The organism is Mitsuaria sp. CC2 (assembly GCF_048957715.1).
In the GTDB taxonomy this organism is placed as follows: Bacteria; Pseudomonadota; Gammaproteobacteria; order Burkholderiales; family Burkholderiaceae_C; genus Roseateles.
On sequence record NZ_JARVXN010000035.1, the window covers coordinates 1 to 55,397 of the forward strand.

Sequence of the window (55,397 nt, forward strand, 5' to 3'; positions counted from 1 at the left end):
GAGCGGGAGCAAGCCCTGATGCGGCTCAGAGCGGCGCGAAGCCGCTCGGTGCCTGCTCGACGGTGTCCATCTGCATCTCGAAGCTGAAGAAGCGGTTGCGGCCGCGGGACTTCGCGGTGTAGAGCGCGTCGTCCGATCGCCGCAGCAATCCCTCGACGGTGGTGTCCGCGTCGGGCACGCAGGTGGTGATGCCGCCGGACAGGGTCACATGCGGCTCGACCGAATCCGGGTGGCACATGTTGCAGGTGCGCAGCGTGCGCATCACCGCCCGCGCGAAGGTCATCGCGCCCGAGCGCGGCGTGCCGGGCAGGATCAGCGCGAACTCCTCGCCGCCGTAGCGGGCCGCGCAGTCGCGCGGACGGCGGCAGGTCTCCCGCAGCAGCAGCGCGACGCGCTGCAGGCAGGCGTCGCCGGCCAGATGGCCGAAGTTGTCGTTGTAGCGCTTGAAATGGTCGATGTCGCAGAGCACCAGCGTCAGCGGCGTCTGGTCGCGCCGTGCGCAGGCGATTTCCTGCGCCAGCCGGGCGTCGAAGGCACGGCGGTTCAGCAGGCGCGTCAGCGGGTCCTCGCCGGAGAGCTTCTCCAGCCGCGCGTTGCTGTGGCGCAGGTCGTCGGAGACCTCCTGCAGCCGCGTCTGCATGCGCCTCAGCCGTTGCATCGCGCGCAGCTTGGCCTGCAGCACGGTGTTGGAGACGGGTTTGACGAGGTAGTCGTCGCCGCCGGACTCGATGCCCTGCCAGAGGTCCTGGTCGCGGTCGCGGCTGGAGAGGAAGATGATCGGCGTCCAGCCGCCGTTCTCGTGCGCCCGCATCTGGCTGGCGACCCAGTAGCCGTCGTGGTCGGGCATCTCGACGTCGAGCAGCACCAGGTCGGGATGGTCGCCGTCGAAGCGGGCCAGGGCGCTGTCGCCGCCGTCCGCCTCCAGCGTGAGGTGCCCGATCGCCTGCAGCTGGCTGCACAGGACACCGCGCGTGCTGGCCTGGTCATCCACGACCAGGATGCGCAGCGGAGGGAGCGAGGCAGGCGGCAGCGAGGCGGAAGCGTCCATGGCCGGGCATCGTCGACAGGCGGCAACAAGCTGTGCCGGAGCCGATTATGCGGGGCCGGTCCCCTCGAAAGCAGTTCGGGTATGCCTCAAGTCGGGGACGAACGCGGCGCCGCGGGTGCGGCTGGCGAGGTGGCCGGGGCGACGGCGCGGCGCTGTTCCGCCGTGTCCATCTGCATCTCGTAGCTGAAGAAGCGGTTCCGGCCGGTGGACTTGGCGTTGTAGAGCGCGTCGTCGGCGCGGATGATCAGGCCTTCGGCGCTGGTGCTGTCGTCGGGCAGGCAGGTCGTGATCCCGCCCGAGAGCGTGATCGTGGCGCCGGTGGGCGAATCCGGGTGCGGAATCGCAGCCAGCTCCACCGTGCGCATCAGCGCGCGGGCGTAGGTCATGGCACCGGAGCGCGGCGTGTTGGGCAGGACCAGCGCGAATTCCTCGCCGCCGTACCGGCCGGCGCAATCGCTCGGGCGGCGGCAGGTCTCCTTGAGGAGCCGGCCGATGCGGCGCAGGCATTCGTCGCCGGCGACATGGCCGGCCGCGTCGTTGTAGCGCTTGAAGTGGTCGACGTCGCACAGCATCAGCGTCAGCGGCTTGCCCTCGCGGCGGGCGAGGTCCAGTTCCTGCTGCAGCCGGGCGTCCAGCGCGCGTCGGTTCATCAGGCCGGTCAGTGCGTCCACGCTGGAAAGCTCTTCCAGCTGCGCATTGGCCGCGCGCAGCTCCTCGGACATCTGCACCAGCCGAGAGCGCATCTGCGCCAGGCGCTGCATCGCACGCAGCTTGGCGTGCAGGATCATCGCGGAGGCCGGTTTGACGAGGTAGTCGTCGCCGCCGGACTCGATGCCTTTCCAGACGTCCTCGTCCTGGTTGAACTGGGACAGGAAGATGATGGGCGTCCAGCCGCCGGGCTCGGCGGCGCGCATCTCGCGGCAGGTCCAGTAGCCGTCGTGGCCGGGCATCTCCACGTCCAGCAGCACCAGGTCGGGCCGGTAGCGGCGGAACAGCTCCAGCGCCCACTCGGCGCTGTCGGCCTCCAGCACACGGTGACCGGCCCGGTCCAGTTCCGCCGTCAATGCCACGCGGGTGGCGTTCTGGTCGTCGACGATCAGGATGGTCAACGGGGTCGGCGCAGTGGGCATGGCGTGCATGCGGTCATTCTGCCGCGATGCCAGACTTCCGGAAACGACCAGGGCCGCGCGAGGCGGCCCTGAGTCGGGGGATCAAGTTTCCGCAGGTGCGGCAAATGACCGATTCCGGATGAGGGGAATCACAGACCGGCTGCGGCGCGCAGCGCCTTCGCCTTGTCGGTGCGCTCCCAGCTGAACTCCGGCTCTTCACGGCCGAAGTGGCCGTAGGCCGCGGTCTTGCCGTAGATCGGGCGCAGCAGGTCCAGCATCTGGATGATGCCCTTGGGGCGCAGGTCGAAATGCTCGTTGACCAGCGCGGCGATCTGCTCGTCGGGCAGGACGCCGGTGCCTTCGGTGTAGACCGTGACGTTCATCGGACGCGCGACGCCGATCGCGTACGCGACCTGGATCTGGCACTGCTTGGCCAGGCCGGCGGCGACGATGTTCTTCGCCACATAGCGGGCGGCGTAGGCGGCCGAGCGGTCCACCTTGGTCGGGTCCTTGCCCGAGAACGCGCCGCCGCCGTGCGGGCAGGCGCCGCCGTAGGTGTCCACGATGATCTTGCGGCCGGTCAGGCCGCAGTCGCCCTGCGGGCCGCCGATGACGAAGCGGCCGGTCGGGTTGACCAGGTACTTCGTGTCCTGCAGCCATTCCTTGGGCAGCACCGGCTTGATGATCTCCTCGATGACGGCCTCGTAGAACTCCGGCTTCATCTTGTCGCCCAGCGACATCTCGGGCGCATGCTGCGTGGACAGCACGACCGTGTCGATGCTGTGCGGCTTGCCGTCGACGTAGCGCATCGTCACCTGGCTCTTCGCGTCCGGACGCAGGAAGGGCAGCCGGCCGTCCTTGCGCAGCTGGGCCTGGCGCTCCACGAGGCGGTGCGCGTAGTAGATCGGCGCGGGCATCAGCTCCGGCGTCTCGTCGCAGGCATAGCCGAACATCAGGCCCTGGTCGCCGGCGCCGGTGTTCAGGTGGTCGTCGGAGGCCTGGTCCACGCCCTGGGCGATGTCGTTGCTCTGCTTGTCGTAGGCGACGAGCACGGCGCAACCCTTGTAGTCGATGCCGTACTCGGTGTTGTCGTAGCCGATGCGCTTGATCGTGTCGCGGGCGACCTGGATGTAGTCGACGTGGGCGTTGGTCGTGATCTCGCCGGCCAGCACGACCAGGCCGGTGTTGCAGAGCGTCTCGGCCGCGACGCGGGAGCGCGGGTCCTGCGCCAGGATGGCGTCGAGGATGGCGTCGGAGATCTGGTCCGCCACCTTGTCGGGGTGGCCTTCAGATACGGATTCCGAGGTGAAAAGGAAATCGCTCGCCAATTTAAACTCCTGTGATTCGGTCTTCGGGTACAGCCTGCTGGCCGAGCCCTTCGGGCTTGCCTTTTGGCGTCGCCGAGACGGGAGTCAGGCGGCGAACGCTTTAGCGGGATTTATGAGTCGCCCCGCAAGTTGTCCAGATTAACTCGGCGACTGGGGCGGCATTATAGGAAAGAGCCCGAACAGGGTGCCGGACGGTCGATGGGAAAACTGGGTACATATGCGCTGATCAGCCTGTTGTGGCTGCTGCACTGGCTGCCGCTGCGCTGGCTGGCCGCCCTCGGCTGGGGGCTGGGCGGGCTGCTGCACCGCGTGGCCGGATCGCGGCGGCGCGTGGCGCTGCGCAACGTCGAGCTCTGCTTCCCCGAGAAGCCCCTGGCCGAACGCGAGGCCCTGGTGCGCGAGCACTTCGGCTGGCTGGGCCGCAGCCTGCTGGAGCGCGGACTGCTCTGGTACGCGTCGGACCGGCGGCTGCTCCGGCTGATGCGCATCGAGGGCAACATCAAGCTCTCCGAACAGGTCGACCGCCCGGTGATGTGGCTGATGCCGCACTTCGTGGGCCTGGACTGGATCGGACCGGCGCTGATGCTCAACCAGGCAAGACCTGGCGCCAGCATCTACCAGCGGCAGAGCAACGCGCTCTTCGACGACGCGCTGCGCCGCGCGCGCTCGCGCTTCGGCACGACCAAGCTGGTCGACCGCCACGAGGGCGTGCGCAGCGTGCTGCGGGCGATCCGCGACGGCTATTCCTTCCTGAACCTGCCCGACATGGACTTCGGTCCCAAGGACTCGGCCTTCATCCCGTTCTTCGGCGTGCCGGCCAACACGCTGCTGGCGCCGGCCAAGATCGCGCAGACCATGAGGATGGTGGTGCAGCCGGTGATCGTCACGATGCTGCCCAAGGGCGAAGGCATCGTCGTCCGTGCCCATGAACCGCTGGAGGGCTACCCGAGCGGCGACATGGAAGCCGACGCAAACCACTTCCACCGCTGGCTCGAGGACCGGATCCGCGAGCACCCGGCCCAGTATTTCTGGGTCCACAAGCGATTCAAGACCCGACCGCCCGGCGAGGCGTCGCTGTATTCCCGATAATCCGCTCCCATGAAACTGCGCTTCACCAAGATGCAGGGCGCCGGCAACGACTTCGTCGTGCTGGACGCCACGCGCCATCCGATGCCGCTGACCAGCGACCAGCTGCGGCGCGTCGGCGACCGCCGCTTCGGCGTGGGCTGCGACCAGATCCTGGTGATCGAGGCCCCTGCGAAGGACGCGGCGCCGGACGTCGACTTCGGCTACCGCATCTTCAACTCGGACGGCTCCGAGGTGGAGCAGTGCGGCAACGGCGCGCGCTGCTTCGTGCGCTACGTCGTCGACAAGGGGCTGACGGACAAGCGGACCATCCGCGTGCAGACGATCAACGCGCTGCTGGAGCTGCGCCTGCAGGACGACGGCCGCGTCACGGTCGACATGGGCGCGCCGGTCTTCGACCTGCCGCGCATCCCGTTCGACCCGAAGGACACGATGCCGCGCCACGAGAACGGTTTCGAGCGCTGGCCGCTGTCGCTGGGCGACGGGATGACGGCGGAGGTCGCGGTGGTGTCCATGGGCAACCCGCACGCGGTGCAGCGGGTCGACGACGTCGACCAGGCGCCGGTGGGCCTCGTCGGACCGCTGGTCGAGCACCACGAATCGTTCCCCCGCCGTGTCAACGCCGGGTTCCTGCAGATCGTCAGCCGCGGCGAAGTGAAGCTGCGCGTCTTCGAACGCGGCGCCGGCGAGACGCTGGCCTGCGGTACCGGCGCGTGCGCGGCGGTGGTGGCGGGCATCCGGCTGGGCTGGCTGGACGCCGCGGTCGAGGTGCACACGCGCGGCGGCGATCTGCGCATCGAATGGGCCGGCATGACGCCGGGAGGCCCGGGGCTGTCCGCCCCGGTCTACATGACGGGGCCGGCACAGACGGTCTTTGAAGGAGAAATCGAACTGTGAGCGGCATCGAAGGCATCACCGAACAAGACATCGCCGACTACCTGGCGAATGACCCGGCGTTCTTCGAACGTCACGCCGAACTGCTGGCCAACGTCCGGATCTCGCATCCGCACGGCCAGCGCGCGGTCTCGCTGCAGGAGCGCCAGGCGGAGCTGCTGCGCGACAAGATCCGCGGCCTGGAGCACAAGATCATCGAGATGATCCGCAACGGGCAGGAGAACGTCGCCATCGCCGACCGGCTGCACCGCTGGACGCTGGCCCTGATGCTGACGCGCGACGACAGCCAGCTGCCGGAAGTGCTGCTGCGCGAGCTGCGCCACCAGTTCCTGATCCCGCAGGCGGGATTGCGCCTGTGGAACGTCGACGCCGGCCACGCGCTGGCGCCGTTCGCCTCCGAGGTCAGCCCGGACGTGAAGTCCTTCGTGGGCAGCCTGAACCAGCCGTACTGCGGCATCAATTCGGGTTTCGAGGCGGCACGCTGGCTCGAGGACGACGTGGCCTCGCTGGCGCTGGTGCCGCTGACGACGGGTGCGCCGTCGCAGCCGTTCGGGCTGCTGGTGCTGGGGTCGCCGGATCCGACCCGCTACACGGCCGAGATGGGGACCGAGTTCCTGACCCGCGTCGGCGAGATCGCCAGCGCCGCGCTCTCGCGCCTGCTGGACGCCGACCCGCATGCCGCTCCTCCGGTCGCTCCCCCGATCGCTCCGCATGTCCCCGCTCAGCCTGACTGACGAGCAGCAGCGCTACCTCGAACACCTGCGCGTGCAGCGCCGCCTGGCGGAGCGCACGCTGACGCTCTACACGGACGCGCTGCAGCGGCTGACGGGGCTGGCCTCCGTCGAGGGCCAGGATCTGCTGCGCCTGTCGGCGCATCAGGCGCGGCGCTTCCTCGCGAAGCTGCACGGGGAGAAGCTCAAGCCGCGCACGCTGGCGCTGATCCTGTCCGCGTGGCGGGGCTGGTACCGCTGGCTGGGCCAGAACGGCCTGGTCGACGCGAACCCGATCGCCGACCTGCACGCGCCCAAGCAGGGGCGTCCGCTGCCGAAGGCGCTGGGCGTCGACGACGCGGTGCGGCTGGCCGAGCACCAGCAGGACGCGGCCGATCCGGTCGCCGAGGCGCTGGAGCGCTGCCTGGTCGAGCTGCTCTACGGCAGCGGCCTGCGCGTCTCCGAACTGGTGGGCCTGGACCAGCGCCATCAGGCGTCGTCGGCCGGCTGGATCGTGCCTGAGGACGCCGAGGCGCAGGTGCTGGGCAAGGGCTCGAAGCGACGCGCGGTGCCGCTGGGCGGACCGTCGATGACGGCGCTGCGGGCCTGGATGGCGGTGCGCGGCCAATGGGCGGCGGCGGACGAACCGGCGCTGCTGGTCGGACCGCGCGGCCGCCGGCTCAACGCCGACCAGATCCGAAAGCGCCTGAAGCAGCGCGCGCTGGCGGCGGGCATGCCCACGCACGTCCATCCGCACATGCTGCGCCATTCGTTCGCGTCGCACCTGCTGCAGAGCAGCGGCGACCTGCGCGCGGTCCAGGAACTGCTGGGCCACGCCAACATCAGCACCACGCAGATCTACACCCGGCTGGACTTCCAGCACCTGGCCAAGGTCTACGACGCGGCGCACCCCCGCGCCCGCAAGAAATAACCGACTGTCCCTCCGATGCGCCGCACCGTTCCGACTTCCTCGCGATTCCCCTCCCGCCCGCTGCTGCTGTGCTCCGCCCTGATGGCGGCGCAGGTGCAGGCGAACGCCCAGTCGTCATCGAGCGACGCATCGGAGCGGCCGGTCATCACCGCGACCGACAGCCGACCTGCCGCGTTCGAACTGAACTGGTCGCCGGTCAAGATGCCCACGGGGCAGAAGACGGCGTTCCTGGGCGCGCACTACATGGTGGCGATCAACGAGGACTGGGGCCTGGGCCCCGCCGCGTACGGCGCGGCACAGGGCGAGTTCGGCGGCCTGTTCACGGTCGGCTTCAACGTGCAGCGTCGCTTCCGGATCGCGCAGGACTGGCATCTGGCGGCCAGCCTGTACGCGGGCGCGGGCGGCGGTGTGAGTTCGGACAAGGTCCGCGCCGGCGGTGGCCTGATGCTGCGACCTGAGCTCTCGCTGCGCGGCGAGTTCGGCAACTGGTACGCCGGCGTCGGCGTCTCGCACATCACCTTCCCGAACGGGAACGGCAACATCAAGGACACCGGCGTCGCGTTCACGATCGGGCGGATGGACCGGTTCCTGAGCTTCAACCCGGGCGACTCCGGATCGCCGGGTCGCGCGGGCGATCGCACGGGCATGGGCTTCGACGAGATCGCGCTGAGCGCGGGCGTCGAGAAGCCGCGCAGTAGCAGCCGCACGCGCGGCGGCCTGCCGCTGACGGGGCGCAAGGGCAAGGCCGGCGGCGACCTGCGGCAGTACTTCGGCGATGGCTCGTCGTGGTGGGGCCTGGAGGCCTCGGGCGCCGCATCCGGCGGCAACGACGGCTACATGGAGATCCTCGCGAACGCCGGGCAGGACTGGGGCATCGGCAGCCAGCGACTGCGCGTCGGCGGCCAGTTCTCGTTCGGACTGGGCGGCGGCGGCGACATGGACACGGGCAGCGGCTGGCTGGTGCGCGTCGGTCCGACGCTGCGCTGGATCACGCCGTGGGGTCCGACCTTGCGGCTGGACGCCGGCTACATGAAGGCACCGTGGGGGAACTACGAGTCCTTCCAGGTGCGCGGTTCGCTGGCGCTGCCGTTGGAGAAGGTGTCGCGCATCCTCAATTCGCCGCCGCTGGAGTCCGGCACGATCCGTGCGCAGGCGCTGTACCTGAGCATGCCCTACTTCAAGGAATTCAAGTTCAAGGACGGCTCCAAGGACAACGTGACCGGTCTGGGCATCGGCATGACGCGCGACTTCGGCGGGCCGTGGTACGGCGTGGCGCAGGCGGGCAGCGCGGCGCTGGGCAAGGCGGGCGCGTTCTCGTACGGCATGTTCGGCCTGGGCGCGCATTCGCCGAAGTGGAACGGCGTGCGCGTTGGCGCGGAAGCGATGGTCGGCGCGGCCGGCGGCGGCGGTGTGGCGGTCGGCGGCGGCGCCGTGTCGCAGGGCGAAGTGTGGGCGCAGTGGGAAGGCACCGGCCGTGACCGCCTGCGCGTGAAGGTCGGCGTGGGCCAGTGGAAGGCCCTCGGCGGGGAGAAGCAGAGCACCCCGATGGTCAGCCTGAACATCGGCTGGGCGTTCGGGACGCTGGGGCCGGCGGCACAGCGCTGATCGTTGTCGGGCGCAATCGAATCATCAAGTTTCATCGGCCAGACCGATAAATTATCGCCTTCGCGATAAAGACCCGATAAAACGGGGTTTGCCCCGTGTTCATCGGGGCTGTACGCGATCGAAGAGAGTCGTCTCATGAAATCCATCCGTCTCCGCGAGGGCAAGGACCGCTCGCTCCTTCGCCGTCATCCCTGGGTCTTCGAGGGCTCGATCGCGAGGGGCAAGGCCGACGCCGGCGAGACCGTGCGCGTGGAAGCCGCCGACGGCAGCTTCCTCTGCTGGGCCTCGTTCAGCCCGGAGTCGCTGATCCGCGTGCGCGCCTGGAGCTTCGATGAGAAGGAGCGCATCGACGCCGCCTTCTTCGAGCGCCGCATCGCCGCGGCGCTCGCGCTGCGGGCGCGCATGCCGATCGACTCGGATGCGGTGCGCCTGATCCACGGCGAGGCCGACGGCCTGCCTGGCCTGATCGTCGACCGCTACGGCGACACGCTGAGCGCGCAGTTCCTGTCCGCCGGCACCGAACGCTGGAAGCAGACGATCGCCGACCTGCTGCTCGCGCAGACGGGCCTCACGCGCCTGTACGAGCGCTCCGACGCGAACGTGCGCACGCTCGAAGGCATGGCGCCCGTCACCGGCTGGCTGCGCGGCGAGGGCGCGACCGAGCTCGTCATCTCGGAGAACAGCTGGAAGCTGAGCCTCGACGTGGCCGAGGGCCACAAGACCGGCTACTACCTCGACCAGCGCGACAACCGCAGGAAGTTCGCCGAAGTGGTGAAGCACTACGGCTGCCAATCGGTGCTGAACTGCTTCAGCTACACCGGCGGCTTCTCGGTCGCGGCGCTCGCGGGGGGCGCGACGGAGGTCATCAGCGTCGATTCGTCCGCTCCGGCGCTGGCGCGCGCCACGGCGCACGTGGCGCTCAACGGCTTCGATCCCGCGCATCACACGGCGCTGGATGCCGACGTCAACCACACGCTGCGCGACCTGCTCAAGCAGGGGCGCAGCTTCGACGCCATCGTGCTCGATCCGCCGAAGTTCGCGCCGACGGCGGCGCATGCGGAACGGGCCGCGCGGGCGTACAAGGACATCAACCGGCTCGGCCTGATGCTGCTGAAGCCGGGCGGCCTGCTGTTCACGTTCTCGTGCTCGGGCGGCGTGGGGCCGGAGCTCTTCCACAAGATCGTGGCCGGTGCCGGCATCGACGCCGGCGCGGACGGGCTGATCCTCGACCGCGTCGGGGCGACGCCGGACCATCCACAGACGATCTACTTCCCCGAGGGCGAATACCTCAAGGGTCTGCTGATCCTCAAGCGCTGATCAAGGCCGCGCCGCAGGCAGCGCCAGTCTCGGCTCGAACTTCGCGCGCTTCACGCTGAAGAATGCCTTCACATTGCGGACGTTGGCCTGCTGCGTGAACAGCCGCTGCACCAGCGCGTGATACGCCGGCATATCCGTCACCTGCAGCACCAGCACGAAGTCCGGCCCCGGCGCCACGCGCCAGCATTGCTGGACCTCGGGCGCCGCGACGGCGATGGCCTCGAACGCATCGAGGTGCTCCGCGCCCTGGCGGTCGAGCGTGATCTCCACCAACGCCGACAGCCCCGCGCCCAGCTTCTCCGGGGACAGGATGGCGACCTGCTTCTCGATGACGCCGGATTCGACGAGCCGCCGCACGCGGCGCAGACAGGTCGCGGGCGACACATGGGCGCGCTCGGCCAATGCCTGGTTGGACAGTGAGGCGTCCTGCTGAAGCAGGTCCAGCACCCGCAAGTCGATGGCGTCGAGGGTGAGAGAAAATTCCATCAGTATGTCTCGAATGAAAGAATCAGCCGGATGGTGGATATGGTGATCGATTCTTTCACCGATCGGTGAATGTTGAAAGCATCCTTCTTGCCGAGATGCCTAGCATTCCGCCATTCGCAAATTCATCCGGACATCCGGGGAGACACAGCATGTGCGGCATCGTCGGCGCGGTCAGCCAGAAGGACATCGTTCCCATCCTCATCGAGGGCCTGAAGCGGCTCGAGTACCGCGGGTATGACTCCTGCGGGGTGGCGGTCCACCAGGACGGCCAACTGCGCCGCGCGCGCAGCACCTCGCGGGTGGCCGAGCTGCAGACGCTGGCGGCGCAGGACGGTGTTGCGGCGGGGACAGGTATTGCCCACACGCGCTGGGCGACGCACGGCGCGCCGGCGGTGCACAACGCGCATCCGCATTTCTCGCACGGTCCGGGCGCCGAGGCGCACCTGCAGCCGGGTCGCGTGGCGCTGGTCCACAACGGCATCATCGAGAACCACGATGAACTGCGCGCCGAGCTGAAGTCGCGCGGCTACGTCTTCCACAGCCAGACCGACACCGAGGTCATCGCGCACCTCGTCGATTTCCACTATCACGGCGACCTGCTGGAGGCGGTGCAGACGGCGGTGGGGCAATTGCGCGGCGCGTACGGCATCGCGGTCTTCCACAAGGACGAGCCGCACCGCGTGATCGGTGCGCGCGAGGGTTCGCCGATGGTGCTGGGCCTGGGCAAGGACGACTACGCGGGTGCGAACTTCGTCGCCTCGGACGCGATGGCGCTGGCGGGCGTGACCGACCAGATCGTGTACCTGGAGGAGGGCGACGTCGTCGACCTGCAGCTGGGCCGCTACTGGATCAGCAACAAGGATGCGGCGACGGGGCGTTTCGTCAACGTCGAGCGCGAGGTGAAGGCCGTGCACGCGCACAGCGGCGCGGCCGAACTGGGCCCGTACCGGCACTACATGCAGAAGGAGATCTTCGAGCAGCCGGTGGCGATCGCCAACACGCTGGACGCGGTGCAGGGCATCAGCCCGGAGCTGTTCGGCGACGGCGCGTTCCGTGTGTTCAAGGAGATCGACTCGGTGCTGATCCTGGCGTGCGGGACCAGCTACTACGCGGGCTCGACGGCGAAGTACTGGCTGGAGAGCATCGCGAAGATCCCGACGAATGTGGAGATCGCGAGCGAGTACCGCTACCGGGACAGCGTGCCGAACCCGCGCACGCTGGTGGTGACGATCAGCCAGAGCGGCGAGACGGCGGACACGCTGGCGGCGCTGAAGCATGCGCGCTCGCTGGGGATGCTGCACACGCTGACGGTGTGCAACGTGTCGACGAGCGCGATGGTGCGGGAATGCGCGCTGGCCTACATCACGCGGGCGGGCGCGGAGATCGGCGTGGCGTCGACGAAGGCGTTCACGACGCAGCTGGTGGGGCTGTTCCTGCTGACGCTGGCGTTGGCGCAGACGCGCGGGCATCTGGACGAGGAGCAGGAGCAGGAGCATCTGAAGGCGCTGCGCCACCTGCCGGTGGCGGTGCAGGCGGTGCTGGCGCTGGAGCCGCAGGTGATCGCGTGGAGCGAGGAGTTCGCGCGCAAGGAGAACGCGCTGTTCCTCGGCCGCGGGCTGCATTACCCGATTGCGCTGGAAGGCGCGCTGAAGCTCAAGGAGATCAGCTACATCCACGCCGAGGCCTATCCGGCGGGTGAGCTGAAGCACGGCCCGCTGGCGCTGGTGACGGCGCAGATGCCGGTCGTGACGGTGGCGCCGAACGACACGCTGCTGGAGAAGCTCAAGAGCAACATGCAGGAAGTGCGGGCGCGGGGTGGGGAGCTGTTCGTGTTCGCCGACGGGGATACGAAGATCGACAGCGAGCCGGGGCTCCACGTCATTCGCATGCCGGAGCACTACGGCGCGCTGAGCCCGATCCTGCATACGGTGCCGCTCCAGCTCCTCGCGTATCACACGGCCTGCGCGCGCGGCACCGACGTGGACAAGCCGCGGAATCTGGCGAAGAGTGTGACGGTGGAGTGAGCGGTTCGCGGGCAGTGTGCTCGCCTCGCCGTGGACAGCACAGCGGCCGATCTGCGTACCCAATCGCCCGGCGATTTGCTCGTTGGTCGGCGACGAGGAGGGCGTGAATCAATGCATGCGGAAACTGGGTTCGTCGACCGAATGAATCCGACGACTACTGTGCTGCGAACGTCAAGTTGGACGATACGTAGCTGATCGGCATGAACACGCCGCCGCCGACATATTGCAGCTGCAGCGCATCCGACTGCCCACCCGACAGCGACCCTGTCACACCCGGGGTGGTCGACGATCGACGTACGCCCCCATACAGCGCTGCGCCGGATTTGCCGGCCAATAGAGTCAGGCCATCCGCACTGCTGGCCACGGCTGTCCAGGCGCCGGCGTCGGCCGTGGCGCGCCAAGTCTGGCCGCCGTCCGGCGATTCGTAGAGCGCCCCGCCACTGGTCGCGGCCACGACGTAACGCCCGTCCGAGGAAGAAGCGATGCCGCGCCAATCTCGGGCGCTGGCGACCGCTTCCCAAGTGGCACCGGAATCATCGGAGCGCCAGATCGCGCCGGCGTCGACCGTCGCATACAGCCTCTTGCCATCTGCGGAGGCCGCAGTCGCCCACCAGAACTGCGCCGAGGCGCGGGCGGTCCAGGTCACCCCGTAATCCGTCGACACGTACAGCTGCGCGCCATTGGTGCCGGCCACCAGCACGCGGCCATCGGCGGATGAACTGACCGCGCGCCAGGCTCGGTTGCTGTCGCGCGCCGTCCAGTTGGCGCCGCTGTCGGACGAGGTCCAGATCTGACCGAGGTAGGCCGTCGCAACAAGGCGCACGCCGTCGGCAGAACTGGCGACAGCGGACCAGGCCCGCGCGCTGCCGTCGTTGGACCAGTTGGCGCCGCCGTCCGTGGACAGGTAAAGGGCGCCGCCGTTGGTCGCCGCCAGGATCTTCATCCCGTCGGACGACGTGGCCACGCCGGACCAGGTCTGCCCCGTGAGCCGCAGCGCCCACTGCGCGCCCGCGTCGCTGGAGGTGTAAAGCTCGCCCGACGCCGACGTCGCGACCTGCCGCGCCCCGTCGGCCGACATGGCCGTTCCAGTCCATGAGCCGACGGGCGCCTGGGCTGTCCAGCCGATCAGGTTGCCGCCTGGCAGCCCCAGGGTGGCGATGCGCTGGCCGGCGTTCTGCGCGACCGTCCAGCCGCCGCTGCCCACCCCGGTGATCTTGATCCAGTCGCCGATGGCGGGCGATGCCGGCAACGTGACCACCACGGCGGCGTTCGAGTTCGCCAGATAGCCGGTGTTCGATTCGGCCTGCACCGCGGCTCCGGTCACGTTGACCCAACGGATATCGGCCGGGGCTGCGCTGCAGACGTAGGCGGTTGAGGACACCTCGCCCGCGTCGAGCACGCCATTGCGGTTGGCATCCTGGCCCGACTGGACCCGCTGGCCGCCGTAGGCGCAATTGGCGCCGGCCGACTCGGTGACGACCGCGACCAAGGCGTCCAGCCCCGAGGCACCGGCGGGGCCGCTCGGACCGGTGGGCCCCGTTGCGCCATTGGAACCATTTGAGCCGTTCGCCCCGTTGCACACGTAAGCGATGCTTCCGGCTTCGCCATCCTCCAGCGCGCCGTTCCCGTTGGCGTCCAGCCCCGCCAAGACGGCCGATCCGCCCTGTGCGCAGTTCGCGCCAGCCGCCTCGACACGGACTCGAACGAGCATGGACTGCCCAGTGGCGCCGGCGCCGCCATTCAATCCGTTGCAGACGTACTGCGTGTTGACCACTTCCGAGTCGGCGAGTTGGCCGTTGGCATCGGCATCCGGGCCGGACTGGACTCGTGTACCGCCGGCCGCACACTGACTTCCTGCAGGCTCTGCAGCAACACGCACGAGGGTTGTGGCCGTCGTGCCGGGGCCTGCCGGCGGCTCGGGATCCTCACCAGACGATCCGCCACCGCACGCGGTCAATGCGATCGCCGTGGCGATGACCACCGTGACGGATAGGTGACGGGACGGGCAGCTCAATGCGGCGCTGTGCAGGCGACGAGCGGTGTTGGTTCGAAGAAGCATGGCGGGGGTTGGCGCCTCCAGCCGTCACACCATGCGACAACTCCAGGAGGGGCGAGTCGTGAGCAGTATCCGAAACCTACGAGTGGACCGGCCTATGTCCAATCACGACGCCTTGAAAAGTTACAGAAGTGTCGTACGTCCGCCGCGTATCGGCGTGAGCGGCGCTTCCGTGCGGGTTTCTACTGCAGCGCGTGCCCATCCTGCCGGGTGAATGGCTGAGTGGTCGGACACGAAACGGGTCGACGGCCAAAGGGTTGAGCCGCGCGAGCGACAATCGCGCGCCGTCAATACAGGGCCGGAGCACTGGGATGCCGTTCAGGGAGGTCGTTCAGGAGATCGCGAGCACTGCGCAGCGCCGTGCCGCGCTGACGCTGTCCGTGGCGCTGCTGGTGGGCATTGCCGCGGTGCTTCCCTACGCCTCGGAGCCGCTGGTCCCGCTGCCCCACATCAGCGGCATGTATGGCGCGGCGACGGCGATGATCAACCTGGCCACGTTCTGGCTCCTCATCTCCTCGCCCAGCCAGCCTCGATCGCATTCGGTCATCGCCGCCGCTTACCTCTACGCGGGACTGATGGCGGTGCTGCATGTGCTGACTTTTCCCGGGGCCGTGCTTCCCGACAGGCCCTTGCTCGGCTCACCGCACGCGGTCAGCTGGCTGTTCATCACCTGGCGTGCGGGGTTCGCGAGTTTCATCATCTGGGCGGCGCTGTCCGCGATGCAACCGAGCAAGGAGCCCCGGACCTTCACCTACTGGCCGCCCGTGGTCGCCACGGCGGCGGCGGTCCTGGCCGGCTTCGCGTCCCAATGGACCGATGCCGCCGCCACCGTCGACCGGAACGGGCGGCAGGCCTTCGGCCTGTTCAGCATCTACGGCTCCTACAGCGCTGCGGTCCTGGCGATCCTGGCCGTCGTCCTCATCGGGCTACGCGGACTCCATCGCCGCTCCATCTTCATCTGGCTGGTCGTCGTGCTCACTGCAGAGGCGGGCGGCGTATGGCTGAGCACCTACAGCGGTTCGCGATACACCTTGGCGTGGTACTCGGTCCGCGTCGAAGGCCTGATCGCGGGTTCGGTCGTGCTGGTGTTGCTGGCTCATCATTTCCGACGCGTCCAGCGCGGGCTTTCGGACACCGTGACGAAGCTGCTCCGACGCACGGAGGAACTTCAAGCCGCCGTCCATCAACGGGAGCACGCGGAGCAAAAACTCGCACAGGCGGAAAAGCTGAGGATGGTCGGTCAGATGGGCGCGGGTCTCGCCCACGACCTCAACAACATCCTGCAGGTGGTAACCGGCCGCTTGAGCATCCTCCAGCGCCGTGTCGGCGCCGCGGTCGATGCCGATATCGCCGTGATCAAGCGCAGCATCACCAAGGCGGAAGCGCTGACGCGCCAGCTCTCCTTGCTGTCGGCCCGTCGGGCGCTCGTGGCTCGCCCGCTGGACACGAGGATCGAACTCGAACGCATCGCCGATAACGTCCGGCAACTGCTTGACACCAGGCACACGGTGGAACTGCGCGCCGAACCGGTTCTGGGCCGGGTCGCCGTGGATGGCCTGGAACTGGAGATCGCGCTGACCAATCTGGTGACCAACGCGAGAGATGCAATGCCGGCCGGCGGCGTGATCCGGATGTCGGCGGAGGCTGGGGAAGACCCGCGGCTCGGCGCCATCTGCGTCCTGCGCGTGAGCGACGACGGCGAGGGCATGAGCGCCGAGGTGATCGACAGGATCTTCGAGCCCTTCTTCACGACGAAGCCGCAGGGCAAGGGCAGCGGGCTGGGCATGCCGCAGGTGGCGGCCTTCATCGAAGCCTCGGGCGGCGCGATCCGCGTGGACAGCGTCCCCGGTCAGGGCACGACCATCTGCTTGATGATTCCCTCCCGGCAGGTGGAAGACGCTGCGCGGGAGAACGCGCTGCAGGGGGACACGGTCGTCACGGCCGGCAAGGTCATCCTGCTGGTCGACGACAACCACGACGTCCGGGAAGCCACCCAGCAGCTGCTGGAGTCCAGCGGATTTGTCGTGAAGGCGGTGGACAGCGGGGAGGAGGCTCTGCAACACCTGAGCAGCGGATTTGACCCCGATATCTTGATCAGCGACATCGTCATGCCTCGGGGCATGAACGGAGTCCAACTGGCACGCGAAATTCGCTACTTGCGTCCCAAGATCAGGCCTGTGCTTGTGACGGGCCACAGCGACGTCGCACAGGTCGCAGCGGGCGAAGGATTTCCGGTGATATCCAAACCCTACGATTTACCGATGCTGCTGCAAGCACTGAACTGAGCGGATCAGGCTTGGCGACCCAAACGGGGCGGTTGGGTCTACTCCTGCGGGCGAAGGTGCCGTCCCGCTGAGGACCCCGATCTATCGGCGCTCCAGCAACAGCACGCTCGATGAACTGGTGAGGCCAGCGCCGGCGTGCACGCCGCTGTTCGTGTCAGACACGACCCCGGCCACCCGTCGGATTTCGCCGATTTTTCGCTGCGCGACGAATCCTTCCTCCCGCTGGGTGCATGTTTTGCCACGGCTGCGCATCACTTCGATGCGATCCCATGGCCCGACCGAACGACCCCACCCACTCGTCCTGCCTGCATGTTTCCACCGGCGCGCCGGGTCTCGACGACGTGCTGCGCGGCGGATTGCCAGCGGGGCATCTTTACCTGCTCGAGGGGTCGGCCGGCGCCGGAAAGACAACGCTAGGCCTCCAGTTCCTGCTGGAAGGCGTGCGCTGCGGTGAGCGTGTTCTCTGGTGCACGCTCGCGGAGACCGAATCCCAACTCATGGCCACGGCCAGGTCGCATCAATGGGATCTGACGGGCGTGGATATCGTGAACCTGGCGGAGGTCGGGTCGGGTGAGGCCGAGGGCGACTACTCCTTCTTCTCGCCCAGCGACGTCGAACTGAATGACGTCGTTGCAAGGATCTTCCGCGTGACGGAAGAGCTCCGCCCCAGCCGGGTCGTCTTCGACCCGTTCTCGGACGTGCGCCTGCTGGCCCGAGATCCGCTTCGGTTCCGGCGTCAGCTGCTCCGGCTCCGCGAACACTTTTCCTCCATGGGAGCGACGGTGCTGCTCATCCAGGAGGCAGGGCTGCATGGCAACAACGACGAAGCCGGGGAGGGCGTGGTGCACGGCATCATCAGCCTGTACCAGCATGCCCCCGACTATGGGAAGCAGCGTCGTCGCCTGCGGGTCCACAAGATGCGCGGCGTGCCGATGCAAGAAGGCTTCCACGATACCGCCATCCAGACGGGCGGGCTGATCGTCTACCCGCGTCTGGTCGCCAACGAACATGACGCCGCAGTGGGCGTCGAGGGACGAGGCGCAACGCTGACCAGCGGCAGCGCGGTGCTGGATGACATGCTGCTCGGCGGACTGGACCGTGGCAGCAGCCTGCTGGTCACCGGGCCTTCGGGCATCGGCAAGAGCACCCTGTGCATGCAGTTCGCCAATGCGCTCGCCGAGCACGGAGGTCGGGCCGCCGTCTATCTGTTCGACGAAACCCGTCGCGTCTTCCTGGCACGCGCCGATGCGCTGGGGATGTCCACGCGCGCGCACGTGGAGTCCGGGCAAGTCACGCTGCGGCAGATCGATCCCGCGGAGTTCTCGCCAGGGGAGTTCGCCCACCTCATCCGGCGTGCGATCGAGGAGGACGGCGTCACCCTGGTCGTCATCGACTCCCTGAACGGATATCTGACCGCGATGCCTGACGAGAAACACCTCGCCATGCACATGCACGAACTGCTGAGCTACCTCTCCAATCGCGATGTCGCCACGCTGCTGACGCTGAACCAGCAAGGATTCGTCGGGGAACCCAGTGGATCTCCTCTGGACGTCACCTACCTGACGGACGCGGCGATGCTGCTGCGCTATTTCGAGGACGACGGTGCCATCCGGCGCGCGCTGTCCGTGATCAAACGGCGCGTCGGTGGACACGATTCCACCATCCGGGAGTTCCGCATCGGACTGCCCGGCCTGGACGTGCAGGCGCCGCTGCGCGGTTACCACGCCCTGCTGTCGGGCATGCCCGTCGCCAAGGGCGATGAGACGCGTGCGACATGAGCGAAGTCCAGATGTTGGCGGCGGCCCTGCCGCCTGTTGCCGCGGCAGAGACCTCGTTCGCGGATGTCCTGATCCTGGCGGCGCCCCGCGATGCGTCGCTCACCAGACGGTTGCTGAGCGATGCCGGCGTCGAGAGCGAATCCTGCGAGAGCGAAGCCTCGCTGATGCAGGCGTTGTCCCTGGAGACCGGCGCGGTGCTGGTCGCGGAGGAAATGCTGACCCGGTCGCTGCGGCGACATCTCGTGGCGGGCATACGCGCCCAGCCGGCCTGGTCGGACCTCCCCATCATCATCGTGGCAAGCGCTTCTGCGGCGCACCTCCCGCTCAGCGCGGTGGCTGAGCTGGGCAACGTCGCCATGTTGCAGCGGCCGATGGCGCCGGATGCGCTGCAGTCGGCTGTTTCGGCCGCGCTGCGTGCAAGGCGGCGTCAGTGGGAGGTGCGCGACCTGTTGCGGCAGCAACGCGAGCAGGCGGAACGCAAGGATCAGTTCCTGGCCATGCTGGCGCACGAGTTGCGGAATCCCCTGACACCCATCCGGTATGCCGCCCACCTGCTGCAGGTGAACGAATTGCCGCCCGAGCGTCAGTCCACGCTTGCTCGCGTGGTGGATCGGCAGGTGGGCCACATGGGCCGCATCATCGACCAGTTGCTCGACGTCTCCCGCCTCACGCGCGGGTTGGTCCAGCTGGCGCGCGAACCTGTGAACCTGTGCGAGCTGGCCCGCGAGACGCTGACGGCCCATGCGGTTGCCGCGCAGGCCGCCGGCATCGTCCTCGATTGCCGATGTGACTGTGACGCCTGGGTCGAGGGCGATGGCACGCGACTTCGGCAGGTGATAGACAACCTGGTGGACAACGCGATCAAGTTCTCGGCAGCCGGAGATCGTGTGACGGTGAGCTTGAGCTGCGAGGAAGGCTGCGTGGCGCTGACCGTGGACGATGAGGGCGATGGCATCGAGCCCCACCTGCAAGACCAGCTGTTCGACGCCTTCGTGCAGGCCGACCGCTCCCTGGAGCGCTCGCGTGGCGGGCTGGGCCTGGGCCTCGCGCTGGTCAGAGGCCTGGTCTCCCTGCATGGCGGCAAGGTGTCGATGGTCTCGGCTGGGCCGGATCAAGGCAGCACGTTCACTGTGACCTTGCCCGCCCTGCGGGAGGGGCCCACCGGCGCCTCCACGGACCCCGACAGCCCACCTGTCGCCGATTCGAGATCGCGCGACGTGCTGTTGGCCGAGGACAACGTGGACGCTGCAGACTCGCTCCGGATGATTCTCGAAGGCCATGGTCACCGTGTGCAGGTGGTGCACAACGGCCCCGCCGCGGTGGAAGTGCTGCGTACCAGACGTCCGGATGTGCTCATCTGCGACATCGGGCTGCCCGGGCTGAGCGGCTATGACGTCGCTCGGTCTGCCCAGGGGCCGCACCGTCCGGCATTGATGGTCGCGCTGACCGGATATGGCTCGACGGAGGACCGTCAGAGGGCCGCGGACGCGGGCTTCGACGGACATCTGGCCAAACCGATCGCGGTGCCGGAGTTGCTGGCATGGCTGTCCTCTGCCGCACGCGCCACCGAGCCGTCCTGATCGTGCAATCCCAGGGCGGGACGCATGCCGGGCTCAGTCGTCCTCGCAGTCGATGCCCAGCTGCCTCAGCACCCGGTTCCGCGTGAACCGGTCCTCGACGTCGTCGACCATCACGGTCAGCGAGGCTTTGCCCGCCGCGACGAATCCGCCGCCCGGCATGGCGACCGACACCACTTCGGCGATGAGCTTGCCTTCAGGACAGACCTTCGAGGCGAGCCGGATGCTCCCGACACCCTCCACATCGGTGCGGCGCAGGTACGCCTCGCCCACCACTCGCTCAACCGGCATGACTTGCCCTCCTCCCAATGGAGGCAAGTTTGCATCAGATTTTCCAGGTCAGCTTCGGCGGCGTGTCATCACTAGATCTTCCAACCGGCCTCCAGATTCAGGGGGTCGAGTTCGATCTTCACGTACTCGGTGAGGACCGTGTTCTCAATGTCCTGGACGATGACGACGAGGGTGGGTCTGGCGTTGCGCGCTGGCCGTTCGAACAGGCACTTGCTCGTGTCTGCCCTGGGATCGAGCAGCACCACGCGATCGTAGAGCGCGAGTGCCACCCCTCGCAGGTACTTCAAGTGCAGCTCAGGCATCTGGGAGGACCTCGGATTGTCCGTTCCACTGGCAAGGTGCATGCCGACCCATGCGTGGACCGCCTTCCATCCCTCCTGAAGGACCTGTGGCAGGCAGATCGTTTGCCTACAGCTGCTTACATCCTTCCTTGGAGTGACCATGTCAGCCAATCAGCAGAAGTGGAGCGCGGTCCCCATGACCGCCATGGAGCGTCGTACGGATAATTCCAGGCGCGAGGCGTACGAGCAGCGGGATCGCAGCAAGCGTCTGGGGATGGCCCCCGCCCAGACGAAGTCGGCCAGCAAGCTCGACGCCATCGAACCGGGCGGTGCCCGTTTCATCTGACGACCCGGCGGGTCCGCCTGAAGCCTCCTCGACATCCCGATCCGCTACGGAGCCGTGACTCGCGATTATTCTTTCAGCATGAAGCAATCCCTCGCTGCTAGCCTGGCCGTCGTGAGCGTTGGCGTTTTCGCGGACGCACCGGCTGAACGCAAGGACCTGCCGCTGTGGGAACTGGGCGCCGGCATCGGCGGCATCTCCCAGGTGGCCTACCCGGGCGCCGACGAGCAGGTGAGCAGGGTCGTGCCCTTGCCTTACGTCGTCTACCGGGGCAAGCGCCTGCGGGCGGAGGGGGAAGGCGCAGGTCTGCGGGCGATCCGCACGGAGACGTTCGAACTGGATGTCTCGGTGTCCGGGTCCTTGAGCTCGGGCAGCAAGTCTTTGAAGGCGCGCGAGGGCATGGCCAAGCTGCCGACCCTGGTGGAACTGGGCCCCGTCGGCCGCTGGTACCTGAATGGGCGCCAAGCCTCCCATCGCGTGACCTTCAAGATCCCGGTCCGAGGCGTCTTCGAGGCCAGCGACCTGGGCCGCCATCGGGGAATGGCGCTTGAACCGGAGATCGGGCTGGACCACCGGGCCGGTCCCGGGTGGAGCTACGCACTGGCCGTCAGTGCGCTGCTCGGCGACAAGCGGCTGGGGCGCACGTACTACGCGGTGACACCTGACGAGGCGCTTCCGGGGCGGCCCGCCTATGAGGCCGATGCCGGCCTCATCGCGTGGCGTCTCAAGGGGTCGCTGTCGCGGCAATTGAGCGAGGATGTCCGCATCTTCGGATTCGCGCGGATCGACAGCGTCGCGGGGTCGGCCAACCGGGACAGCCCGCTGGTGCGCCGCACGACGGGGGCCAGCGTGGGCGTCGGGCTCGTCTACACGTTCGGCCGATCGACTGCGCGCGCGGTCGATTGACCTGGCACCCGCGCACTGCTGCCTGCCGCGGACATCAAGCCACGTTCACCACCACCTTCCCGCGAATCTTCTGGCCCAGATGACCGCCGGTTTCCAGCGCGGTGTGCGCGGCACCCATCTCCGCCAGCGAGAAGGTCGCCCCGATCACCGGCCGGATCCGCTCGCGTTCCAGCAGCGCCTTCAGCGCCTGCAGCTTGCCCCGGTTCTGACGCGTGAAGACGAAGTGGTACTCCGCATTCACGCCCCAGGCGTTCACCAGGTTCTGCGGCGTGGCGATGTCCACGATGGACACGACCCGACCCCCGTCCGCCAGCACGAGCGGTGAACGTTCCAGCGTCGTGCCGCCGATGGTGTCGAACACCACGTGGACGCCTCGCGCGCCGGTCAGCTCTTTCACCTGCTCGACATAGTCAGCGGCCTCGTAGTCGACCGCCTCGTCAGCGCCGAGCGACCGCACGAAACCAGCCTGCGAGGCCCGGGCGGTGGTGATCACGCGAGCGCCCATCGTCTTCGCCAGCTGGATGGCGATGGATCCGACGCCGCCGGCGCCGCCGTGGATCAACACCGTCTCCGCGGGCTGCAGCCGCGCGCGCGACACCAGCGCTTCCCATGCCGTGCCGCCGACGAGCGTGATCGACGCCGCCTCCGCATGCGTGAGGTTGCGCGGCTTGTGCGTCACGAGCTCCTGCGGCACCACATTGAACTCCGCGTAACTGCCGCCCTTGGGTCCGAAGATCTTCGGCGTGTAGAACACCTCGTCCCCCGGCTTGAAGTCGTGGACACCTGCCCCCACGCGCTCCACCACCCCCGACACATCGTGTCCGATGACGGCTGGCAGCGGCACATGCGCGGGATAGTCTCCGCGACGGATCTGATAGTCGAGCGGGTTGACCGACGTGGCGACAACGCGCACCAGCAGTTCACCGGCGTCAACCGGCGGCACGGGGATGTCCTGCAGTTGCAGGTGTTCGACGCCGCCGAAGGCGGTCAGGACGATGGCTTTCATGGGAGGTCTCGAAGTTGACGATGGAACGTCCCGCAAAACTGAACGGGACATCGCCATTGTCATATCGACGTTTTGCGATACGTCGAGTCGAAGGATTTCACCCTGTCGCCGATCCTGGCAATCGCGCGAGGAAAACGGCGCCCCCTTCGACCGCCTAAACTCGGCGGCCCCTCCGACGCCTCCATCGATTCCGCCTATGCCCGAAGAAGTGCCGCTGGTTCGTGTGCTCGTGGTGTTGTCCAACACCCAGCGGCTGGACATCCTGCGCAAGTTGAAGACGCCGGCGCTGTTTCCGCCGCAGGACGAGGGGGATCCGGCGACCGACGGCGTCTGCGTCTCGTCGATCCAAGCCGGGCAGGGGCTGGCGTTTTCCACCACCTCCAAGTACCTCGCCGACCTGGCGGGCATCGGCCTGGTGACCATCAAGCGGATGGGCAAGTGGTCCTACTACAAGCGGGACGAACGCGCCATCGCGGCGCTCGCCAAGCGGCTCGCGCGGGAGCTGTGACCCTCCCGCCTGCAACAGCGCCGCGATGGCCGGGTCGTACTGCCCGTCGATCTGGATGTACAGCATCCTGCACGGCGCCAGCACGCTCACCTTGCCGGCGAGTCATGTGCCGATGCTGTCCCATCCGGGCGAGGTCAGCGAGTTCATCGACCGCGCGGCGCGGCAACTGCGGGATCGGCAGGAGGAGAAGTCGGCCGCGCACTGAGGGTGCATGAGCGGATCGTGCTGCCGCCAGCAGGATCGATCAGTGACTGTCCAGGACCGAATCGCCAACATCCCCCCGTTCGAACGCACCCCCGCTGCGGAGATCGGCTCGCCGATCGGCATCCGCCCGGCGCGGTGCGCTCTCCAATCCAACGGCCGGGGAATGACAGTGAAGCTGAAGCGACGGAACGCATTCATGGTGGTGCTCGGCCCGGCCGGCGGCATGGACGGCCGCGTGGTGTACGGCGCTCAGGACTGCAGCCCGCTGTCGCCCGCGTTGCCCGCGTTGCCCGCGTTGCCCGAGATCCTGCCCGCGTGGTCGCCGATCAAGCAGTTCGGCGGCCATCACACGGCTCGATGAACGTCGCCAGGGTTCTGTGTCCCCGTGAAGATCGGCAATCTCGAAGTCAGTCCCGCGAGCCCGCAGGAGGCCGATCCCGTGTTCGCCGATGTCATCGTCGTGCATCGCCATCCGCTCTTGCGGGCGGGGATCGCGACGGCGCTGTCGTCGGCGTTGATGCGCTGCGATGCCAGCGGCACGGTCGTGCCCGGCCCGACCGTTCGAGGCTGTCCGAAACTGCTCGTCGGCGATCATGACGACGCCGTGTTTGCGCTGCTGGCGCCGCGCGCCGCCGACGTGCCGGCCGTCGACGTCCGTCCGCATTGGCTCATCGTCACCTCGACGGTGACCAGCAGGCGGGTGCGCGTGGCCATGGCCGCCGGCGCGACGGGATACGTCCATGCCTCGTGCACGCTGGAGGAGCTTCGGGAAGCCGCGTGCACGGTCGCCGCGGGTCGTCGCTACCTGTGCCGCACGGCGGCCGCCGCCGTGGCCGAGGGCTGGCCGGGCGACGCCCTGACACCGCGTGAATTCGACGTGCTCACCATGCTCTGTGTCGGCCTGGACAACAAGTCCATCGGCCTGCGGTTGGGCATCGCGCCGGGAACGATCAAGACGCATGTGAAGACGCTGCTGCACAAGTTGAACGTCAACAGCAGGACGCAGGCCGTCATCGAAGCCATGCGTCGCGACCTGCTCGACGAATGGCCGACCGACCCGGCGCGTTCCTCTTTGCGCGACACAGTGTGGCAGTCGCCGGGGCTATAAACATTCGATTCGCACTCCTACCATCGCCGCTTCAGATGTGACGGGCGCCGCCATCGACGGCGGGACAGGCCCGTGCCATCACAGCACGGAAGGACGATGAATGTTTGATCTGCATGGCAAACGCGCCCTGGTGACCGGGGGCTCCCGCGGCATAGGCGCCGCCATCGCGCAGGCACTGGCCGAACACGGGGCCGATGTCGCTTTCACCTACGCCCGCTCGGAGCGCAGGGCCGCCGCGGTGGTGAAGTCCATCGAGGCGACGGGCCGCCGCGCCGTCGCCCTCCAGGCGGACAGCGCCGACCCGCAGGCCATCGCGCGATCGGTGGCCGACACGGTCTCCGCGCTCGGCGGGCTGGACATCCTGGTCAACAACGCGGCGCTCGGACTCAACGGCCTGATCGCCGACCTCGACCTCGACGCGTACCAGGCCATGATGGACGTCAACGTGCGGGGCCCGGTGCTGTTCTCCAAGGCCGCCATCCCGCATCTGGGCGAGGGCGGACGCATCGTCTCCATCGGCTCGGGCCTGGCCGAGCGCGTGCCGTTCCCCGGCGTCACCGCCTATGCCATGTCCAAGGCGGCGCTGCTCGCCCTGACCCGCGGGCTTTCGCGCGAGCTCGGTCCGAAAGGCGTCACCGTGAACCTGGTGCTGCCCGGATCCACCGACACCGAATCGAATCCGGCGGACGGCCCCGCCGCCGATTTCCAGCGGGGACTCACCTCCCTGGGACGTTTCGGTGAACCGCAGGAAGTCGCGAATGCGGTGGTCTTCCTCGCCAGTCCCGCCGCGAGCGTGATCACGGGCGCGGTCCTCGCCGCGGACGGCGGCGCCATCGCCTGATGGGCCCGTTCGCGCCCACGGAGGAATCACGCGTTGGACATTGAAGAGTTCCAGACCTTTGTCGAGGTCGCCGACGCCGGCGGCGTGTCGCCCGCCGCGCGGCGACTGGGGGTCGCGAAGTCCGTGATCAGTCGCCGGCTTCAGCGCCTGGAGGCCCAGCTCGGCGCGCAGCTGCTGGCGAGAACGACGCGCGGCGCCGCGCTCACCGAAGCAGGGACGGCGTTCCGGGATTACGCCGCGCGCATCGTCGCCGAGTACGAAGCGGCCACCGATGCCATCCGTCCCGCCGGCGATCTGCGCGGCCGATTCCGCATCGCCGCGCCCATCTCCTTCGGACCGACGCACCTCGCGCCCGTGCTGGCGGAGATGGCGAAACGCCATCCCCAGCTGCATCTCCATGCCAATTACAGCGACCGCACCGTCGACCTGATCGGCGAGGGCTACGACTGCGGCATCCGCGTCGGGCATCTGCAGGATTCGGCGCTGATCGCGCGTCGCGTGGGCAGCATCCACGGCAAGCTCGTGGCCAGTCCGGCGTACGTGGCGGCGCACGGCGCGCCGGAGACGCCGGACGAGCTGCTGAACCATCAGTCCCTGATGCAGGGCACGGAGAGCTGGCGCTTCATGGACGGCGACAAGGCCATCACCGTCCATCCGCAAGGACGCTTCAAGGCCGACAACCCCATCGCGCTCGCCGCCGCGGCGGTCGCGGGCATCGGCCTGGGTTATCTGTCCGACACCGTCACCGACGAACACATCGAGCGGGGCGCGCTGGTGCCGGTGATGACGCGTTTCCCGCCGCAGCCCGCCGGCATCTATGTGATCCGCTCGCGGAGCCAGCACCCCACGCGAAAGATCCGGGCGTTGATTGAACTCCTCGTGGAGTGGCTGGATCCCTCCCACTGACGCGGATCGCCAGGAAACACCGCGCTTTCAGACTGCCCATCGCATCTTCAGACAGTGCATCGCTCCGGGTCGCTGGACATACTGGTCGCGCAATGACACGCGCCGTCCATTGCCGCGAAAGCGCCAGGCGTCATGGCCATCCGAGGAGACCTGATGCGATCCGAATACCCCGTCGCCGAGGCGACGGCCTATCCCGTGGGACTGGTCTTTGATGTGTCATTCAAGGCGTTCTCCGTCCGGCTGAGCGTGCTTGCGGCCGACAGGCTCCGGTTCGAGATCGCCGACGGTCCTTTCGCCAAGTCGGAAGAGGTCGCGATCGTCGCCACCCCGATCCGTCCGGGACTGTTCCTCGTGAGCTGGATCGAGCACAGCGGCGCAACGGTGGTGCACGTCGAGGACTTCGCGAGCGGACAGCTGCATTCGCAGGCCACGCTGCCGGACGGCACCTTCCTCCGCATGGCGGGACCGCTGCGCGTCGTCGACGCGGGGAGTCATTGAATGAGCGGCAACATCGAACACAACAAGGCGCTGGTCCTCGAAGCGATGACGGCCTTGTTCCAGCGCCGGGACGCCTCGGCGGTCGAGCGCCTGTACGCACCCGGCTACATCCAGCACAACCCGTCCATTCCTCAAGGACGCGAGGCGCTGGCCGGGCTGGTGGCGCAGCTCCCGTCCGATCTCTTCTATGAGCCCGGCCTGATGGTCGCGGAAGGCGCCTACGTCGCGATCCACGGCCGCATCCGCGGCTGGGCGCCGACGCCGCAGGTCGTGGTCGACCTCTTCCGCATCGAGAACGGCCTGCTGGCCGAGCACTGGGATGTGCTGCAGGACGAGGTCACCACCGACACCACGCAGTCGGGCCTCTCGATGTTCTCGCCGGACGAGCGCACGACGCAGCTGCAACGGCAGCCCACATCGATCGCTTCGCCGCAGGTCGGCATCGGCAGCTCCGCCGCCAACGCCAACGCCAATGTCGAAGCCGTCGACTACGACGGCCTGATGCAGGCCAACCTGACGCAGGTCTTCGGTGAGCGGGACGCCGGCAGGCGTCTGGTGGCGATCCGGGGCATCTACGCCGCCGACGCGCTGCTGAACGAGCCTCACGCGACGGTCCAGGGCCATGCGGCGATCAACGACGCCGTGTCGGCGCTGCTGGTCGAGCTGCCGCCCGACTTCGCGTTCCGTGCCCGGGGCAAGGCGATCGGGCATCACGGCATCGGCGTCCTGCAGTGGGCATCGGGCCCGCGCGACGGCGCGGTCGCGGTCACCGGCATGGACGTCGCCCGGTTCCAGGACGGACGCATCCAGTCCCTGTCCGTATTCCTCCATCCCTCTCCCGACGCGTGAGCGTCAGCACCTTCAAGGAGTTTTCCATGGCCAAGACCGGTCTCCCCGCGCTGCTTCGTCCCGAAGACAGCATCGTCGTCCTGATCGACCATCAGCCCTACCAGTTCGCGAATCTCCACAGCCATGAGCCGACGATGATCACCAACAACGTGATCGGCCTGGCCAAGGGCGCGAAGGTGTTCAATGTCCCGACCATCCTGACCACGGTGATCGAGGAGCGCGGCGGCTACCTGATCAAGGGGCTGCAGGACGTGTTCCCCGATCAGAAGCCGATCAACCGCACCTTCATCAACACCTGGGAGGACCCTGCGGTCACCGACATCGTGAAGAAGAGCGGCCGCAAGCAGCTGATCCTGGCCGCGCTGTGGACGGAAGTCTGTCTCGCGATGCCGGCCATCCAGGCGCTGGGCGAGGGCTACGACGTGTTCGTCGTCACCGACGCTTCCGGCGGCGTGTCGGCGGAGTCGCACGACATGGCCGTGCGCCGCCTGGTGCAGGCGGGCGCCGTGCCGATCACGTGGTTGGCGGTGGTCGCCGAATGGCAGCGCGACTGGGCGCGCGAGGCGACCGCGGTCCCGCTCACGGAAGTGATCCGCGACCACGGCGGCGCCAGCGGCATCGCCTACGCCTGGGAAGTCCAGCTGCTCGAATCGGCGGCCAAGGGCGCGAAGGCCGGCAAGGCTGGCGTGTAAGGGTCAGGCCTCGCCACCATCACCGTCATCGTGGGCGGGGATCTGCTTGTCGACGATCCGACCGACGGCACGGGTGACATCGGCTTCGGCGAGTAGGCGATCCGCGACCACTCACGAGAGGGAGCCGAATGCTCGACAAGAAGCAGTATCACGAGGTGCTCCTCGGCCTCAAGGCGATCGCCACCATCGAGGCGACGCACAAGAGGCTGACGAAGATCGAGACCCTGACGCAGGACGCGCAGCTCAAGGCCCTGCTGAAGCCTTGCCTGGAGCTGCAGCACAAGGCCTTCGTCGTGGCGCAGATCCGCAAACTGCAGGGGCAGAAGAGCCAGTTGAACCTGGGCGTGGCACCGTACCGGGAGCTGGCCGCCTACTGTGAGCGCTGCATCGCCTCGGCGACGCCCGAGTGGCAGATCATCGCGACGCAGAACGGCTGGAAACGCTGAGGCCCGTCGCCCGTCACCTTGTCGCCACGAGGTTGGGCGTCTGGTCGAAGTACTCGCGCAGCAGGTCGGTCAGCACGCGGATCTTGCGCGCGGGATGCGAGCCCGGCGCGCGCACCACGTAGGCGCCGGCCGTCCGCAGCGGGTAGTTCTCCATGATGGGCACCAGGGCGCCGGACGCGAGATGGCTGTGCGTGAGGCCGTCGGGCAGATACCCGATGCCCAGCCCCGCGACGGCTGCGGCCGCCAGCGCTGTCCCGTTGTCCGCCTTGAAGCGGCCTTGCGGACGCACCGTGACGATCTGGTCGCCCTCCATGAACTGCCAGCTCTCGGTGCCTTGCAGGAGCGCTTCATGCGACAGGAGTTCCGTGGGATTCGTGGGCGCGCCGTGCGCCGCGATGTAGTCGGGGCTCGCCACCAGCTTCGCGTGGATGGACCCGAAGCGCGTCGCGATGAGGTTGGAGTCCGGCAGGTAACCGACCCGGATCGCACAGTCGTAGCCCTGCGTGATGAGATCGGCGAACTGGTCGCTGTAGCAGGTCTGGATGTGCAGCTGCGGATGCCGGCGCGCCATCTCCGCCAGCACCGGCGCGAAGTGCGTCGGGCCGAAGGACAGCGGCGCGGTGACGCGCAGTCGCCCGCGCAGGTCGCCGGCCGGCAGGACCGTCTCCCGGGCGATGTCGAGTTCCGCGCAGATCCGGGCCGCGTAGTCCCGGAAGGTCAGCCCCGCTTCCGTGAGCGCCGCGCCGCGCGTGGTGCGCGCCAGCAGCTGCACGCCCAGGTCGGCCTCGAGCCGCGCGAGGCGCCGGCTGACGATGGATTTCGCGACCCCCAGGCGGAGCGCGGCGGGGGTGATCCCGCCCGCGTCCGCCACTTCCACGAAGGTTCTCAGCTCATCCATGTCCATGTCGCGTTCCTCGTTGTGCAACACAGCTGCACGCGCAGCAGGACTACCGTACCACGGGGAGGAATGCGAACATCTTTCGATGCCCAGCCCGCCGCCCGAGCTTCCCGAGAACCTGCTGGACCGGAGGACCGCCAGCCGCGCGTGGAACGGGGTGCAGGTCGATCTGACCGAGTTCACCTGCGCGGGGCGCGTGCTGCATCAGATGCCGCATGGGCCGGAGACGCGGCTGGGCGTCATCGTGGAAGAAGTGGGCCGCGGCCGTTGCGAGCCGCGCCTGAAGGCGGACACGCCGTGCCCGGTCGGCTACAAGCCGCGCCACATGCACTTCGCGCCGGCGGGGATGGAACTCTGGGGCTACTCGGCGGACGTCCGTTTCGTGAAGGAGGTGAGCCTGAGCTTCGACATGCCCGCGCTGTGCGAGCGACTGGAGATTCCCTCGGGAACGGGGCTGCTGGACGTGCCGCGACTGCGCTTCACCGATGACCGGGTCTGGGCGCTGGCGAAGCTGCTGGGCGATGCCGTCGAGGACACGGACCCCGGCGCCCAGCTCTACGGCGACTCGCTGATCGCGGCGATGGCGGCCCGCCTGCTGGAGCCGCCCAAGCACGCGGACAAGGCGGCGGCCGGGCTGTCACCGCAGCAATTGAGGGATGCGATCAGCTTCCTGGATTCGCAGTTGCCCGCGCGCGTGGCCCTGTCGACCCTGGCCGCCTTGGCGGGCCTGTCCCAGTCGCACTACAGCCGCGCCTTCAAGGTGTCCACGGGCGTGGCGCCCTATCAATGGCAGCTGCAGGCGCGCATCGAGCGCGCGAAGGCACTGCTCGTGGGCACCTCCAGCTCGCTGGAAGACGTGGCGGAAGCCACCGGTTTCGCGGACGCGGTGCACTTCGGCCGCACCTTCCGCAAGCTCACCGGCGCGACGCCCGCGGCCTGGCGCGTGGATCGGCTGACCTAGCGCGCCGGGCCGGCTGATCTGGCTTGGCGCGGTCTTCACGCGAGCAGCTGCTGATGGGACAGCCGGCCCTGCGCGGCAAGGCGGCGACGCGGATCTGGTGCCGCTCGTGCGTGGCGCTGTTCGTCCGGGCACACGCGCGCTGATCTGCTTTCAAGCCGTTTCAATCCAAAACCCCATTTTTCTGAAAGCGCTTTCAGAATCCGGATTTCTTGCCTAGGATGGTGGTCGCAGGAGACAAGTACGGACCGGACGAGCGACGACAGAGCGCTGGCCGGGCCGCGCCCATCGGTGCCCTGCAGCCACCATCGAAACCTCTTGGAGATCTGGAATGGGATTGCAGAACCGCTTTGCGGCGCAGGGACTCCTGCGCGCCACCGCGCTGGGCTTGTTGGTCACTGCCGCCGCGCAGGCCAATGCCAGCGTGACCAACCCGACCATCGGCCGCCTGCTGTGGTCGGAGGAATTCAACGGATCGGCGCTGAACGCCGCGACCTGGACGCCGTACGACGGCAACGGCTGCCAGATCAATCTCTGCGGCTACGGCAATGCCGAGCTGGAGTACTACAGCCCGAACAACCTCTCGATCGCGGACGTGCCGTTCGAGCCCGGGACGCGGGCGCTGGCGATCCGCGCGCTGCGTCAGACCGTCGGCAGCAACGAGTTCACCTCCGGGAAGATCGACTCCTTCAACAAGGTGCAGGTCAAGTACGGGATGATCGAGATCCGCATGGCGACGCCGCAGCTGCAGACGGGTCTGTGGCCGGCGGCGTGGCTGCTGGGCACCAGCCCGCAGGCCTGGCCGCGCAAGGGCGAGATCGACATCGCCGAGCTGGGCCACAAGTCGTCGGCCTGGGCCGCGGCGGGCGCGCCGGGACCGGACTACTTCGTCGGCGCCAACGTGATCACCTGGGCGGAAGCCGCCTGCGTGCCGGGCAATGAATCCTGCGCGGCCTCGACGGCGTGGCAGACCAAGAACTGGTACAAGCCGACGACCTCGTTCGCGAACCGCTTCGTCAAGTACCGCTTCTACTGGACCGAGAGCCAGATGCGCTTCACCGTCGTCGACAACGACGGCGAGCACGACATGTACAACCAGCCGCTGCCGGTGAACACCGAGGCCCTGCGTGCACCGTACTACTTCCTGCTGAACCTGGCGGTGGGCGGCAACTTCACCGACGCGGCGAACCCGTCGCAGGTGACGGCGCCGCTGCCGGGCACGATGTACGTGGACTACGTCCGCGTGTACGAGCTCGACGGCAAGGGCGAGGTGAAGCTGGGCAACCAGACCGTGCCGGAAGCGGCCGGCAAGTTCGGCGTGTTCACGGACAACACGGCGATCACCAACAAGCTGGTGGCGGGCACCACGTCCGACATCTTCCTGTGGAACGGCGCGTCGACCGGCGCGGGCAACATCCAGCCGGCCGAGGGCACCAACGTCATCGCATGGAGCTACAACACGCCGGGGCAGTGGTTCGGCGGCGGCATCCAGGCGCGTCAGCTGCGTGACCTGACGAACTACCGCAACGGCAACCTGAAGTTCCGCATCAAGATCCCGGCGAACGTGTCGTTCAACATTGGCATCGGCGATACCTACACCAACCAGAACTGGGTGAACTTCCCGGCGAACACGACGGCCTTCGGCCTGGTGCGCAACGGCGAGTGGGCGACGGCGACGGTGCCGATCTCGACGCTGATCGGACCGAAGGTCGCGCTGCAGTCGATCGCGGACATCTTCATGTTCTCGGGCGACAACACCAAGCTGCCGGCGCAGGCCTTCCAGTTCGCGATCGACGACGTGTACTGGGACACGGGCACGACGACGCCGACCGATCCGAATCCGCCGACCACCCCGACGACCCCGGACGGCATCAGCCAGCCGACGGCGACCACGGTGAAGTTCTCGCAAGGGACGGGCACCTGGGCCGACGTGCACTACACGGTCAACGGCGGCGGCCAGCTGAACGTGCGCATGCTCAAGGAAGGCAGCGGCAACGCCTACACGGTGTCAGGTCTGAAGAAGGGCGACATCGTGCGCTTCAACTTCACGTACTGGGACCCGGCGCGCAACGGCGCGTACGACACGGCTCAACAGAGCTACACGCTGAAGTGAGCTGAAGTGAGCGCTTGAACGGGGCGCGCCGGAACTCTCCGGGGCGCTCCCTTCGACAGAGGTCTTGTCGCAAAGCCGCCTCCGGGCGGCTTTGTCATTGGGCGCGGGGTGGTCGCACGGCGTGGCGAAGAAAATTCTTGGCGCGCTGTAACCTCTGCGCCCGCTGCTGCGAATAGAAGGGTGCGGAACGCGCAGGAGCGCTCCGCTTCATCAACCTGAACCTTCTTTCGGAGTGCCCCATGATCAGCAAGACCCAATCCGCCGCCCTGGCCGCCGCCGCCGCGATGTTCGCCCTGTCCGTCCAGGCGGCGCCCGCCCCCCAGGGCAGCAGCGGCCTGGCCGTGGCTGCCAGCGACAAGGTGCACTGCTACGGCGTGCACGAGTGCAAGGGCAACGCGGACTGCAAGACCACGGAAAACGCCTGCAAGGGCCAGAACGCCTGCAAGGGCCACAGCTTCAAGGGCATGACCGCGGCGTCGTGCCTGAGCGCCGGCGGCACGATCGGCGATCTGGCCGCGAAGAAGTAAGCCTGTGGCGCCCGGACCCGCATCGCGCGTCGCGCGGACCAGCCCGGGCTTCGGCCTGGGGCTGCGCAGCACGCACTATCGAGACTTCCTCGAAGCGCCCCAGCCGGTCGACTGGCTGGAGGTGATCTCGGAGAACTACCTCGTGCCTGGCGGCAAGCCCTTGGCGATGCTGGACGGCATCCGCGCGACGTATCCGATGGTGATGCATGGCGTTTCGATGAACCTGGGCGCCGTGGCGGGCCTGGACGCGGACTACCTGCGGCAGCTGGCGTCGCTGGCCCGTCGCGTGGAGCCGCTCTGGGTGTCCGATCACCTGTGCTGGACCGGCGCCCACGGCCGCAACCTGCACGACCTGCTCCCCTTGCCCTACACCGAGGAGGCCCTGCGGGTGGTGGTGCGCAACATCGGTCAGGCGCAGGACGCGCTGGGCCGCAGGCTGGTGGTCGAGAACGTCTCCAGCTATCTGGACTACGCGGACTCCAGCCTGACGGAAGCGCAGTTCGTGGCCGAGGTGGCGCGACGTGCCGACTGCCTGCTGCTGGTCGACGTGAACAACATCCATGTGAGCGCCGTGAATCACGGATTCGATGCGCTCGCCTACCTCGATGCCTTGCCCGCGGAACGCGTGCAGCAGATCCACGTCGCCGGTCACAGCGACCACGGCGACCATCTGATCGACACGCACGACCAGCCGGTGGCCGAGCCGGTCTGGCAGCTGTACGCCGAGGCCCTCCGACGATTCGGCCCGGTGGCGACGATGATCGAACGGGACGACCACATTCCGCCGCTGTCGGGACTGCTGGAGGAACTCGACCAGGCCCGCGCGATCACCGCGACCCTCTGGCCTGGCGAAGGCGAAAGGAAGGCCGCATGAACACCTTCGAGTCGCCGCTTCAGCCGCTACAGCCGCTTCAGCCTGTTCAGCTCATTGACCTGCAGCAGTCGCTGCAGGCCTACCTGATCGGGCAACCCAGTCTGATCGACACGAGGCTGCGCCGGGGTCCCGGCATCGCCGCGGAGCGGCGCCTGTCCATCTACCACCATGCTTATCGCGCGCGGCTGCACGAGACGCTGGCGGACAGCCATGGGCATACGCGGAGATACCTCGGCGACGACTGGTTCGAGCGTGACGCGCTGGCCTTCATCGAGGGCCACGGGTCACAACATTTCAGTCTGCGCTGGTATGGCGCGGACTTCGCCGAGTGGCTGTCGCAGCGATGGCCGGACGATGGCGAGATCGCCGAACTGGCCGCGCTGGACTGGGCGCTGCGGAGCGCCTTCGACGCCGCCGATGCGAAGACGCTCACGATGGACGACCTCGCGTCGCTGGCGCCCGAGGACTGGGCCGAACTGCGACTCCATCTGCCGCCCAGCTATGCGCGCCTGAAGCAGTCCTTCAACACGCTGTCGCTATGGCAGGCGCTCGATGGCGACGAGACGCCGCCGGCCGCGCAGCCGCTGACGGCGCCGCTGGACCTGCTGATCTGGCGGCGCGGCCATTCGCCGCATTTCAGAAGCCTGAGCCCGCTGGAGGCTCAAGCGCTGGACGCACTGGCAGCGGGTCGCACGTTCGCCGAAACATGTGCGGTCCTCGCCGAAGCGCAGCCCGAGCTGAACGTCGCCGCGGAGATGGGCATGCTGCTGCGTCGCTGGGTGGATGAGGAACTGCTCGTTCGTTGAGGGCGCTCAAAGTCGATCAGCACGCTGACGTTAAGACGGCGTGAAAGAAGCGGGGCCTCGCGGGATGCGAGGCTTTTTTTTGTGTGCTTCGTGGGTGCGCTTCGGGTGGGTCTCAGGGTTAGCCCCCGATCCTTCCGTCAGAGGTAAAGGTCGCAACGCCAGGTTGATTGATCGGGTCGGGTGCCGCTTTGACACTCCGCCGCAAACCGCCACCCATGGCGGACCTGGAGACAAGCATGACCCTGACTCGACGCCAGTTGATGGGTGCCGCCGCCGGCACTGCCGCAGCCGTCTGGCTGCCCACCGCGCACGCCCAAGCAAGCGCGCTGAAGATCTCCCACCAGTTCCCCAGCGGCACGCTGACCGAGGGCGACTTCCGCGACCGCCTGTGCCGTCGTTTCGCCGCGGAGGTGGAGAAGCGCTCCGGCGGCGCGCTCAAGGCGGCGGTCTATCCGGGCTCGTCGCTGATGAAGACCAACGCCCAGTTCTCGGCGCTGCGCAAGGGCGCGCTGGACATGAGCCTGGTGCCGCTGTCCTATGCCGGCGGCGAGGTGGGCGAGACCAATGCGGGACTGATGCCGGCGCTGGTGCCCAGCTACGAGCAGGGCGCAGCCTGGAAGACGGCGGAGGTCGGCAAGCTGCTGTCCAAGGTGCTGGACGACAAGGGCGTGATGATCGTCAGTTGGGTCTGGCAGGCCGGCGGCGTGGCCAGCCGCGCGCGGCCGCTGGTGACGCCGGACGATGCCAAGGGCCTGAAGGTCCGCGGCGGCAGCCGCGAGATGGACATGATGCTGAAGCAGGCCGGCGCGTCGGTCATCACGCTGCCGTCCAACGAGATCTACGCGGCGATGCAGACCGGCGCGATGGATGCGGCGATGACCTCGTCGACCAGCTTCATCTCCTTCAAGCTGGAGGAGATCGCCAAGCACCTGACCTCGGGACGCGAGCGCACCTACTGGTTCATGCTGGAGCCGCTGATGATCTCCAAGGAGGTCTTCAACAAGCTGCCGAAGGCGCAGCAGGACATCGTGATGGGTGTGGGCGCGGAGCTGGAAGTGTTCGCCCGGGATGCGGCGAAGGCCGATGACAAGGCGGCGGCCGCGATCTATGCGAAGGCCGGGGCCAAGGTCTACGACATGGACGAGGCGACGCTGAAGAAGTGGCAGGCCATCGCGCGCGACACCGCGTGGAAGGACTTCGCCGACAAGAACGAGTCCTGCGCGGCCATCCTGAAGGCCGCCCAGAAGCTGCTGTGAGGACGGGATGAGCCACGGCTTTGAACTGAAGCCGGCGGTGGCCGGCATCGACCCCGACACGCCGGCGGTGCTGATGCCGCTGGCGCGGCTGCTGCACTTCTTCAACCACGCGATGGTGGTGCTGGGCATGGTGGCCTTGCTGGTCGCGTCCTGCGTGCTGACGTACAGCGTCGTGTCGCGCTATGTGATGAAGGCCTCCACCGACTGGCAGGACGAGGCGGCGGTGTTCTGCCTCGTCGGCGCGACTTTCATGTGCGGTGCGTTCGTGCAGTCGCTGCGCGGGCATGTCGGCATCGAGGCGATGGCGGGGCTGCTGCCGCGGGCGGTCAACCGGCTTCGCCTGGCGCTGGTGGACCTGATGTGCACGGCGTTCTGCGCCTTCTTCGCGTGGAAGTCGTGGACGCTGTTCCACGAGGCCTGGGTGGAGGGGCAGACGACGTCGTCGTCCTGGGCGCCGCCGCTGTGGATCCCCTACGGTCTGATGGCCGCGGGCATGACGCTGCTGAGCCTGCAACTGCTGGTGCAACTCATCGCCCGCATCAACGGGCTGTTCAAACCTCACCAAGGAGCGGCGGCATGAGCATGCTCGTCCTCGGCTCGCTGTTCGGGATCGTCACCCTGCTGTTCATGTTCTCGGGCGCACCGATCGCGTTCGCGCTCGGCAGCGTGGCGGTGCTGTTCATGGCGCTGTTCATGCCGGCGTCCGCGCTGGACACGGTCACGCAGAACGTCTACGAGGAGATGGCCAGCATCACGCTGCTCTCCATTCCGTTGTTCATCCTGAAGGGCGCGGCGATCGGGAAGTCGAGAGCGGGGCAGGACCTGTACGCGGCGATGCACGTCTGGATGGGGCGCATCCCCGGCGGACTGGGCATCGCGAATGTCTTCGCCTGCGCGCTGTTCGCGGCGATGGCGGGCTCCAGCCCGGCGACGTGCTCGGCGATCGGCAGCGCTGGTATTCCGGAGATGCGCAAGCGTGGGTACTCGCCGGGTTTCGCGGCCGGCATCATCGCGGCCGGCGGGACCTTGGGCATCCTGCTGCCGCCGTCGATCACGATGATCCTGTACGCGGTGGCGGCGGAGCAGTCGCTGGGCCGGTTGTTCCTCGCGGGCATTGCGCCGGGCTTGCTGTTGGTGGCGCTGTTCGCCGTCTACGCGGCGCTGCGCTACCGCAAGGAATACGCGCTGGCCGAGGCCGAATTCAATCGGACGGGGGCCGCCTCGGCGTTGCTGTCGAAGGAGACCTTCACCACGCGTCAGAAGTTCGAGATGCTGCCTCGCGTCGTGCCCTTCGTGCTGCTGCTGATCGGCGTGATGGTGGCGCTGTACGGCGGCTTCGCGACGCCGTCGGAGACGGCGGGTCTCGGCGCGCTGCTGGCGCTGGCGTTGATCGCCGGCATCTACGGCGTCTGGCGGCCGCGTGATGTGGCGCCCATCCTCACGTCGACCTTGAAGGAGTCGACCATGCTGATGTTCATCATCGGCATGTCGCTGCTGTTCTCGTACGTGATGAGCTACCTGCACATCAGCCAGGCGGTGGCGGAGTGGATCGTCGGCATGCACCTGTCCAAGTGGGTGCTGCTCGCCGCGGTGCTGCTGATGGTCATCCTGCTGGGGTTCTTCCTGCCGCCGGTGAGCATCATCCTGATGACGGCGCCAATCATCCTGCCGCCGCTGAAGGCAGCAGGGTTCGATCTGATCTGGTTCGGGATCCTGATGACGATCGTGATGGAGACGGGGCTGATTCACCCGCCGGTGGGGTTGAACATCTTCGTGATCAAGAACATCGCGCCGGATATCGACTTGCGGGACATCATCTGGGGGGTCTTGCCGTTTGTCGTCCTCATGCTGCTGGCAGTGCTGTTGATCTGCATCTTCCCGAGCATCGCGACGGGGTTGCCGGATTTGGTGATGGGGAAGGTGGCCATACCGCACTGATCGCTCGGAAATTGAATGAGAGTTTGAGGTCCGCGAGTGGTGGTCGGCAGCTGCGCCCAGCACGCAGTCAAGCGGGGTTTCCGCAGCCGTTGAGCGCGGCGCCGTCCGCGCGCGCTTGGTCCCTCGACTTCTCGCACCGCAAGATCGGTTGCAGACGATAAGAGCATTGTGTTGGCGGGGCAGGTCTTGAGCCGGAAGCACGTGTTGTTGTCGATGTTCGCGCCGGTGCGCGAACATCGCTCACAATTCAGGCTCTATGCCGCTTGAGATAGCCTTTCTGACGAGAGAGTTGCGCACCGCCTGTGAAAGTCCAGCGAGGGCCAAGCGGGAGCTTGGAGAGTCGGGTAGCAGGGCGTTGCGAAGAGTCCTGGCTGATATGAATGCGGTCGAAACCGTCGCAGAACTGTTTGAGATGGGATTGGGAATTGAGAATTGCGCGCAGGAGCACGGGATGCTACGGTTTGAGTTGAGTGGCGGGCGAAGCCTCTACTGCAGCGCAAACCACCAGCGTATGCCAATGAACGGCGAAGCGATTGACTGGACTAGCGTGACGAGGCTCAAGATCGTTTGCTTCGGGAGCGACAAGTGACCCTGTCGGCTGAATTTTCTCCAGCTTGGGCATCACCCCCAGGAGAGACCGTCCGCGAAATGGCGCAGAAAAAGGGCCTAACGCAAGCCAATGTCGCTAGCGCTATTGGCGTTTCAGAACACGATCTTTCTCGGATGTTGGATGGAGAGCTGCCTATAACCGAAGCGCGAGCCGAGAGGCTCTCCGCGTATATCGGAGCCAGCCCAAAGTTCTGGCTGACGCGAGAGGCTCAATACCGCAGCGCTCTCCAGGCCATTCAGGACGACAGCCGGATGTGGGTCTCGAGCCTTCCTTTTGCCGACATGGCGAAGTTCGGTTGGCTTGAGGCTGCCAGTACTCCAGCGGAGAAGCTTCGCCATGCATTTGACTTCTTCGATGTGTCGAGTGTTGATGAGTGGCGGGATGCTTGGCTCTCGGAGCGAGCAGGCCTGACGGCATACAGAACGTCCCCGGTGTTCGGCATGCAGGCCGCCGCCGCCGCCGCTTGGCTCCGACAAGGCGAATTGGCCGCTGCTCACATGCAATCAGAACCCTGGTCACGAGAGCACTTCGAGCGACTGTTGCCGGATCTGAAGTCACTAACCAGGGTAGAGAGACCCTCAGATTTCATTCCGCAGCTTCAGCAGAAGTGCGCTCGTTGCGGCGTTGCTGTAGTGCTGATTCGAGCTCCCAAAGGATGCCCGGCGAGCGGTGCGACCAGAGTCCGAAATGGGCAAGCGATTCTTCAACTCAGTGCGCGATATTTGCGGGACGACAGTTTCTGGTTCACGTTCTTCCACGAGGCGGCTCATCTGATTCTTCACGAGGATCGGTTGTTCTTGGAGTGGTCAGAGGACCAGCAGCTCGATCAGAGGGAAGAAATAGAGGCTAACGAGTTTGCGGAGCGGTTCCTGATTCCTCCTTCTCAGGAAGCAGCATTACGATCGCTCCCTCATGAGTACAAGAGCATCATGAGGTTCGCACGTAATCTCTCCATTTCACCCGGCATTGTGGTTGGCCAGCTCCAGCATCGAGGACTGGTTCCACGCGAAAAGCTCAACTTCCTGAAGAAGCGCTATACCTGGGAGTGATCGATGCCTGCTACCCCCGGAATGGAAGATACCGATTGGGGCTTTTTTGCCAGTTGCACATCGCATCTTCCATGACCTGCATGCCCACGCCAAGATGCTTTTCCAGTGCTGCAACGCGCGTCTCCAGAATCCGAGCGCCGGTGTTGGAATCGATCTGACCGTCGAACAGAAGACGTGCGCCTTTCTTCGGGCCCGTGGCCTCGTTCATGTAGGTTGAGTCGGCATCGATAGGCGCGAGTCCGATCTTGGCAAGCATGGTTAGGTAATCAAATCGCCCGGTGCGTCCGAAGCTCATAACGGCAGCCATTGAGTCATAGAGCAATGAAAAGGCTTGTCGCGGGTTGCCCTTGGCCTGTGCCAGCGCATCGGCAATCATCTTGTCATGTGACCCGTGCGCCTTGACCCAATCAACGTAGGTCTTGACGACCACTGCGGTGCCGCGCCGACCTACCTTGAGTGATTCATATTTTCGGTGATTGCCGAACTTTCCAAGAATCGAGATTCGATTGTCTTCAAGCCAATCGCCATACGCCTCTGGATCGGCTGCAACGCGGGCCCAAGACCAGGGCGCAGCCTCGTAAGCGCCGTACAGTTCTCGTGCTAGTAGCCACTCGGTTCGCAGATTCCTACCGCAGTGAGTAGCGAGGAAGGTTAGCCAGTACGCTTCTTCACGCTGTTCTCTCATCATGAGCACTGCTGCCTTGATGGGGTCGAACAGCTCGCTCTTCGGATCGGCGCGTAGGTGGCTGATATGTCGTCCCCTGATCGTGTGCACGTAGTCGACTCTCTGGATGCTGTCGATGAGCTGCGCCACGAATGCTAGGAGGTTCTCTACGGGGACGATGCCGGTCAGGGGCATTTGTTCCCGATGGAATAGCATCAATTGCGTTTCGAGTTCTTGCGATCGACGCGTCTTCTCATGGCCTTTCATGTCGATCCCTTGGTTGAGGCTGGCTGTTCATCGAAGAACGACAGCTGGTCCTTTTCGGTGGTGAGCTTGTAGCGCTTCTTGATGTACGTCGAATAGACGTCATCGTTGAGGCGTCGTCTCAACCGTCTGATCTCGTTCTGGTTGTTGGGCGTTTGACCAGCCTTGTAGATTGAAAGCAAGTCGGCCAAATCTGCCCAGTAAGGATCCATGGAGTCATTGGGATTCGCTGCAACGCCGTGACCTGTACGCACCTGCCTCTCGAATCTGACGAGACTCTTAACCGCCTTCCACGGATCTCCATGTGGCATTGGAGGCATCGGACGACGAAGTTGCCAGCCTTCGCCCAAGTATCTGAACGCCTTTTCGTGGTGCTCCTCGTACAAGTGCAGACTACCTACAGAGTGCTTGTATTCGCCCAATTCGATGTCCAGTGATCTAGCGACCAGTTCCTGAAGCATCGTGAAGGTGAACACGTCATGCGGCAGGCCGAGCCAAGCGTCGTTGGAGCGCATGGACGTCATCATGTGTAGCCGGTCGCCGCGCACTAAAAACTGCAGCGTACAGGTGCAAGGAATGTCTAGATGGGGTTCGAGCGTGTCAGTGCGATCGAACAGTTGCAGCACGGCTTGTCGCGAATCGCGCTTGTCCTTCAGCAGCTGAATGACGCGGTCAACTTGGTCATCCGGGCGCTTGCCGAAGAGACGTGGCCCATAGGCTCCGTGGATGGTCTTCTTGTCGTCGGAGAAGTCGCCGTAGTGTGGGATGTAGTGCGTAATGAAATCCAGCCGATTGCTCCCGGCGAGAATCCAAAGCAGCTCACCCAGGCAACTAAAGAGGATGCCTCGCGACTCAGATCTGCTCAAACGTACTCTCGGCGCAGAGAGCTTCAGGAGCGTGCCGCTGATCTCTCGCGCTGGTCCTTTGGTGGGCTTGATGGCCGTGCCCCGCGTGAGAATCTGCTTGTAAACCTTGAACAGCAGGTCGTCGAGTGAGTCGGCCGTAACGTACACGACGTTCTCGCCGCTTTATGCGAAGAGACAAAGCTGAGAGCATTCGGCCGTCTCCTCCTCGCGGTTGGACTGAATGACTCTTCGGCCAATCTGGACGGCTTCTCTAGCTGTAATGGCTACCGCGCCATTGTCAAGCGCGCGCTCGCGTTGACTAGCTGTGACGTCGTAGTGGGGGTGGCGCGCACCGCGATGAAAGGCGCGCGCAGGCACGCCAATACTGGCCGCGAATCCGTGTAATTCCTGGATGCTGTCCGCCATGAGGTGGAACCACGCATATCCGTGCTTCTGGACCTCGGCGTCGTCAACGTACACCACTTTTTTATCTCCCCTTGGCGGAATTTAGCACGCGCAATGAGGATTGAGGTGATGGCCTCGGGTTAACTAGATGTCTGCGGCGACACGGTCGGGCGAGCGAGCGCCTCCTTGCGAGTGAGCTTGCCCGCCATCGTCGGAATGACGATAAAGCGAAGGCTCCGCACGAACCTCGATTCGCCACCCGCATTCACTTTCGCGCCCTCCGGCATATTCGCGTGCACTCGCGCCATGGCCTTCTCTGCGAGGTCGAGCAGGTTTCCGGATTTGTCGACGACCTCGCTCACGATGCGCTCGGCGGTGCGAGCGCTTAGCCCCAATTCAACGCCGGCTTTTATGACGATGTCGCGATTGATGTCGTGGAAGGTCTTCGCGCCGTCGACTGGAATGGTCATCCGCACATGCGGCCAGATCGCGTCTTCGTCTGCGACGGCCTTCGTGTAGAAGTAGCCTGTCGCAATCAAGTCGTAGTGCGGAGCGAGCTCGATGCCCACATCGGAAACGAAGAATGACAGGTTCTTCAGGTGGTTATCGTCGTTGGCGATGAGGATGTTGAAGACGAGCCAGCGGAAGAGTGCCGCACGCGTCTTTGCCTTGTTGGTGGTCGCCGCAATGATGTCCTTCAACGCGGCGATGCCAGCGCCTGAATGCTTGTAGAGCCGACTCTTGTTCAGCAACTGGCAGGCGTCGATGATGTGCAGGCGGTCCACGCTAAGTTCGGGTACGCCTGAGTCGCTCAGCCCGCGCTTCACCACCCGACGATCAAAACGCTGAATGATGTAGACCGGCTCTGGCACGTATCGGATGTCGACGTTCGGAACGTCGAGCTTCGCCTCGCCGGCCATGAGCATCGTCAGGTATTCATTCATCACCGAAGCCGGATAGGTGTTCGGGTCCGGATGACTCGGCTTCAGGATGTGCGTCGATGCTGTGGCGCCTTCGGGCTCGTAGAGCTTTCCGTCAACATAGGTGACAAGCATCTTGTGCTGCGCACCCGCAAGCGACATCCGTTTCGGCGCCTGGTGGGTGAGCGTCTCCCTCGGAATGTTGGCGATGCGCTTGTTCAACTCCTCGTCGGACAGCGGGCGCAACTCGCGTGCTTGCGGCAGCGGCTCATTCGGCGGAAGCAGTGTGAGCGAGCCCGCGGACTCCGCGCCCAGGTATTCCAGGAGCCCGAAGGCATCCTCGCCCTTGATCTGCGCCTCTTTGCTGATGGCTTCTCGAAGTCGCTCTTCCGGAAGCAGGTTGTCGAAGAACCACTGGACGGGGCGGGTCGTGCCTCCGTCGACGATGGGCTCTTTCGAGCGAGGCAGGCCGGGCGCCAAGGCAAAGCCGTCGGGCGCGTCGACCCATGCCGGGTCGTATTGAAGCGTCCAGATGTCGTCGCCCTCGAAGAGCTCTCCGATCAGACGCGTTCCGATGAAGATGTTCAGACTCCTCATGGGCTCTTCTTCTTTTCGCTTGTTCGCTGCGTTTCGAGCTTCTGCAAGATCGGCTCGACCGCATCAGGGAGGTTGATAGTCAAGGTGATGCCCAGCTCGTCGAGCAACTGGAGCAACTTGCCGAACTGCATGGTTGCCTTGCCTCGCTCCGCGTCCACTGCAAACTGCTTGCTGACGTTGGCCATCCCGGCAAGGTCGTCCTGGCGCACCTTCGAGTGCTTCCGCACGGCTCGGATGACGGAGCCCAGTTCTTCCGGGGATCTGATGGAACGCTTCATCGCTTGCTCAATTTATGCCTACGCTCGTAGACATTATTGGCATTCGCAGGGTTCAGATCAAGAAAATTCCTGCGCTCGTAGGCATTTGGCGCTTTGATCGACTGGATGGCGGTGAAAAGTCTAGGCTCGTAGGCATTCGAGCCAAAATACAAGTCGTAAATCAAAAAAGTCTTCGCTCGTAGACTTTTGTGAAATCTAGAGCAAATCGACTGCTTCGACTTCACAACCTTCGCAAACGCCCCTGCTTCTCTTCGCAACCCATCGCAACTTCATCGTTGCCCCCCAGCCCATCCGCTGCGAACATTGTGAACTTCCCCATTTCACAACTTGCAATGGACTGGCCTTCAGCGCTGTCGAGCGCTTCTTCGACGGAGATGCTCCGCAGCGAGCTGGTGCTCCCGAGGCACGCGAACCACTACGGCACCCTGTTCGGCCCTGAGGCGCTCTCCTGGCTCGGCCAGAACGCGCACATGGTGGCCGCGCGCTTCTGCCACGAGGACATCGTCATGGTGGCCGTGAAGGACGTGCAGTTCCTCGCCCCGGTCCCCGTGGGCTCCGTCCTCCACATCCATTCCCGCGTCTCCCGCGTCGGCGGCACCTCGATGACCGTCGAGGTCCACGCCCGCATCGACAATGCGGCCCCTTCCGACGTCCTCCGCGCGACCTTCGAGATGGTCGCCGTCGACGGCGGCAAGCCCTGCCGAATCACCCCTCGCACCGCGCCCGCCGGGCAGCCGCTACCCTCGATGCCATCGGGCCAGGCCTGAGCCTGCCCGTCCAGCTTTTCCCCAAGATTCCACTTCCAGGAGACATCCCCATGAGCGACACCACGACCGCGAACGCGGCAGCCGCCCCCGCCTTCAAACCCAAGAAGTCCGTCGCCCTGTCCGGCGTCGCCGCCGGCACCACCGCCCTGTGCACCGTCGGCCGCACCGGCAACGACCTGCACTACCGCGGCTACGACATCCTCGAACTCGCCGAACGCTGCGAGTTCGAAGAGATCGCCCATCTGCTCGTCCACGGCAAGCTCCCCAATGCCGCCGAGCTGCGCGGCTACAAGGCCAAGCTGAAGTCGCTCCGCGGCCTGCCCGCCGCCGTGATGGACGCGCTCGAAACCCTGCCCGCCAACGCCCACCCGATGGACGTGATGCGCACCGGCGTCTCCGCCCTCGGCTGCTCGCTCCCGGAGAAGGACGACCACAACCTGCCCGGCGCCCGCGACATCGCCGACAAGCTGATGGCCTCCTTCGGCTCCATGCTGCTGTACTGGTACCACTACAGCCACAACGGCCGCTCCATCGAGGTCGAAACCGACGACGACTCCATCGGCGCCCACTTCCTGCACCTGCTCCACGGCGAACCGCCCTCGGAAAGCTGGGAACGCGCGATGCACACCTCGCTGATCCTCTACGCGGAGCACGAGTTCAACGCCTCCACCTTCACCGCCCGCGTGATCGCCGGCACCGGCTCCGACATGCACTCGGCCATCGCCGGCGCCATCGGCGCCCTGCGCGGCCCGAAGCACGGCGGCGCCAACGAGGTCGCCTTCGAGATCCAGAAGCGCTACGACACCCCCGACGAGGCCGAGGCCGACATCCGCCGCCGCGTCGAGGCCAAGGAGGTCGTCATCGGCTTCGGCCACCCCGTCTACACGGTCTCCGACCCCCGCAACGAGGTGATCAAGAAGGTCGCCCGCGAACTGTCGAAGGAAGCCGGCTCGACCAAGATGTTCGACATCGCCGAACGCCTTGAGAAGACCATGTGGGACGCCAAGAAGATGTTCCCCAACCTGGACTGGTTCAGCGCCGTCAGCTATCACATGATGGGCGTGCCCACCGCCATGTTCACCCCGCTGTTCGTCATCGCCCGCACCAGCGGCTGGTCCGCCCACGTCGTCGAACAGCGCCAGGACAACAAGATCATCCGACCCAGCGCCGTCTACACCGGCCCGGAAGACCAGGTCTTCGTCCCGCTGGCCCAGCGCCCCTGAGGCCACGGCCCCGACACGGCGCGCTCGACACGTCGACCCGGACGGACCGGGTCGCCCGTCGACCGCCACGAACGCGATGACCGCATGAGAGAAGTTTCAGCAATGCCAGCCACGACGCCCGCATCCACCATCGCCTCGGCGATCCCGCTCAATGAGCAATGGCGCAAGCCGCTGGCCGGCACCGCCCTCGACTGGTTCGACGCGCGCGCCGCCGTCGAGGCGCTGCGCCCCGGCGCGTGGGACCGCATGTCCTACACCGCCCGCGTCCACGCCGAGAACCTGGTGCGCCGCTGCGAACCCGCCGCGCTCGACGAGTGCCTGCTGCAGCTCGCCGACGGCAAGGCCGATCGCGACTTCCCCTGGTACCCGGCGCGCGTGGTCTGCCACGACATCCTGGGCCAGACCGCGCTCGTGGACCTGGCCGGCCTGCGCGACGCGATCGCCGATCAGGGCGGCGATCCCGCGAAGGTGAATCCGGTCGTGCCAGTGCAGCTCATCGTCGACCATTCGCTGGCCGTCGAGTGCGGCGGCTTCGATCCGCAGGCCTTCGAGAAGAACCGCGCCATCGAGGACCGCCGCAACGAGGATCGCTTCCACTTCATCGAGTGGTGCCGCACCGCCTTCCGCAACGTCGACGTGATCCCCCCGGGCAACGGGATCATGCATCAGATCAATCTGGAACGGATGTCGCCGGTCGTGCACGTGGACCGCGGCGTGGCCTATCCGGATACCTGCGTCGGCACCGACTCCCACACGCCCCACGTCGACGCGCTCGGCGTGATCGCCGTCGGCGTCGGCGGACTGGAAGCGGAGAACGTGATGCTCGGCCGCGCGTCGTGGATGCGCCTGCCCGACATCGTCGGCGTCGAACTCACCGGCCGCCGCCAGCCCGGCATCACCGCCACCGACCTGGTGCTCGCGCTCACCGAGTTCCTGCGCAAGGAGAAGGTCGTCGGCGCCTACCTGGAGTTCTACGGCGAAGGCGTCTCCGGACTCACGCTCGGCGACCGCGCCACCATCTCCAACATGGCGCCCGAATACGGCGCGACCGCCGCGCTCTTCGCCATCGACGAGCAGACCCTGACCTACCTGCGCCTCACCGGGCGCGAGGAAGCGCAGGTCCAGCTCGTCGAGACCTACGCCAAGGCCGCCGGCCTGTGGTCAGGCGAAGGCAACACGCTGTCCGGCGTCGTCTACCCGCGCGTGCTGAAGTTTGACCTGGCCAGCGTGGTCCGCAACATGGCCGGCCCGTCGAACCCGCACCGCCGCCTGCCGACCTCCGCGCTGACCGAGCGCGGCATCGCCGGCCCGTGGACCGAAGAACCCGGCCGCCTGCCCGACGGCGCCGTGATCATCGCGGCCATCACCAGCTGCACGAACACGAGCAACCCGCGCAACGTCATCGCCGCCGCGCTGCTGGCGCGCAATGCGCGACGCCTCGGCCTGACGCGCAAGCCGTGGGTCAAGACCTCGCTGGCGCCCGGCTCGCGCGCGGTCACGCTGTACCTGGAGGAAGCCGGCCTGCTCGGCGATCTGGAAGCGCTGGGCTTCGGCGTCGTCGCCTACGCCTGCACCTCGTGCAACGGCATGTCCGGCGCGCTGGATCCCGCCATCGATCGCGAGATCGTCGAGCGCGACCTCTACGCCACCGCCGTGCTCTCCGGCAACCGCAACTTCGACGGCCGCATCCACCCGCGCGCCAAGCAGGCCTTCCTGGCCTCGCCGCCGCTGGTGGTCGCCTACGCGATCGCGGGCACCATCCGCTTCGACATCGAGCGCGACGTGCTCGGCGTCGTCGAGGGCCGCGAGATCCGCCTGAAGGACCTCTGGCCGGAGGACGACGAGATCGACGCGCTGGTCCGCGCCAGCGTGAAGCCCGAGCAGTTCCGCAAGGTCTACGAGCCGATGTTCGCGATCACCGCCGAGGCCGCGACGGCCACCGAGCCGCTGTATGACTGGCGCGCGCAGTCGACCTACATCCGCCGCCCGCCCTACTGGGAAGGCGCGCTGGCCGGCGAACGCACGCTGCGCGGCATGCGCGCGCTGGCCGTGCTGCCGGACAACATCACCACCGACCACCTGTCGCCGTCCAACGCGATCATGATGGACTCGGCCGCCGGGGAGTACCTCTTCAAGATGGGCCTGCCGGAGGAGGACTTCAACTCCTACGCCACCCACCGCGGCGACCACCTGACCGCGCAGCGCGCCACCTTCGCCAATCCGACGCTGAAGAACGAGATGGTCCGCGGCGCCGACGGCGAGGTGCTGGCCGGCTCGTTCGCGCGACTGGAGCCCGAGGGCCAGGTCATGCGCATGTGGGAAGCGATCGAGACCTACATGGACCGCCGCCAGCCGCTGATCATCATCGCCGGCGCGGACTACGGGCAGGGCTCGTCGCGCGACTGGGCCGCCAAGGGCGTGCGCCTGGCGGGCGTCGAGGCCATCGTCGCCGAAGGCTTCGAACGCATCCACCGCACCAACCTGATCGGCATGGGCGTGCTGCCGCTGGAGTTCCTCGCGGGAACGTCGCGTCTCACGCTCGGCCTGGACGGCTCGGAGACCTATGACGTGTCCGGCGCGCTGTCGCCGCGCGCGACGCTGACGGTGATCGTCCATCGCCGCAACGGCGAGCGCGTCGAGGTGCCGGTGCGCTGCCGCCTCGACACCGCCGAGGAGGTCGAGGTCTACCAGGCCGGCGGCGTGCTGCAGCGCTTCGCCCAGGACTTCCTGGCGGCGGCGGAAGCGGCCTGAGCAGGACAGGACAGGGCAGGGCGCTGAAGGATCTGTGAAAGGCCTTTGGCGCCCGCAACAACGACGGAAGCAGTCATGAGTTTTCTCCCTCAAGTGAAGATCCCCGCGACCTACCTGCGGGGCGGGACCAGCAAGGGCGTGTTCTTCCGCCTGGACGACCTGCCCGAGGCCGCGCGCGTGCCCGGCGCCGCGCGCGACCGGCTGCTGATGCGCGTCATCGGCAGCCCCGATCCCTACGGCAAGCAGATCGACGGCATGGGCGGCGCGACGTCCAGCACCAGCAAGACGGTGATCATTTCGCGCAGCACGCGGCCCGGTCACGACGTCGACTACCTGTTCGGCCAGGTGGCCATCGACACCGCGCTGGTCGACTGGTCCGGCAACTGCGGCAACCTGTCGGCGGCGGTCGGTCCGTTCGCCATCCAGGCGGGCTTCATCGACGCGGCCACGCTGCCGCGCGACGGCATCGCGACGGTGCGCATCTGGCAGGCCAACATCGGCAAGACCATCGTGGCGAAGGTCCCGATGCGGGACGGGCAGGTGCAGGAGAGCGGCGACTTCGAGCTCGACGGCGTGACCTTCCCCGCGGCGGAGGTCGAACTGGCCTTCCTCGATCCGGGCAATGACGACGCCGACGGCGACGATGCCGGCGGCGCGCTGTTCCCGACGGGCAACGTCGTGGACGTGCTGACGATGCCGGAGGACCTCGTCCCCGGCGGCCGGCTGCGCGCGACGCTGATCAACGCAGGCATCCCGGCCGTCTTCGTCGACGCGAAGGACCTGGGTTATTCGGGCACCGAGCTGCAGGACGCGATCAACGGCGACCCCGTCGCGCTGAAACGGCTCGAGGCCATCCGCGCGCACGCCGCGCTGCACATGGGCCTGATCAAGACGCTGGACGAGGCGAAGACGCGGCAGCACACGCCGAAGCTGGCCTTCGTCGCACCGCCGGCGAGCTACCGCTCCTCGGCCGGCAAGACCGTGGAGGCCGGCGACATCGACGTGCTGGTTCGCGCGATGTCCATGGGCAAGCTGCATCACGCGATGATGGGCACGGCGGCGGTCGCCATCGGCACCGCGGCCGCGATCCCCGGCACGCTGGTGTGCGAGGCCGCGGGCGGCAAGGCGCTGCCGGCGGTCCGCTTCGGCCACCCGTCGGGCACGCTGCGCGTCGGCGCGGAAGCGGTCCAGGAAGGTGGCCAGTGGCGCGTGACGCAGGCGGTGATGAGCCGCAGCGCCCGCATCCTGATGGAAGGCACCGTGCGCGTGCCCGCCGAGGCGCTGTGATCGGCTCCGGTTGATTCCGCCTTCGACCTCCTTATCGAATTCGACTTCAGACATTCAAAGAGAACTGACATGACATCGACCCGCAAGACGCTGCGCGCGCTGGTGAACGAACGCCGTGGCGTGCTGGTGCCGGGCGCGTTCAACGCGCTGTCGGCCAAGGTGATCGAGGACCTCGGCTTCGAGGCGATCTACGTGACCGGCGCCGGCGTGACCAACATGTGGTTCGGCCTGCCGGACCAGGGCTTCATGGGCCTGTCCGAGATCGCCGACCACACCGCGCGCATCCGCGACGCGGTGAACCTGCCGCTGATCGTCGACGCCGACACCGGCTTCGGCAACGCGCTGAACGTGCGCCACACCGTGCGGGTGCTGGAACGCGCCGGCGCGGACTGCATCCAGCTCGAGGACCAGGTGGCGCCCAAGCGCTGCGGCCACTTCAGCGGCAAGGAGGTCATCTCGACCGAGGAGGCGGTGAGCAAGATCAAGGCGGCGGTGGATGCGCGTCGTGACCCGGACTTCCTGATCATGGCCCGCACCGACGCCTGCGCCACGCAGGGCTTCGAGGCCGCGATCGAGCGCGCCCAGCGCTTCGCCGAGGCGGGTGCCGACATCCTTTTCGTCGAGGCGGTCACGAAGGCGGAGGAGATCCGCGCGCTGCCGCAGCGCCTGTCGACGCCGCAGCTGATGAACATGGTCATCGGCGGCAAGACCCCGATCACCGATGCGAGCGAGCTGCAGCAGATGGGCTACGGCGTCGTGCTGTACGCCAATGCCGCGCTGCAAGGCGCGGTGGCCGGGATGCAGAAGGCGCTGGGCGTGCTCAAGACGCAGCGCCGCATCGATGAGGATCCCAACCTGGTCGTGCCCTTCGCCGAGCGCCAGCGCCTGGTGGGCAAGCCGGAGTGGGATGCGCTGGAGAAGAAGTACACCTGACCCGGCGTGATCGATCCAGACCAGCGGCGCGGTGTGCCGCGCTGCCCCACGGTTTTTCAAACAGAGGTGGGGGAGGTCCGGTCGACGTAGTGCTTGTAGAGACGGTCCAGCTCCGCCTCCGGCGAATCAGCAAGAGCCACCCGGGCCTTGCTGAACTTCACCTGCGCTTCGCGCGCATGCGTGACGCCTTCGAACAAGGCGCGCGTTCTCGCGGCGATGTCATCGCCTTGCTGGCGTTCAAGTTGCCGTTTGACGCGCTCAAGTTCTCCGCTCATGACGAGCACGGCAGCCGAATACATCTCCGGAGACAGCCCTTCGAAGAAATCGGTGACGCGTTTGTGCTTTTGGGCCTCCAGCCGGAACCCGAAAAACCCGGTCTGGGGACAGGCCACAACGATGCCGATGTTCACGAATTCTTCCGCGTCGGAGTGCGGCATGAATCGAACGAGGGCGTAACGACAGGCCAATTGGGTCATCGCACACTCCAGAAATCAGGTTCGACACAGCGCGAGAGCATCCGCAGTGCTCTCTCAGGGTCATAGGCGGCGGGAATGTCCTGCTCTGCATTGGCCCATCGCCACTCGTGAGGAGCATTTTCCAACGCCCATCTTGCGACGACCAGCGCTTGGGACATGCGATGCGTCCAGGCGGCGCGAAGCTCTGCATCTTGCGTAAGCGCATCCCACTCCGAAGCGAACACATGGTTCTCTACGAAAGCGACCGTGTCGAACTCATCATCGAAGGCTTGGTTGTGATCGATGATCACAAGTCGCTCAGGGATGGTTTCCCAGAGCATGTTCGTGTTACCGACCTGGCGGTCGCCATTCTTGACCCACCAGTCGAACACCAGAACCGCTTGTCGCACACGCGCGTCCACTTGGTGCGAGAGGCTGTTCTCATACCAAGTCGCGTTCTCGCGCTCCGCTGAACCGAACGCCGGGGTCGAGCCGAGTAGCCGCAGCTCAGACGAAAGTTCTCGCAGAACGAATTCGTTCGCCTGGACGAGGACGAACGGCGCGATCGGCAAGCCAAGGGCCAGCGCCATGTATCCGGCGATCCATTCCCGCCAAAGACTGGCTCTGTCGGTCTGCTGCCCCTTGACGTAGTACCTCCTCCCATCCTCCGCGCGGCAGAGGATCGGCTTGGTCATGCCTTGCTCAGCCACCCGAATCACTTCGGTGAGCTGAATCAGCCGGGGCGGGGTGGAATAGGGCATCGAAAGAGATGGTCGTTCTTGCGCCGTCTGAAGATGAGGAGCATTGTCGCCGCACTTGGTCTGACGCCTTTCGGGCGAGCGCTGCCGTGAGGCAGTGGGGCAGGAGCCTCGAGTGGATCGGCCCGCGGAGGACTGATGAATCTCATTCACGTCTTCTTGAATTAATATCGTTTTACGTCATGGAGAACGGTCCCTACGCTTCGGGACCTTTCAGCAGTTGATCTCCCGGGAGGGAGCCTCGCCATGACCACGATCCACAACCTCGGCTTTCCCCGCATCGGCGCCAGGCGCGAACTGAAGTTCGGCCAGGAGGCCTACTGGAAGGGCCAGTCCACGCGCGATGAGCTCCTCGCCCTGGGCGCCCAGCTGCGTGCGAAGCACTGGGCCGACCAGCAGGCGCTGGATCTGGTGCCTGTCGGCGACTTCTCGTTCTACGACCAGGTGCTGGACATGAGCTTCACGCTCGGCAACCTGCCGCAGCGCGTGCGCGACTTCCACGGCGACACGCTGGACAACTACTTCCGCGTCGCCCGCGGCCGCGCCGCCGAAAGCGCCGAGGCGCACGCGCGCTGCTGCGGCGGTGTCGCCGCCGGCGAGATGACCAAGTGGTTCGACACCAACTACCACTTCATCGTGCCGGAGTTCGATGCGTCCACGACCTTCAAGCTCGACGCCTCGCGCCTGCTGGCGCAGCTGTTCGAGGCGAGGGTGAAAGGCGTGAAGGCCAAGCCGGTGATCATCGGTCCGATGACCTATCTGGCGCTGGGCAAGGCGAAGGACGACTCCGACCGCCTCGCGCTGCTGCCCAAGCTGCTGCCGGTCTATGCGGAGCTGCTGAAGACGCTCGCCGCGCAAGGCGTGGCCTGGGTGCAGATCGACGAACCGATCCTCGTCACCGACCTCGAAGCCGGCTGGGCGCAGGCGTTCAAGACCGCCTACGCGGCGCTGGCGGGGTCAGGTGTGAAGCTGTTGCTCGCCACCTACTTCGGCCAGCTCAAGGACAACCTGGCGCTGACCGCCGGCCTGCCGGTGCAGGGCATCCACCTGGACGCCGTCAATGCGCGCGACGAAGTCTCCGCGCTGACGGCGGCGCTGCCCGCGGACCGCGTGGTGTCGCTGGGCGTGATCAACGGCCGCAACATCTGGAAGAGCGATCTCCATGCCGTGCTCGACTGGCTGGAGCCGGTCGCCGCGACGCTCGGCGAGCGCCTGTGGATCGCGCCGTCGTGCTCGCTGCTGCACGTGCCGGTCGACCTCGCGAGCGAGCTGAAGCTCGATGCCGAAGTGAAGTCCTGGCTCGCCTTCGCGCTTCAGAAGCTGGCGGAGCTGGACCTGCTCGGCCGCGCGCTCAAGGGCGGCCGCGCTTCGGTGCAGGCCGAGCTCGACGCCAACCGCAACGCCGTCGAAGCGCGCCGCCGCTCGCCGCGCGTCAACAACCCCGCCGTGAAAGCCGCGGTCGCCGCGATCGATGCCAGGCTCGGTCAACGCCAGACCGCCTACGCGCAACGTGCCGCCAAGCAGGCCGCGCTGCTGAAGCTGCCGGCCTTCCCGACGACGACCATTGGCTCGTTCCCGCAGACCGGCGAGATCCGCCACGCGCGCAGCGAGTACAAGGCGGGCCGCCTCGACGAAGCGGGCTACCAGGCGGCGATGCGCGCCGAGATCGAGCGCAGCGTCAACGAACAGGAAGCGCTGGGGCTGGACGTCTTCGTGCACGGCGAGGCCGAGCGCAACGACATGGTCGAGTACTTCGGCGAGCAGCTCGAGGGCTACGCGTTCACGCAGTTCGGCTGGGTGCAGAGCTACGGCTCGCGCTGCGTGAAGCCGCCGGTGCTGTTCGGCGACATCAGCCGGCCGAAGGCGATGACGGTCGCGTGGACCCGCTACGCGCAGTCGCTGACCGACAAGCCGATGAAGGGCATGCTGACCGGGCCGGTGACCATCCTGAACTGGTCCTTCGTCCGGGACGACCAGCCGCGCTCGGTGTCGTGCAAGCAGCTCGCGCTGGCGATCCGGCAGGAGGTGCTGGACCTGGAGCGGGCCGGCGTGCGCGTGATCCAGATCGACGAGGCCGCGCTGCGCGAAGGCCTGCCGCTGCGCAAGTCGCAGTGGGGCGAGTACCTGGACTGGGCCGTCGAGTCCTTCCGCATCACCGCCAACGGCGTGGCGGACGAGACGCAGATCCACACGCACATGTGCTACTCGGAGTTCAACGACATCATCGCGTCGATCGCCGACATGGATGCGGACGTGATCACGATCGAGACCTCGCGCTCGGACATGGAGCTGCTCGACGCGTTCGACGACTTCAAGTACCCGAACGAGATCGGCCCGGGCGTCTACGACATCCACTCGCCCAACATCCCGACGCAGGAGCACATCGTGGAGCTGATGCGCAAGGCGGCGGAGCGCATCCCCGCCGAGCGCCTCTGGGTGAATCCGGACTGCGGGCTCAAGACCCGTCAGTGGGCGGAGGTGATCCCGGCGCTGACCAACATGGTCGCGGCGGCCAGGACCCTGCGGCAGTCGGTCTGAATTGCTCCCTCTCCCGCGGGGGAAATCTTTTTGACTGCCGAGGCCGCTGGCCCTCACCCCCACCCTCTCCCGCAAGCGGGAGAGGGAGCAAGAGGAGCCAGCGCCACGAGTCGAGCCCCGCTTGCGGGAGAGAGAGCAAGAGGAGCCAGCGCCGCGAGTCGAGCCGGTCGGACTCCCTCTCCCGCTTGCGGGAGAGGGCAGGGGTGAGGGCCAGCAGCCTCACGCCCGCCTTGGGGCCGGGTCTTGCCCTCAGGGCTTCAAAAAGTCGTTCTCCACCCAGGCCGCGGCGGTCGCCTCGTTGAACTTGAAGCCGGCCGCCACGCGCACCTGCGCGAGCTGCTCGCCGTCGTCGTTCAGCGCGGTCAGCGTCGCGTACGGGTTGTCCTCGTCGGGAACGATGTCGAGCAGCACCTGGATGCGGCCGTTGTCCGTGTCCAGCTTGACGCTCTTGTGCAGCCGGGCGTGCAGCTGCTGCTCATGACGGCGCAGCACCTCGGACGCCGTCTTCACCAGCGTGTGGAAGGCGGCCGCATCGAGCGGCTTCGGGTTCTTCTTGTCGCGCCCCATCGT

At 66.8% G+C, this 55,397-nt stretch carries 54 protein-coding genes (1 of these 54 running past the window's edge); 37 read left to right on the forward strand and 17 right to left on the reverse strand.

Going from position 1 to position 55,397, the window contains the following annotated elements; genetic code table 11:
• Positions 1-25 precede the first annotated feature (25 nt).
• The 3 genes from PV762_RS23335 to metK all read right to left on the reverse strand — a co-directional run bounded on the left by PV762_RS23335 (position 26) and on the right by metK (position 3,485).
• Positions 26-1,048: a diguanylate cyclase gene (locus PV762_RS23335; RefSeq protein WP_421037379.1), complete on the reverse strand. Its 1,023-nt coding sequence runs from the start codon at positions 1,046-1,048 to the stop codon at positions 26-28.
• A gap of 86 nt (positions 1,049-1,134) precedes the next feature.
• On the reverse strand, positions 1,135-2,187 hold the full coding sequence (locus PV762_RS23340) for a diguanylate cyclase domain-containing protein (protein ID WP_421037380.1): 1,053 nt from the start codon (positions 2,185-2,187) through the stop codon (positions 1,135-1,137).
• Positions 2,188-2,306: 119 nt separating this feature from the next.
• Complete coding sequence (gene metK / locus PV762_RS23345) at positions 2,307-3,485, reverse strand: methionine adenosyltransferase (protein WP_377157951.1); 1,179 nt, start codon at positions 3,483-3,485, stop codon at positions 2,307-2,309.
• Between the two features lie 198 nt (positions 3,486-3,683).
• On the opposite strand from metK, the gene PV762_RS23350 reads away from it, so the two are divergent.
• The 6 genes from PV762_RS23350 to PV762_RS23375 all read left to right on the forward strand — a co-directional run bounded on the left by PV762_RS23350 (position 3,684) and on the right by PV762_RS23375 (position 10,028).
• The gene (locus tag PV762_RS23350; protein WP_421037381.1) at positions 3,684-4,574 is read left to right on the forward strand and encodes a lipid A biosynthesis acyltransferase; all 891 of its coding nucleotides are present in this window, start codon (positions 3,684-3,686) and stop codon (positions 4,572-4,574) included.
• Positions 4,575-4,583: 9 nt separating this feature from the next.
• On the forward strand, positions 4,584-5,468 hold the full coding sequence (gene dapF, locus PV762_RS23355; protein ID WP_421037382.1) for a diaminopimelate epimerase: 885 nt from the start codon (positions 4,584-4,586) through the stop codon (positions 5,466-5,468).
• Entirely contained in the window at positions 5,465-6,199 is a 735-nt protein-coding gene (locus tag PV762_RS23360; protein WP_421037383.1) for a DUF484 family protein, read from the forward strand. Before dapF ends, PV762_RS23360 begins: the two co-directional genes overlap by 4 nt.
• Positions 6,177-7,106 (forward strand): tyrosine recombinase XerC, encoded by a 930-nt coding sequence (locus tag PV762_RS23365; RefSeq protein WP_421037384.1) that lies wholly within the window; start codon positions 6,177-6,179, stop codon positions 7,104-7,106. The genes PV762_RS23360 and PV762_RS23365 overlap by 23 nt, the downstream gene beginning before the upstream one ends.
• 15 nt (positions 7,107-7,121) lie before the next feature.
• Positions 7,122-8,711, forward strand: a complete 1,590-nt coding sequence (locus PV762_RS23370; protein ID WP_421037385.1) for a hypothetical protein — start codon at positions 7,122-7,124, stop codon at positions 8,709-8,711.
• Positions 8,712-8,846: 135 nt separating this feature from the next.
• Positions 8,847-10,028, forward strand: coding sequence for a class I SAM-dependent rRNA methyltransferase (locus tag PV762_RS23375; protein WP_421037386.1), 1,182 nt, complete (start codon positions 8,847-8,849; stop codon positions 10,026-10,028).
• Here the strand turns inward: PV762_RS23375 and PV762_RS23380 are convergent, their stop codons facing one another.
• A complete protein-coding gene (locus tag PV762_RS23380) occupies positions 10,029-10,514 on the reverse strand; it encodes an Lrp/AsnC family transcriptional regulator (protein WP_421037387.1) in 486 nt (161 codons plus the stop codon).
• A gap of 149 nt (positions 10,515-10,663) precedes the next feature.
• Here PV762_RS23380 and glmS point away from each other — a divergent pair, with 149 nt between their 5' ends.
• Positions 10,664-12,538 carry a glutamine--fructose-6-phosphate transaminase (isomerizing) gene (gene glmS, locus PV762_RS23385; RefSeq protein ID WP_421037388.1) on the forward strand — a complete coding sequence of 625 codons (1,875 nt, stop codon included), beginning with the start codon at positions 10,664-10,666 and terminating at the stop codon, positions 12,536-12,538.
• A 154-nt stretch (positions 12,539-12,692) separates the two neighbouring features.
• Here the strand turns inward: glmS and PV762_RS23390 are convergent, their stop codons facing one another.
• The gene (locus PV762_RS23390) at positions 12,693-14,597 is read right to left on the reverse strand and encodes a WD40/YVTN/BNR-like repeat-containing protein (RefSeq protein ID WP_421037389.1); all 1,905 of its coding nucleotides are present in this window, start codon (positions 14,595-14,597) and stop codon (positions 12,693-12,695) included.
• A 308-nt stretch (positions 14,598-14,905) separates the two neighbouring features.
• Here PV762_RS23390 and PV762_RS23395 point away from each other — a divergent pair, with 308 nt between their 5' ends.
• The 3 genes from PV762_RS23395 to PV762_RS23405 all read left to right on the forward strand — a co-directional run bounded on the left by PV762_RS23395 (position 14,906) and on the right by PV762_RS23405 (position 20,237).
• Positions 14,906-16,879, forward strand: coding sequence for an ATP-binding protein (locus PV762_RS23395; protein ID WP_421037390.1), 1,974 nt, complete (start codon positions 14,906-14,908; stop codon positions 16,877-16,879).
• 269 nt (positions 16,880-17,148) lie between these two features.
• On the forward strand, positions 17,149-18,657 hold the full coding sequence (locus tag PV762_RS23400) for an ATPase domain-containing protein (RefSeq protein WP_421037391.1): 1,509 nt from the start codon (positions 17,149-17,151) through the stop codon (positions 18,655-18,657).
• Positions 18,654-20,237: an ATP-binding protein gene (locus PV762_RS23405; RefSeq protein WP_421037392.1), complete on the forward strand. Its 1,584-nt coding sequence runs from the start codon at positions 18,654-18,656 to the stop codon at positions 20,235-20,237. Before PV762_RS23400 ends, PV762_RS23405 begins: the two co-directional genes overlap by 4 nt.
• A gap of 33 nt (positions 20,238-20,270) precedes the next feature.
• On the opposite strand, the gene PV762_RS23410 is transcribed toward PV762_RS23405, so the two are convergent.
• Together PV762_RS23410 and PV762_RS23415 are read right to left on the reverse strand one after the other, a co-directional pair.
• Positions 20,271-20,525, reverse strand: a complete 255-nt coding sequence (locus tag PV762_RS23410; protein WP_421037393.1) for a hypothetical protein — start codon at positions 20,523-20,525, stop codon at positions 20,271-20,273.
• Between the two features lie 71 nt (positions 20,526-20,596).
• Positions 20,597-20,827 carry a hypothetical protein gene (locus PV762_RS23415; RefSeq protein ID WP_421037394.1) on the reverse strand — a complete coding sequence of 77 codons (231 nt, stop codon included), beginning with the start codon at positions 20,825-20,827 and terminating at the stop codon, positions 20,597-20,599.
• A gap of 139 nt (positions 20,828-20,966) precedes the next feature.
• On the opposite strand from PV762_RS23415, the gene PV762_RS23420 reads away from it, so the two are divergent.
• Together PV762_RS23420 and PV762_RS23425 are read left to right on the forward strand one after the other, a co-directional pair.
• Positions 20,967-21,152, forward strand: a complete 186-nt coding sequence (locus PV762_RS23420; RefSeq protein WP_421037395.1) for a hypothetical protein — start codon at positions 20,967-20,969, stop codon at positions 21,150-21,152.
• 78 nt (positions 21,153-21,230) lie between these two features.
• Positions 21,231-22,055 (forward strand): MipA/OmpV family protein, encoded by an 825-nt coding sequence (locus PV762_RS23425; RefSeq protein ID WP_421037396.1) that lies wholly within the window; start codon positions 21,231-21,233, stop codon positions 22,053-22,055.
• 34 nt (positions 22,056-22,089) lie between these two features.
• Here the strand turns inward: PV762_RS23425 and PV762_RS23430 are convergent, their stop codons facing one another.
• Positions 22,090-23,061: a zinc-dependent alcohol dehydrogenase family protein gene (locus tag PV762_RS23430; RefSeq protein WP_421037397.1), complete on the reverse strand. Its 972-nt coding sequence runs from the start codon at positions 23,059-23,061 to the stop codon at positions 22,090-22,092.
• A 196-nt stretch (positions 23,062-23,257) separates the two neighbouring features.
• Between PV762_RS23430 and PV762_RS23435 the strand changes: the two genes are divergently transcribed.
• The 10 genes from PV762_RS23435 (at position 23,258) to PV762_RS23480 (ending at position 29,113) form a co-directional block, all read left to right on the forward strand.
• Positions 23,258-23,569 (forward strand): ArsR/SmtB family transcription factor, encoded by a 312-nt coding sequence (locus PV762_RS23435; RefSeq protein ID WP_421037398.1) that lies wholly within the window; start codon positions 23,258-23,260, stop codon positions 23,567-23,569.
• A gap of 25 nt (positions 23,570-23,594) precedes the next feature.
• Positions 23,595-23,774, forward strand: coding sequence for a hypothetical protein (locus tag PV762_RS23440; RefSeq protein ID WP_421037399.1), 180 nt, complete (start codon positions 23,595-23,597; stop codon positions 23,772-23,774).
• Positions 23,775-23,936: 162 nt separating this feature from the next.
• Positions 23,937-24,134, forward strand: coding sequence for a hypothetical protein (locus PV762_RS23445; protein WP_421037400.1), 198 nt, complete (start codon positions 23,937-23,939; stop codon positions 24,132-24,134).
• Positions 24,135-24,158: 24 nt separating this feature from the next.
• Positions 24,159-24,881, forward strand: coding sequence for a DNA-binding response regulator (locus tag PV762_RS23450; protein WP_421037402.1), 723 nt, complete (start codon positions 24,159-24,161; stop codon positions 24,879-24,881).
• A gap of 100 nt (positions 24,882-24,981) precedes the next feature.
• Positions 24,982-25,722, forward strand: a complete 741-nt coding sequence (locus PV762_RS23455) for an SDR family NAD(P)-dependent oxidoreductase (protein ID WP_421037403.1) — start codon at positions 24,982-24,984, stop codon at positions 25,720-25,722.
• 33 nt (positions 25,723-25,755) lie between these two features.
• The gene (locus PV762_RS23460; RefSeq protein ID WP_421037404.1) at positions 25,756-26,628 is read left to right on the forward strand and encodes a LysR family transcriptional regulator; all 873 of its coding nucleotides are present in this window, start codon (positions 25,756-25,758) and stop codon (positions 26,626-26,628) included.
• A gap of 153 nt (positions 26,629-26,781) precedes the next feature.
• A complete protein-coding gene (locus PV762_RS23465) occupies positions 26,782-27,126 on the forward strand; it encodes a MoaF-related domain-containing protein (protein WP_421037405.1) in 345 nt (114 codons plus the stop codon).
• Positions 27,127-27,975: a nuclear transport factor 2 family protein gene (locus PV762_RS23470; protein WP_421037407.1), complete on the forward strand. Its 849-nt coding sequence runs from the start codon at positions 27,127-27,129 to the stop codon at positions 27,973-27,975.
• Between the two features lie 26 nt (positions 27,976-28,001).
• On the forward strand, positions 28,002-28,667 hold the full coding sequence (locus tag PV762_RS23475; protein ID WP_421037408.1) for a hydrolase: 666 nt from the start codon (positions 28,002-28,004) through the stop codon (positions 28,665-28,667).
• A gap of 128 nt (positions 28,668-28,795) precedes the next feature.
• Positions 28,796-29,113 (forward strand): hypothetical protein, encoded by a 318-nt coding sequence (locus PV762_RS23480; protein ID WP_421037409.1) that lies wholly within the window; start codon positions 28,796-28,798, stop codon positions 29,111-29,113.
• 13 nt (positions 29,114-29,126) lie between these two features.
• Here the strand turns inward: PV762_RS23480 and PV762_RS23485 are convergent, their stop codons facing one another.
• Positions 29,127-30,017, reverse strand: coding sequence for a LysR family transcriptional regulator (locus tag PV762_RS23485; RefSeq protein WP_421037410.1), 891 nt, complete (start codon positions 30,015-30,017; stop codon positions 29,127-29,129).
• A 79-nt stretch (positions 30,018-30,096) separates the two neighbouring features.
• Here PV762_RS23485 and PV762_RS23490 point away from each other — a divergent pair, with 79 nt between their 5' ends.
• The 9 genes from PV762_RS23490 (at position 30,097) to PV762_RS23530 (ending at position 40,142) form a co-directional block, all read left to right on the forward strand.
• The gene (locus PV762_RS23490; RefSeq protein WP_421037411.1) at positions 30,097-30,972 is read left to right on the forward strand and encodes a helix-turn-helix domain-containing protein; all 876 of its coding nucleotides are present in this window, start codon (positions 30,097-30,099) and stop codon (positions 30,970-30,972) included.
• Between the two features lie 328 nt (positions 30,973-31,300).
• Positions 31,301-33,082, forward strand: coding sequence for a glycoside hydrolase family 16 protein (locus tag PV762_RS23495; protein WP_421037412.1), 1,782 nt, complete (start codon positions 31,301-31,303; stop codon positions 33,080-33,082).
• A gap of 239 nt (positions 33,083-33,321) precedes the next feature.
• On the forward strand, positions 33,322-33,609 hold the full coding sequence (locus tag PV762_RS23500) for a hypothetical protein (RefSeq protein WP_421037414.1): 288 nt from the start codon (positions 33,322-33,324) through the stop codon (positions 33,607-33,609).
• Positions 33,610-33,613: 4 nt separating this feature from the next.
• On the forward strand, positions 33,614-34,483 hold the full coding sequence (locus PV762_RS23505; protein ID WP_421037415.1) for a DUF692 domain-containing protein: 870 nt from the start codon (positions 33,614-33,616) through the stop codon (positions 34,481-34,483).
• Positions 34,480-35,289 carry a DNA-binding domain-containing protein gene (locus PV762_RS23510; RefSeq protein WP_421037417.1) on the forward strand — a complete coding sequence of 270 codons (810 nt, stop codon included), beginning with the start codon at positions 34,480-34,482 and terminating at the stop codon, positions 35,287-35,289. Before PV762_RS23505 ends, PV762_RS23510 begins: the two co-directional genes overlap by 4 nt.
• A 236-nt stretch (positions 35,290-35,525) precedes the next feature.
• Positions 35,526-36,545: a TRAP transporter substrate-binding protein DctP gene (gene dctP / locus PV762_RS23515; protein ID WP_421037419.1), complete on the forward strand. Its 1,020-nt coding sequence runs from the start codon at positions 35,526-35,528 to the stop codon at positions 36,543-36,545.
• Between the two features lie 7 nt (positions 36,546-36,552).
• A complete protein-coding gene (locus PV762_RS23520) occupies positions 36,553-37,125 on the forward strand; it encodes a TRAP transporter small permease (RefSeq protein WP_421037420.1) in 573 nt (190 codons plus the stop codon).
• A complete protein-coding gene (locus PV762_RS23525) occupies positions 37,122-38,483 on the forward strand; it encodes a TRAP transporter large permease (protein WP_421037422.1) in 1,362 nt (453 codons plus the stop codon). Before PV762_RS23520 ends, PV762_RS23525 begins: the two co-directional genes overlap by 4 nt.
• A 585-nt stretch (positions 38,484-39,068) precedes the next feature.
• Positions 39,069-40,142 carry an ImmA/IrrE family metallo-endopeptidase gene (locus PV762_RS23530; RefSeq protein ID WP_421037423.1) on the forward strand — a complete coding sequence of 358 codons (1,074 nt, stop codon included), beginning with the start codon at positions 39,069-39,071 and terminating at the stop codon, positions 40,140-40,142.
• A 10-nt stretch (positions 40,143-40,152) separates the two neighbouring features.
• Here PV762_RS23530 and PV762_RS23535 read toward each other — a convergent pair whose 3' ends face one another.
• From PV762_RS23535 to PV762_RS23555, 5 genes are all read right to left on the reverse strand, one after another.
• Positions 40,153-41,073 carry a hypothetical protein gene (locus PV762_RS23535; protein WP_421037424.1) on the reverse strand — a complete coding sequence of 307 codons (921 nt, stop codon included), beginning with the start codon at positions 41,071-41,073 and terminating at the stop codon, positions 40,153-40,155.
• Positions 41,070-42,083: a thymidylate synthase gene (locus tag PV762_RS23540; RefSeq protein ID WP_421037425.1), complete on the reverse strand. Its 1,014-nt coding sequence runs from the start codon at positions 42,081-42,083 to the stop codon at positions 41,070-41,072. The genes PV762_RS23535 and PV762_RS23540 overlap by 4 nt, the downstream gene beginning before the upstream one ends.
• Before the next feature lie 15 nt (positions 42,084-42,098).
• Positions 42,099-42,398 (reverse strand): DUF4031 domain-containing protein, encoded by a 300-nt coding sequence (locus tag PV762_RS23545; RefSeq protein ID WP_421037426.1) that lies wholly within the window; start codon positions 42,396-42,398, stop codon positions 42,099-42,101.
• 62 nt (positions 42,399-42,460) lie between these two features.
• The gene (locus tag PV762_RS23550; RefSeq protein WP_421037427.1) at positions 42,461-43,837 is read right to left on the reverse strand and encodes a HipA domain-containing protein; all 1,377 of its coding nucleotides are present in this window, start codon (positions 43,835-43,837) and stop codon (positions 42,461-42,463) included.
• Positions 43,834-44,115 (reverse strand): helix-turn-helix domain-containing protein, encoded by a 282-nt coding sequence (locus PV762_RS23555; RefSeq protein ID WP_421037428.1) that lies wholly within the window; start codon positions 44,113-44,115, stop codon positions 43,834-43,836. The genes PV762_RS23550 and PV762_RS23555 overlap by 4 nt, the downstream gene beginning before the upstream one ends.
• A gap of 332 nt (positions 44,116-44,447) precedes the next feature.
• Here PV762_RS23555 and PV762_RS23560 point away from each other — a divergent pair, with 332 nt between their 5' ends.
• The 5 genes from PV762_RS23560 (at position 44,448) to PV762_RS23580 (ending at position 51,076) form a co-directional block, all read left to right on the forward strand.
• The gene (locus PV762_RS23560; RefSeq protein WP_421037429.1) at positions 44,448-44,882 is read left to right on the forward strand and encodes an acyl-CoA thioesterase; all 435 of its coding nucleotides are present in this window, start codon (positions 44,448-44,450) and stop codon (positions 44,880-44,882) included.
• A gap of 50 nt (positions 44,883-44,932) precedes the next feature.
• Positions 44,933-46,105, forward strand: coding sequence for a bifunctional 2-methylcitrate synthase/citrate synthase (gene prpC, locus PV762_RS23565; protein ID WP_421037430.1), 1,173 nt, complete (start codon positions 44,933-44,935; stop codon positions 46,103-46,105).
• Between the two features lie 102 nt (positions 46,106-46,207).
• Positions 46,208-48,856: a Fe/S-dependent 2-methylisocitrate dehydratase AcnD gene (gene acnD / locus PV762_RS23570; RefSeq protein ID WP_421037431.1), complete on the forward strand. Its 2,649-nt coding sequence runs from the start codon at positions 46,208-46,210 to the stop codon at positions 48,854-48,856.
• 75 nt (positions 48,857-48,931) lie between these two features.
• Entirely contained in the window at positions 48,932-50,143 is a 1,212-nt protein-coding gene (gene prpF, locus PV762_RS23575; protein ID WP_421037432.1) for a 2-methylaconitate cis-trans isomerase PrpF, read from the forward strand.
• 69 nt (positions 50,144-50,212) lie between these two features.
• Positions 50,213-51,076, forward strand: coding sequence for an isocitrate lyase/PEP mutase family protein (locus PV762_RS23580; RefSeq protein ID WP_377157869.1), 864 nt, complete (start codon positions 50,213-50,215; stop codon positions 51,074-51,076).
• 56 nt (positions 51,077-51,132) lie between these two features.
• Here PV762_RS23580 and PV762_RS23585 read toward each other — a convergent pair whose 3' ends face one another.
• Both PV762_RS23585 and PV762_RS23590 read right to left on the reverse strand, forming a co-directional pair.
• Positions 51,133-51,552 carry a DUF3037 domain-containing protein gene (locus PV762_RS23585; RefSeq protein WP_421037433.1) on the reverse strand — a complete coding sequence of 140 codons (420 nt, stop codon included), beginning with the start codon at positions 51,550-51,552 and terminating at the stop codon, positions 51,133-51,135.
• On the reverse strand, positions 51,549-52,292 hold the full coding sequence (locus tag PV762_RS23590) for a HipA family kinase (protein WP_421037434.1): 744 nt from the start codon (positions 52,290-52,292) through the stop codon (positions 51,549-51,551). The genes PV762_RS23585 and PV762_RS23590 overlap by 4 nt, the downstream gene beginning before the upstream one ends.
• Positions 52,293-52,535: 243 nt before the next feature.
• Here PV762_RS23590 and metE point away from each other — a divergent pair, with 243 nt between their 5' ends.
• Positions 52,536-54,827 (forward strand): 5-methyltetrahydropteroyltriglutamate--homocysteine S-methyltransferase, encoded by a 2,292-nt coding sequence (gene metE / locus PV762_RS23595; protein ID WP_421037435.1) that lies wholly within the window; start codon positions 52,536-52,538, stop codon positions 54,825-54,827.
• A 249-nt stretch (positions 54,828-55,076) separates the two neighbouring features.
• On the opposite strand, the gene PV762_RS23600 is transcribed toward metE, so the two are convergent.
• Positions 55,077-55,397, reverse strand: partial view of a hypothetical protein gene (locus PV762_RS23600; RefSeq protein ID WP_421037436.1) — the 3' portion only. Its footprint extends 165 nt past the window's final position; only the last 321 of its 486 coding nucleotides appear in the window; its start codon lies beyond the right edge, outside the window; it ends in the stop codon at positions 55,077-55,079.

What these genes read in the sequence shown, in the direction of transcription:
- PV762_RS23335 (WP_421037379.1), bottom strand. Translation starts at nt 1,048, where the DNA reads ATGGACGCTTCCGCCTCGCTGCCGCCTGCCTCGCTCCCTCCGCTGCGC.
- PV762_RS23340 (WP_421037380.1), bottom strand. Translation starts at nt 2,187, where the DNA reads ATGCACGCCATGCCCACTGCGCCGACCCCGTTGACCATCCTGATCGTC.
- PV762_RS23350 (WP_421037381.1), top strand. Translation starts at nt 3,684, where the DNA reads ATGGGAAAACTGGGTACATATGCGCTGATCAGCCTGTTGTGGCTGCTG.
- dapF (WP_421037382.1), top strand. Translation starts at nt 4,584, where the DNA reads ATGAAACTGCGCTTCACCAAGATGCAGGGCGCCGGCAACGACTTCGTC.
- PV762_RS23365 (WP_421037384.1), top strand. Translation starts at nt 6,177, where the DNA reads ATGTCCCCGCTCAGCCTGACTGACGAGCAGCAGCGCTACCTCGAACAC.
- PV762_RS23370 (WP_421037385.1), top strand. Translation starts at nt 7,122, where the DNA reads ATGCGCCGCACCGTTCCGACTTCCTCGCGATTCCCCTCCCGCCCGCTG.
- PV762_RS23375 (WP_421037386.1), top strand. Translation starts at nt 8,847, where the DNA reads ATGAAATCCATCCGTCTCCGCGAGGGCAAGGACCGCTCGCTCCTTCGC.
- PV762_RS23380 (WP_421037387.1), bottom strand. Translation starts at nt 10,514, where the DNA reads ATGGAATTTTCTCTCACCCTCGACGCCATCGACTTGCGGGTGCTGGAC.
- glmS (WP_421037388.1), top strand. Translation starts at nt 10,664, where the DNA reads ATGTGCGGCATCGTCGGCGCGGTCAGCCAGAAGGACATCGTTCCCATC.
- PV762_RS23390 (WP_421037389.1), bottom strand. Translation starts at nt 14,597, where the DNA reads ATGCTTCTTCGAACCAACACCGCTCGTCGCCTGCACAGCGCCGCATTG.
- PV762_RS23395 (WP_421037390.1), top strand. Translation starts at nt 14,906, where the DNA reads ATGCCGTTCAGGGAGGTCGTTCAGGAGATCGCGAGCACTGCGCAGCGC.
- PV762_RS23400 (WP_421037391.1), top strand. Translation starts at nt 17,149, where the DNA reads ATGGCCCGACCGAACGACCCCACCCACTCGTCCTGCCTGCATGTTTCC.
- PV762_RS23405 (WP_421037392.1), top strand. Translation starts at nt 18,654, where the DNA reads ATGAGCGAAGTCCAGATGTTGGCGGCGGCCCTGCCGCCTGTTGCCGCG.
- PV762_RS23410 (WP_421037393.1), bottom strand. Translation starts at nt 20,525, where the DNA reads ATGCCGGTTGAGCGAGTGGTGGGCGAGGCGTACCTGCGCCGCACCGAT.
- PV762_RS23415 (WP_421037394.1), bottom strand. Translation starts at nt 20,827, where the DNA reads ATGCCTGAGCTGCACTTGAAGTACCTGCGAGGGGTGGCACTCGCGCTC.
- PV762_RS23420 (WP_421037395.1), top strand. Translation starts at nt 20,967, where the DNA reads ATGTCAGCCAATCAGCAGAAGTGGAGCGCGGTCCCCATGACCGCCATG.
- PV762_RS23425 (WP_421037396.1), top strand. Translation starts at nt 21,231, where the DNA reads ATGAAGCAATCCCTCGCTGCTAGCCTGGCCGTCGTGAGCGTTGGCGTT.
- PV762_RS23430 (WP_421037397.1), bottom strand. Translation starts at nt 23,061, where the DNA reads ATGAAAGCCATCGTCCTGACCGCCTTCGGCGGCGTCGAACACCTGCAA.
- PV762_RS23435 (WP_421037398.1), top strand. Translation starts at nt 23,258, where the DNA reads ATGCCCGAAGAAGTGCCGCTGGTTCGTGTGCTCGTGGTGTTGTCCAAC.
- PV762_RS23440 (WP_421037399.1), top strand. Translation starts at nt 23,595, where the DNA reads ATGGCCGGGTCGTACTGCCCGTCGATCTGGATGTACAGCATCCTGCAC.
- PV762_RS23445 (WP_421037400.1), top strand. Translation starts at nt 23,937, where the DNA reads ATGACAGTGAAGCTGAAGCGACGGAACGCATTCATGGTGGTGCTCGGC.
- PV762_RS23455 (WP_421037403.1), top strand. Translation starts at nt 24,982, where the DNA reads ATGTTTGATCTGCATGGCAAACGCGCCCTGGTGACCGGGGGCTCCCGC.
- PV762_RS23465 (WP_421037405.1), top strand. Translation starts at nt 26,782, where the DNA reads ATGCGATCCGAATACCCCGTCGCCGAGGCGACGGCCTATCCCGTGGGA.
- PV762_RS23470 (WP_421037407.1), top strand. Translation starts at nt 27,127, where the DNA reads ATGAGCGGCAACATCGAACACAACAAGGCGCTGGTCCTCGAAGCGATG.
- PV762_RS23475 (WP_421037408.1), top strand. Translation starts at nt 28,002, where the DNA reads ATGGCCAAGACCGGTCTCCCCGCGCTGCTTCGTCCCGAAGACAGCATC.
- PV762_RS23480 (WP_421037409.1), top strand. Translation starts at nt 28,796, where the DNA reads ATGCTCGACAAGAAGCAGTATCACGAGGTGCTCCTCGGCCTCAAGGCG.
- PV762_RS23485 (WP_421037410.1), bottom strand. Translation starts at nt 30,017, where the DNA reads ATGGACATGGATGAGCTGAGAACCTTCGTGGAAGTGGCGGACGCGGGC.
- PV762_RS23490 (WP_421037411.1), top strand. Translation starts at nt 30,097, where the DNA reads ATGCCCAGCCCGCCGCCCGAGCTTCCCGAGAACCTGCTGGACCGGAGG.
- PV762_RS23495 (WP_421037412.1), top strand. Translation starts at nt 31,301, where the DNA reads ATGGGATTGCAGAACCGCTTTGCGGCGCAGGGACTCCTGCGCGCCACC.
- PV762_RS23500 (WP_421037414.1), top strand. Translation starts at nt 33,322, where the DNA reads ATGATCAGCAAGACCCAATCCGCCGCCCTGGCCGCCGCCGCCGCGATG.
- PV762_RS23510 (WP_421037417.1), top strand. Translation starts at nt 34,480, where the DNA reads ATGAACACCTTCGAGTCGCCGCTTCAGCCGCTACAGCCGCTTCAGCCT.
- dctP (WP_421037419.1), top strand. Translation starts at nt 35,526, where the DNA reads ATGACCCTGACTCGACGCCAGTTGATGGGTGCCGCCGCCGGCACTGCC.
- PV762_RS23520 (WP_421037420.1), top strand. Translation starts at nt 36,553, where the DNA reads ATGAGCCACGGCTTTGAACTGAAGCCGGCGGTGGCCGGCATCGACCCC.
- PV762_RS23525 (WP_421037422.1), top strand. Translation starts at nt 37,122, where the DNA reads ATGAGCATGCTCGTCCTCGGCTCGCTGTTCGGGATCGTCACCCTGCTG.
- PV762_RS23535 (WP_421037424.1), bottom strand. Translation starts at nt 41,073, where the DNA reads ATGAAAGGCCATGAGAAGACGCGTCGATCGCAAGAACTCGAAACGCAA.
- PV762_RS23550 (WP_421037427.1), bottom strand. Translation starts at nt 43,837, where the DNA reads ATGAGGAGTCTGAACATCTTCATCGGAACGCGTCTGATCGGAGAGCTC.
- PV762_RS23555 (WP_421037428.1), bottom strand. Translation starts at nt 44,115, where the DNA reads ATGAAGCGTTCCATCAGATCCCCGGAAGAACTGGGCTCCGTCATCCGA.
- PV762_RS23560 (WP_421037429.1), top strand. Translation starts at nt 44,448, where the DNA reads ATGGACTGGCCTTCAGCGCTGTCGAGCGCTTCTTCGACGGAGATGCTC.
- prpC (WP_421037430.1), top strand. Translation starts at nt 44,933, where the DNA reads ATGAGCGACACCACGACCGCGAACGCGGCAGCCGCCCCCGCCTTCAAA.
- acnD (WP_421037431.1), top strand. Translation starts at nt 46,208, where the DNA reads ATGCCAGCCACGACGCCCGCATCCACCATCGCCTCGGCGATCCCGCTC.
- prpF (WP_421037432.1), top strand. Translation starts at nt 48,932, where the DNA reads ATGAGTTTTCTCCCTCAAGTGAAGATCCCCGCGACCTACCTGCGGGGC.
- PV762_RS23580 (WP_377157869.1), top strand. Translation starts at nt 50,213, where the DNA reads ATGACATCGACCCGCAAGACGCTGCGCGCGCTGGTGAACGAACGCCGT.
- PV762_RS23585 (WP_421037433.1), bottom strand. Translation starts at nt 51,552, where the DNA reads ATGACCCAATTGGCCTGTCGTTACGCCCTCGTTCGATTCATGCCGCAC.
- PV762_RS23590 (WP_421037434.1), bottom strand. Translation starts at nt 52,292, where the DNA reads ATGCCCTATTCCACCCCGCCCCGGCTGATTCAGCTCACCGAAGTGATT.
- metE (WP_421037435.1), top strand. Translation starts at nt 52,536, where the DNA reads ATGACCACGATCCACAACCTCGGCTTTCCCCGCATCGGCGCCAGGCGC.